41 protein-coding genes are annotated in these 47,110 nt (G+C 38.0%); all 41 read left to right on the plus strand.

Going from position 1 to position 47,110, the window contains the following annotated elements:
- Positions 1 to 328 precede the first annotated feature (328 nt).
- The 41 genes from V7124_RS00940 (at position 329) to V7124_RS01140 (ending at position 46,966) form a co-directional block, all read left to right on the plus strand.
- On the plus strand, positions 329 to 1,108 hold the full coding sequence (locus V7124_RS00940; RefSeq protein WP_335411625.1) for an isoprenyl transferase: 780 nt from the start codon (positions 329 to 331) through the stop codon (positions 1,106 to 1,108).
- Positions 1,109 to 1,152: 44 nt separating this feature from the next.
- Complete coding sequence (locus tag V7124_RS00945; protein WP_335411623.1) at positions 1,153 to 1,941, plus strand: phosphatidate cytidylyltransferase; 789 nt, start codon at positions 1,153 to 1,155, stop codon at positions 1,939 to 1,941.
- A gap of 21 nt (positions 1,942 to 1,962) precedes the next feature.
- Positions 1,963 to 3,105 (plus strand): 1-deoxy-D-xylulose-5-phosphate reductoisomerase, encoded by a 1,143-nt coding sequence (gene dxr / locus V7124_RS00950; protein ID WP_335485066.1) that lies wholly within the window; start codon positions 1,963 to 1,965, stop codon positions 3,103 to 3,105.
- Between the two features lie 19 nt (positions 3,106 to 3,124).
- On the plus strand, positions 3,125 to 4,384 hold the full coding sequence (rseP, locus tag V7124_RS00955) for an RIP metalloprotease RseP (RefSeq protein WP_335411619.1): 1,260 nt from the start codon (positions 3,125 to 3,127) through the stop codon (positions 4,382 to 4,384).
- A gap of 154 nt (positions 4,385 to 4,538) precedes the next feature.
- Positions 4,539 to 8,861 carry a PolC-type DNA polymerase III gene (locus V7124_RS00960; RefSeq protein ID WP_335485195.1) on the plus strand — a complete coding sequence of 1,441 codons (4,323 nt, stop codon included), beginning with the start codon at positions 4,539 to 4,541 and terminating at the stop codon, positions 8,859 to 8,861.
- Between the two features lie 212 nt (positions 8,862 to 9,073).
- Positions 9,074 to 9,544 (plus strand): ribosome maturation factor RimP, encoded by a 471-nt coding sequence (gene rimP, locus V7124_RS00965; protein WP_335411615.1) that lies wholly within the window; start codon positions 9,074 to 9,076, stop codon positions 9,542 to 9,544.
- 39 nt (positions 9,545 to 9,583) lie between these two features.
- Positions 9,584 to 10,705 carry a transcription termination factor NusA gene (gene nusA, locus V7124_RS00970; RefSeq protein WP_335411613.1) on the plus strand — a complete coding sequence of 374 codons (1,122 nt, stop codon included), beginning with the start codon at positions 9,584 to 9,586 and terminating at the stop codon, positions 10,703 to 10,705.
- Positions 10,706 to 10,723: 18 nt separating this feature from the next.
- On the plus strand, positions 10,724 to 11,008 hold the full coding sequence (rnpM, locus tag V7124_RS00975) for an RNase P modulator RnpM (RefSeq protein WP_335411611.1): 285 nt from the start codon (positions 10,724 to 10,726) through the stop codon (positions 11,006 to 11,008).
- A complete protein-coding gene (locus tag V7124_RS00980; protein WP_335411609.1) occupies positions 11,005 to 11,307 on the plus strand; it encodes a YlxQ family RNA-binding protein in 303 nt (100 codons plus the stop codon). Before rnpM ends, V7124_RS00980 begins: the two co-directional genes overlap by 4 nt.
- Before the next feature lie 19 nt (positions 11,308 to 11,326).
- Positions 11,327 to 13,603, plus strand: coding sequence for a translation initiation factor IF-2 (infB, locus tag V7124_RS00985; RefSeq protein ID WP_335411608.1), 2,277 nt, complete (start codon positions 11,327 to 11,329; stop codon positions 13,601 to 13,603).
- Positions 13,600 to 13,881, plus strand: a complete 282-nt coding sequence (locus V7124_RS00990) for a DUF503 domain-containing protein (RefSeq protein WP_335411607.1) — start codon at positions 13,600 to 13,602, stop codon at positions 13,879 to 13,881. Before infB ends, V7124_RS00990 begins: the two co-directional genes overlap by 4 nt.
- 16 nt (positions 13,882 to 13,897) lie before the next feature.
- The gene (gene rbfA / locus V7124_RS00995; RefSeq protein WP_335411605.1) at positions 13,898 to 14,269 is read left to right on the plus strand and encodes a 30S ribosome-binding factor RbfA; all 372 of its coding nucleotides are present in this window, start codon (positions 13,898 to 13,900) and stop codon (positions 14,267 to 14,269) included.
- A 252-nt stretch (positions 14,270 to 14,521) separates the two neighbouring features.
- On the plus strand, positions 14,522 to 15,442 hold the full coding sequence (gene truB / locus V7124_RS01000; RefSeq protein WP_335485071.1) for a tRNA pseudouridine(55) synthase TruB: 921 nt from the start codon (positions 14,522 to 14,524) through the stop codon (positions 15,440 to 15,442).
- A gap of 32 nt (positions 15,443 to 15,474) precedes the next feature.
- Complete coding sequence (ribF, locus tag V7124_RS01005; protein WP_335485074.1) at positions 15,475 to 16,446, plus strand: bifunctional riboflavin kinase/FAD synthetase; 972 nt, start codon at positions 15,475 to 15,477, stop codon at positions 16,444 to 16,446.
- 140 nt (positions 16,447 to 16,586) lie between these two features.
- A complete protein-coding gene (gene rpsO / locus V7124_RS01010) occupies positions 16,587 to 16,856 on the plus strand; it encodes a 30S ribosomal protein S15 (protein WP_045515183.1) in 270 nt (89 codons plus the stop codon).
- A gap of 218 nt (positions 16,857 to 17,074) precedes the next feature.
- Positions 17,075 to 19,198 (plus strand): polyribonucleotide nucleotidyltransferase, encoded by a 2,124-nt coding sequence (pnp, locus tag V7124_RS01015; protein WP_335485077.1) that lies wholly within the window; start codon positions 17,075 to 17,077, stop codon positions 19,196 to 19,198.
- A gap of 226 nt (positions 19,199 to 19,424) precedes the next feature.
- Positions 19,425 to 20,372 (plus strand): polysaccharide deacetylase family protein, encoded by a 948-nt coding sequence (locus tag V7124_RS01020; protein ID WP_335485080.1) that lies wholly within the window; start codon positions 19,425 to 19,427, stop codon positions 20,370 to 20,372.
- 70 nt (positions 20,373 to 20,442) lie between these two features.
- Complete coding sequence (locus V7124_RS01025) at positions 20,443 to 21,681, plus strand: M16 family metallopeptidase (RefSeq protein WP_335485083.1); 1,239 nt, start codon at positions 20,443 to 20,445, stop codon at positions 21,679 to 21,681.
- A 229-nt stretch (positions 21,682 to 21,910) separates the two neighbouring features.
- A complete protein-coding gene (locus V7124_RS01030) occupies positions 21,911 to 22,156 on the plus strand; it encodes a YlmC/YmxH family sporulation protein (RefSeq protein ID WP_335411594.1) in 246 nt (81 codons plus the stop codon).
- 170 nt (positions 22,157 to 22,326) lie between these two features.
- The gene (gene dpaA, locus V7124_RS01035; RefSeq protein ID WP_335411592.1) at positions 22,327 to 23,229 is read left to right on the plus strand and encodes a dipicolinic acid synthetase subunit A; all 903 of its coding nucleotides are present in this window, start codon (positions 22,327 to 22,329) and stop codon (positions 23,227 to 23,229) included.
- Positions 23,226 to 23,825 carry a dipicolinate synthase subunit B gene (gene dpaB, locus V7124_RS01040; RefSeq protein WP_335411590.1) on the plus strand — a complete coding sequence of 200 codons (600 nt, stop codon included), beginning with the start codon at positions 23,226 to 23,228 and terminating at the stop codon, positions 23,823 to 23,825. The genes dpaA and dpaB overlap by 4 nt, the downstream gene beginning before the upstream one ends.
- A 187-nt stretch (positions 23,826 to 24,012) precedes the next feature.
- Positions 24,013 to 25,071: an aspartate-semialdehyde dehydrogenase gene (asd, locus tag V7124_RS01045; protein WP_335411588.1), complete on the plus strand. Its 1,059-nt coding sequence runs from the start codon at positions 24,013 to 24,015 to the stop codon at positions 25,069 to 25,071.
- A 34-nt stretch (positions 25,072 to 25,105) separates the two neighbouring features.
- The gene (gene dapG, locus V7124_RS01050) at positions 25,106 to 26,350 is read left to right on the plus strand and encodes an aspartate kinase (RefSeq protein WP_335411585.1); all 1,245 of its coding nucleotides are present in this window, start codon (positions 25,106 to 25,108) and stop codon (positions 26,348 to 26,350) included.
- An 82-nt stretch (positions 26,351 to 26,432) separates the two neighbouring features.
- A complete protein-coding gene (gene dapA / locus V7124_RS01055; RefSeq protein WP_335411583.1) occupies positions 26,433 to 27,296 on the plus strand; it encodes a 4-hydroxy-tetrahydrodipicolinate synthase in 864 nt (287 codons plus the stop codon).
- 409 nt (positions 27,297 to 27,705) lie between these two features.
- A complete protein-coding gene (locus tag V7124_RS01060) occupies positions 27,706 to 29,373 on the plus strand; it encodes a ribonuclease J (RefSeq protein ID WP_335485086.1) in 1,668 nt (555 codons plus the stop codon).
- A 109-nt stretch (positions 29,374 to 29,482) separates the two neighbouring features.
- On the plus strand, positions 29,483 to 30,235 hold the full coding sequence (locus V7124_RS01065; protein WP_335411580.1) for a ClpP family protease: 753 nt from the start codon (positions 29,483 to 29,485) through the stop codon (positions 30,233 to 30,235).
- Positions 30,232 to 30,471, plus strand: coding sequence for a YlzJ-like family protein (locus V7124_RS01070; RefSeq protein ID WP_335411579.1), 240 nt, complete (start codon positions 30,232 to 30,234; stop codon positions 30,469 to 30,471). The genes V7124_RS01065 and V7124_RS01070 overlap by 4 nt, the downstream gene beginning before the upstream one ends.
- Positions 30,472 to 30,824: 353 nt before the next feature.
- On the plus strand, positions 30,825 to 33,173 hold the full coding sequence (locus V7124_RS01075; RefSeq protein ID WP_335485089.1) for a DNA translocase FtsK: 2,349 nt from the start codon (positions 30,825 to 30,827) through the stop codon (positions 33,171 to 33,173).
- Positions 33,174 to 33,422: 249 nt separating this feature from the next.
- A complete protein-coding gene (locus V7124_RS01080) occupies positions 33,423 to 34,148 on the plus strand; it encodes a GntR family transcriptional regulator (RefSeq protein WP_335411575.1) in 726 nt (241 codons plus the stop codon).
- 86 nt (positions 34,149 to 34,234) lie between these two features.
- Positions 34,235 to 35,335, plus strand: coding sequence for a BMP family lipoprotein (locus tag V7124_RS01085; protein WP_335411573.1), 1,101 nt, complete (start codon positions 34,235 to 34,237; stop codon positions 35,333 to 35,335).
- Positions 35,336 to 35,550: 215 nt separating this feature from the next.
- Positions 35,551 to 37,074, plus strand: a complete 1,524-nt coding sequence (locus tag V7124_RS01090) for an ABC transporter ATP-binding protein (RefSeq protein WP_335485092.1) — start codon at positions 35,551 to 35,553, stop codon at positions 37,072 to 37,074.
- Positions 37,071 to 38,150, plus strand: a complete 1,080-nt coding sequence (locus V7124_RS01095) for an ABC transporter permease (RefSeq protein WP_335411568.1) — start codon at positions 37,071 to 37,073, stop codon at positions 38,148 to 38,150. The genes V7124_RS01090 and V7124_RS01095 overlap by 4 nt, the downstream gene beginning before the upstream one ends.
- 1 nt (position 38,151) lies before the next feature.
- Complete coding sequence (locus tag V7124_RS01100) at positions 38,152 to 39,105, plus strand: ABC transporter permease (protein WP_335411566.1); 954 nt, start codon at positions 38,152 to 38,154, stop codon at positions 39,103 to 39,105.
- Between the two features lie 198 nt (positions 39,106 to 39,303).
- On the plus strand, positions 39,304 to 40,584 hold the full coding sequence (yfmF, locus tag V7124_RS01105; protein WP_335411563.1) for an EF-P 5-aminopentanol modification-associated protein YfmF: 1,281 nt from the start codon (positions 39,304 to 39,306) through the stop codon (positions 40,582 to 40,584).
- Entirely contained in the window at positions 40,584 to 41,873 is a 1,290-nt protein-coding gene (gene yfmH / locus V7124_RS01110; RefSeq protein WP_335411562.1) for an EF-P 5-aminopentanol modification-associated protein YfmH, read from the plus strand. The genes yfmF and yfmH overlap by 1 nt, the downstream gene beginning before the upstream one ends.
- 76 nt (positions 41,874 to 41,949) lie before the next feature.
- Positions 41,950 to 42,672 (plus strand): elongation factor P 5-aminopentanone reductase, encoded by a 723-nt coding sequence (gene ymfI / locus V7124_RS01115; RefSeq protein ID WP_335485095.1) that lies wholly within the window; start codon positions 41,950 to 41,952, stop codon positions 42,670 to 42,672.
- 71 nt (positions 42,673 to 42,743) lie between these two features.
- Positions 42,744 to 43,001, plus strand: a complete 258-nt coding sequence (locus V7124_RS01120) for a DUF3243 domain-containing protein (protein ID WP_179161182.1) — start codon at positions 42,744 to 42,746, stop codon at positions 42,999 to 43,001.
- 159 nt (positions 43,002 to 43,160) lie between these two features.
- A complete protein-coding gene (locus V7124_RS01125) occupies positions 43,161 to 43,952 on the plus strand; it encodes a YmfK family protein (protein WP_335411553.1) in 792 nt (263 codons plus the stop codon).
- A gap of 213 nt (positions 43,953 to 44,165) precedes the next feature.
- The gene (locus V7124_RS01130) at positions 44,166 to 45,068 is read left to right on the plus strand and encodes a helix-turn-helix domain-containing protein (protein ID WP_335411551.1); all 903 of its coding nucleotides are present in this window, start codon (positions 44,166 to 44,168) and stop codon (positions 45,066 to 45,068) included.
- A 50-nt stretch (positions 45,069 to 45,118) separates the two neighbouring features.
- The gene (gene pgsA, locus V7124_RS01135; protein WP_335411549.1) at positions 45,119 to 45,697 is read left to right on the plus strand and encodes a CDP-diacylglycerol--glycerol-3-phosphate 3-phosphatidyltransferase; all 579 of its coding nucleotides are present in this window, start codon (positions 45,119 to 45,121) and stop codon (positions 45,695 to 45,697) included.
- 18 nt (positions 45,698 to 45,715) lie between these two features.
- Complete coding sequence (locus V7124_RS01140) at positions 45,716 to 46,966, plus strand: competence/damage-inducible protein A (RefSeq protein WP_335485098.1); 1,251 nt, start codon at positions 45,716 to 45,718, stop codon at positions 46,964 to 46,966.
- Positions 46,967 to 47,110 lie beyond the last annotated feature (144 nt).

A 47,110-nucleotide genomic window follows, 5' to 3' on the forward strand; every position in this document is an offset into this window, starting at 1 on the left:
CGAGGAGGCTCACGGGCGAGCCCGCGGAAAGCGTAGCCCCTGTAGTGCAAATCAACAGCCTGGTTTAACACAGCCTAATTTAAAGAACCCTCTTTTTTAGGGGGTTTTTTTAACTATTATCACCTTGAAGATTTTTTCATGGCCAATAAAAACTTCATTCTTATTTCTAGGACTAGTTCATAAGTTATTTATTAGAAGATAAATTTTTACTTTTTTGGTATGATAAAGACATGCGAAAAATCAGCATTCTTCATATATATCAACAAGGCTCTGTGGCCATGATCTATTATCGGAGGAAATGATTATCTTAATTTGGAGGAGCAATGTTATGTTTAATAAAATAAGGCTTTGGAAGAATCAAAATAATAACTCTTCTACACTCCGAGAAAATATAGAAAAGGTTAGAAAATTGCCTGTTCCACAACATGTTGCAATTATTATGGATGGCAATGGACGCTGGGCTAAAAAAAGAGCTTTGCCACGGATTGCTGGACATCATGAAGGCATGAAGGTAGTGCGTAAAATAACAAAATTAGCAAATAACCTTGGTATTAAAACCCTAACGTTGTATGCTTTTTCAACTGAAAATTGGAAACGTCCAAAAAATGAAGTGGATTATTTAATGAAGCTTCCGGAGGAATTTTTAGGAACCTTTTTGCCTGAATTAATAGAAGAAAATGTTCAAGTAACAATGATGGGATATAAAGATCAACTTCCAGTACATACATTAAATGCAATTGAAAAAGCAATGGAGGATACAAAGACCAATGATGGCCTAGTATTAAACTTTGCACTTAACTATGGAAGCAGATCAGAGATTATTGATGCAACAAAAAAAGTCTTAAATGATTATAAAAGTGGAATACTGAAAGAGAGTGATTTAGACGAAGAGGTTTTTTCCTCTTATCTTATGACTTCTGACCTTAACGACCCAGATTTATTAATTAGATCTAGTGGTGAAATAAGGCTTAGTAATTTTATGTTATGGCAATTAGCATACACTGAGTTTTGGTTTACCGATGTATTATGGCCAGATTTTAGAGAAAAACATTTGATTGAAGCTGTAGAAGCCTATCAAAATCGTCAACGTCGATTTGGTGGTATTTAATAAATTATTCTCGCTCAAGTACTATAAAGGTGTTGAAATCTTAGATGAAGCAAAGAATCATTACAGGAGTCGTAGCAGCTGCTTTATTTCTACCAATTGTTTTTTACGGCGGACTGCCTTTTGTCCTATTAACTTACTTCCTAGCAACTGTCGGTTTGTATGAATTATTAAAAATGAAAAATCTTAGTATTTTCTCTGTTCATGGACTGCTGACTGTTTTATTTCTCTGGGTTATACTCTTACCAGAGCAGTATAATGATGTAGTAAATACTTTTTATTATACAAAAACAGAACTTGGAATTGCTTTTATTTTATTATTATTAGCCTATACCGTGATAACCAAAAATCGTTTTACCTTTGAAGATGTTGGTTTTTCAATTTTATCCGCTATATACGTAGGAATTGGCTTTTATTTCTTTATTGAGACCCGTGATGCAGGAATCGTATATATTTTCTACTTATTATTTATGATATGGGCAACAGATTCAGGTGCTTATTTTATCGGAAAAGCAATCGGAAAAAACAAACTTTGGCCGGAAATAAGTCCCAATAAAACCATTGAGGGCTTCTTAGGTGGGGTAGGTTGCGCCTTAATCATTGGAGTATTGTTTGCTATATTTTCAGATATAAATGCAACCATACTCGAATTAATGGGAATAACGGTTGTACTTTCGATCTTTGGCCAAATAGGGGATCTTGTCCAGTCCGCTTTTAAGCGTCATTTTAATGTAAAGGATTCAGGAAATATCTTACCTGGTCATGGTGGAATCCTTGACCGTTTTGATAGTCTATTATTCGTATTGCCATTATTAAACCTTTTTCATTTATGGTAAGTATTAGGAGATGAAATTTTTTTGAAAATGATTAGTATTTTGGGGGCAACAGGCTCTATTGGCACCCAAACCTTAGATATTATTCGAGAACATCCTTCAGAATTTAAGTTAGTGGCTCTATCATTAGGGAAAAACTTAGAATTAGCCAGGAAAATAATGAATGAATTTAAGCCTGAGCTAGTTTCTGTACAAGAGTACCATGACTGTCATACATTAAAATCAGAATTCCCTACTACTAAATTCACCTTTGGTGAAGAGGGTCTCATTGAAGTAGCAGTTTACCCTTCAGCAGACATACTTGTAAATGCAGTACTGGGGAGTGTTGGTTTAAGTCCGACATTGCAAGCAATTGAAAGTGGCAAAACAATTGCTATTGCGAATAAGGAAACCCTTGTGACTGCTGGTCATCTTGTTATGGATGCGGCAGAGAAAAAGGGAGTAGCATTACTGCCAGTTGATAGTGAGCATTCAGCTATTTTTCAATGTTTACAGGGTGAGCGAGATAAGAATATTGAAAGATTGATTTTGACTGCTTCTGGTGGGAGCTTCCGGGACCGAACTCGTAAAGAGTTAGAAGGCGTTACGGTTAAAGAGGCATTAAATCACCCCAATTGGTCAATGGGTGCAAAAATCACCATCGATTCTGCCACAATGATGAATAAAGGGCTTGAAGTAATTGAGGCTCATTGGCTTTACAATATGCCGTATGAGAAAATTGATGTCCTTCTTCATAAAGAAAGCATCATCCATTCTATGGTAGAATTTCATGATAGCAGTGTGATCGCGCAGCTCGGAACACCTGATATGAGAGTTCCGATTCAATATGCACTTTCCTATCCGGACAGGTTACCACTTCCTAGCTCACAGCGTTTAAATCTAGCTAAAATTGGTGCATTAAATTTCCGAGAAATGGATTTTAACCGTTTCCGTTGCATGCAATATGCCTACGAGGCTGGCAAAAGAGGTGGAACATTACCAACTGTTCTGAATGCAGCAAATGAGGTTGCAGTAGCTGCCTTTTTAGAAGAAAAAATTAATTTCTTACAGATTGAGGATTTGATAGAGAAGGCATTAAGTAAGCATGATTTGATTATGAATCCTGACTTATCCATTATTCAAGAAGTGGACAAAGAAACAAGACAATTTGTAAAAACACTTCTATAAAAAAAGGTGGTTTTTTAGTTTGACAACAGTTATTGCCTTTATTGTAATCTTTGGTGCTCTAGTCTTCTTTCATGAGTTGGGTCATTTAGTTTTTGCAAAACGTGCAGGAATTCTATGCCGTGAATTTGCAATCGGATTTGGTCCGAAGGTTTTCTCGCATAAAAAGGGGGAAACAACCTATACCATTAGGTTATTACCTATTGGCGGATTTGTCCGGATGGCTGGTGAAGACCCAGAAATTGTTGAAATTAAACCAGGTTACCGAATCGGGCTTTTGTTTGACAAAGATAATACCGTTAATAAAATTATTTTGAACAATAAAGAAAAGTATCCTGATTGTCGGATTGTTGAAGTGGAACATGCGGATATTGAACATAAGCTTTTCATTAAGGGCTATCCAGAAGACGAAGAAGAAAGCTTACAAACCTTTTCAGTAAGTCCAACCGCTGTTACTGTAGAAAACGGGATTGAAACACAATTGGCCCCATATAATCGTCAATTCGCTTCCAAAACGCTGCCACAAAGAACAATGGCGATTTTTGCAGGACCTATGATGAATTTTGTCCTTGCATTCTTTTTGTTCATTATTATTGCTTTTTTACAAGGTGTACCTACCAATGAGCCAAAGTTAGGCGAAATTACATCTGATGGTGCAGCAAATGCAGCAGGTCTGATGGAAGGTGACATTGTTCAAAGTATTAATGGCGCTGAAATTTCAAGCTGGTCCGATGTTGTAGAAATTATTAGAGAAAATCCAAATGAAAAACTAGATTTTTCCATTAGCCGTGCGGGTGAAGACCAGGAATTCTCTGTAACTCCGAAGGAACAAACGGTTGAGGGCAAAAAAATAGGCTTGATTGGTGTATATAGTCCTATAGAGAAATCACCAATGAAATCCATTACTGCTGGTTTTACTGAGACATACTTTTGGACAAAGCAAATCTTTGTTATGCTAGGTCAGTTGGTCACGGGGCAGTTCTCAATTGATATGCTCTCTGGGCCGGTTGGTATATATGCTTCAACGGATACAGTTGTTCAGTCAGGTATTTACTATGTTATGAAATGGGCAGCTATATTAAGTATTAACCTGGGGATAATGAACCTCTTGCCTATACCAGCACTTGATGGCGGAAGACTAATGTTTTTCGCAGTAGAGGCAGTTAGAGGAAAGCCAATTGATCGTCATAAAGAGGGATTGGTCCACTTTATTGGCTTTGCACTTCTCATGCTTCTCATGCTGGTGGTTACTTGGAACGATATCCAAAGATTTTTCTTATAGCAAATAAAATGGGTTCCGAATGGGACCCTTTTTTATTTACTTTTTTGGTTTTATTTTTCTGTCGAAATCAGCCGAATGATTCGGTATCATATGATATAATTACTTTTTGGACAAGAATGATTAGAGAGATTTTATATAGATGGGAGAGGGAATGATGAGCGAACATGCCACTGGCAAAAAAGAGCGATTCTTACTCTTGCTCCAGCAACTAGAATTAAAAGAGGACGCTGTAGTAGCACAATTTCAAAATGCTCAAATTGAAAGATTTATTGTCGAAAAAAAGGCCCGCAGATGGCATTTTCAATTTTTACTAGAAAAAATTCTTCCTTTTAGTTTGTACCTTCGCTTTACTACTCAACTAGAGAGAAAATTTTCAACTATTGCGAGTATTTCTTACGATATTCAAGTAGCCGATCCAACCTTCCAAACTGAGCTGCTTCTAGAGTATTGGAATTATAGCATTCAACAAATTGATGGGATTTCACCACCGCTAGTAAAACTATTAAATGAACAAGTTCCGACTATTTCTGGTAATAAGCTGACGATTTCGGTCCGTAATGAAATGGAAGGAATGACGTTAAAAAGGAAGTATGGTTCACTTATTACTAGTCTTTATCAATCATATGGATTCCCTAGCTTAACATTGGAAACAACTATCAAAACTGAAGAAAAGAATGACGAATATCAACAATTCTTATTAGCGAAACAAAAGGAAGATCAGGAACGCGGACTAATGGCCTTAGCTGATCTACAAAAGAAAGAAGCAGAGAAAGAGGCAGGAGTTCATGTTCCAGATGGGCCACTATCAATCGGACTTACCATAAAGGGTGATCAAGACCTCCGAAACATGATTGACATTGTCGATGAGGAAAGACGTGTAACCGTGGAAGGGTTTATTTTTGATGCGGAAACAAGGGAATTAAGAAGCGGCCGGACCCTATTAACATTTAAGATTACGGATTACACGAGCTCGTTGATGGTTAAAATGTTCTCTCGAGATAAAGAGGATGCTGCCCTTTATCAGCTTGTGAAAAAAGGAATGTGGGTGAGAGTAAGAGGTAGCATTCAAAATGATACCTTTGTCCGTGATTTGGTCATGATCGGCAATGATATCAACGAAATCAAACCTGCAGGCCGTAAGGATACAGCGCGGGAGGATGAAAAACGCGTAGAGCTTCATCTTCATACCCCAATGAGCTCAATGGATGCTGTGACTCCTGTTGGAACGCTCATTTCTCAAGCAAGTAAGTGGGGACATAAGGCAATTGCCGTTACCGACCATGCTGTTGCTCAATCGTTTCCGGAAGCGTACGGTGCCGGAAAGAAAAACAATATTAAAATCCTTTATGGTGTGGAAATAAATCTTGTGGATGATGGTGTGCCGATTACCTATAATGATTCCCATCGTTTACTAGCAGAAGATACATTTGTAGTATTTGACGTTGAAACGACAGGTCTGTCAGCCGTGTATGATACGATTATAGAACTTGCGGCAGTAAAGATTAAAGATGGAGAAATTATTGATCGTTTTGAATCCTTCGCAAATCCACACCATCGACTATCAGCAACAACGATTAACTTAACGGGAATTACCGATGATATGGTACAAAATGCTCCTGAAGTCGGAGCAGTCATCCAAAGGTTTCATGATTGGGTAGGAGACGACGTGCTAGTTGCCCACAATGCTTCCTTTGATATGGGCTTCCTGAATGTGGGTTATAAAAATATTGGGCTTGGAAAGGCAAAAAATCCAGTCATTGATACTCTCGAACTTGGTAGATTTCTATATCCAGAAATGAAAAATCATCGTTTAAATACGTTAACAAAGAAATTTGATATTGAATTAACCCAGCACCACAGGGCTATTTATGATGCAGAAGCAACAGGGTATTTACTATTGAAAATGCTTAAGGATGCACTGGAAAAAAGCATCGAATACCATGATCAATTTAACGATCACATGGGGAAAGGAAATGCTTATCAGCGGGCACGTCCTTACCACTGTACGCTCCTTGCTCAAACGGAAGTAGGTTTAAAGAACTTATTTAAACTGGTCTCCATTTCTCATATTGAATATTTTTATAGAGTACCAAGATTACCAAGGTCCGTACTTCAAAAATATCGAGAAGGAATTCTAGTTGGCTCTGGCTGTAATAAAGGAGAAGTTTTTGAGGGAATGATGCAAAAATCTCCTGATGAAGTGGAAGCTTTTGCACAATTCTATGATTACCTTGAAGTAATGCCTAAGGAAGTAAATGCACCATTATTAGAAATGGAATTAGTTCGCGACGAAAAGTCTTTAGAAGATATTATCGGTAATATCGTGAAGCTTGGCGATAAATTAGGTATTCCGGTTGTAGCAACTGGGAATGTTCATTACTTAAATGAAAACGATAAAATCTATCGTAAAATATTGGTTAACTCTCAAGGAGGGGCCAATCCACTAAACCGTCATAAACTTCCTGACGTCCATTTTAGAACGACGAATGAAATGCTAGATGCATTTTCCTTCTTAGGTAAAGAAAAGGCTAAGGAAATTGTCGTAACCAATACCAACAAAATTGCTGATATGATTGACACGATAAAACCAATTAAAGACGACTTATATACGCCTAAAATTGAAGGCGCCGATGAGGAAATGCGAGAAATGAGCTATTCCATGGCGAAAAAGATTTACGGAGAACCACTTCCAGAAATTGTTGAAGCACGTCTTGAAAAAGAATTGAAGAGTATCATCGGACATGGCTTTGCCGTCATTTACTTAATTTCGCACAAACTTGTAAAAAAATCCTTGGATGATGGCTACCTTGTTGGATCCCGTGGTTCAGTTGGTTCTTCTTTAGTTGCCACTATGACTGAGATAACCGAGGTCAATCCTTTACCACCTCATTATGTCTGTCCAACGTGCAAGCATTCCGAATTTTTCAATGACGGCTCTGTTGGCTCAGGATTTGACTTACCGGATAAAGACTGTCCTGAGTGTGGCGGTAAATACCGTAAAGACGGACATGACATTCCGTTTGAAACATTCCTGGGCTTTAAAGGGGACAAGGTTCCCGATATTGACTTGAACTTCTCTGGTGAGTATCAGCCACGGGCCCATAACTATACAAAGGTTCTTTTTGGAGAGGACAATGTTTTTCGGGCAGGTACGATTGGAACCGTTGCAGATAAAACGGCTTTCGGATATGTAAAGGCTTATCAGCAGGACAATAATTTACAGTTACGTGGGGCTGAAATTGAACGGCTCGCTTCAGGGTGTACCGGAGTAAAAAGAACAACGGGTCAGCATCCAGGTGGAATAATCGTTATCCCTGATTACATGGATGTTTATGATTTTTCACCAATACAATTCCCAGCTGATGATCGGAATTCTGAGTGGAAAACAACGCACTTTGATTTCCATTCAATCCATGACAATGTCCTGAAATTGGATATACTTGGTCATGACGATCCAACAGTAATTAGAATGCTCCAAGATTTGAGTGGTATGGACCCGAAAACAATTCCTACTGATGATCCAGAAGTGATGAAAATCTTTAGCGGGCCAGAATCATTAGGTGTAACGGAACAGCAAATTATGTGTAAAACGGGAACGTTAGGGATACCAGAATTCGGAACACGGTTTGTTCGTCAGATGCTTGAAGATACAAAACCGACGACTTTTTCTGAATTAGTCCAAATTTCCGGCTTGTCGCATGGGACGGATGTATGGCTAGGAAATGCACAAGAATTAATTCATAACCAAACCTGTAACTTAAGCGAAGTTATTGGCTGTCGTGACGATATCATGGTCTATCTAATTTATCAAGGACTCGATCCTTCTTTTGCCTTTAAAATAATGGAATCGGTTCGTAAGGGTAAAGGACTAACAGAAGAAATGGAAGCTGAAATGCGCAAAAATGAAGTGCCTGAATGGTATATTGACTCTTGTAAAAAAATAAAATATATGTTCCCGAAGGCCCACGCCGCTGCGTATGTGTTAATGGCCGTAAGGATTGCTTATTTTAAGGTTCATCTTCCGCTTTTGTACTATGCTGCCTATTTTACTGTTCGTGCAGAAGACTTTGATATTGAGGCAATGTCTCGTGGTTCAGAATCTATACGCGCAAAAATCGAAGAAATTAATGCAAAAGGGCTTGAGGTATCAAATAAAGAAAAAAACTTGCTAACAGTTCTTGAACTAGCACTTGAAATGACCGAAAGAGGTTTTTCCTTCCAAAATTACGATTTATATAAATCAGATGCATCAGAGTTCATCATTGAAGGAAATTCCTTAATTCCTCCATTTAATTCAATACCTGGGCTTGGTACGAATGCAGCTTATAATATTGTAAAGTCCAGACAAGATGGAGAATTTCTTTCGAAGGAAGACTTACAGCAACGCGGTAAAGTATCAAAAACTATTCTGGAATATTTAGACAAGCAAGGCTGTCTCAGTTCACTGCCAGAACAAAACCAGCTTTCTCTATTCTAAATAGTAAAATCCTTGACACGATGCCTTTCAGTTTGCATATAAAATTTGGTTATGGTATAGTTTTATTGGAAATACTAAGAAATACTCTCGTTTACAAGAGTGGGGAAACCCGCTCTTTCGTTTTGTATAAACCATTTTTTGTAGAGTAACTAATAAAATTTTCCGTGAAATACGTATAATATGGGTGAAGATGTCGGTAAAGGAGGTTGAACATGAGCAAAGTAACGGAAGTAGTTGAAGAGCTAGCGCAACCAATTATTCATGAATTAGGATTAGAATTGGTGGAAATTGAGTTTGTTAAAGAAGGGAAAAACTGGTTTCTGCGCGTATATATTGATAAAGAAAACGGTGTTGATATAGAAGACTGTGGCATTGTCAGTGAACGGCTTAGTGAAAAACTCGATGAGCTTGACCCGATTACCCATAATTATTTTCTTGAGGTATCCTCTCCTGGTGCAGAACGACCGCTTAAAAAAGCAAAAGATTTTGAAAAGGCAATTGGTAAGAATGTCTTTATCAAAACATATGAGCCGATTGACGGTGAAAAAGGATTTGAAGGTACATTGCTAGATTATGATGGGCAAACGGTGAAACTGGAGATGAAAATTAAAACCCGCAAAAAAATCATCGAGATTCCATATGAAAAAGTAGCTAATGCAAGACTAGCGATTGTTTTTTCATAATAAAAAGAAAATATATGGAAGATAGGGGGATATAACCAAATGAGCAGCGAATTATTAGATGCTCTTACAATACTAGAAAGAGAGAAGGGCATTTCTAGAGATGTAATAATTGATGCGATTGAAGCAGCACTTGTCTCGGCATATCGACGCAATTTCAATCAAGCCCAGAATGTTCGAATTGATTTGAATTTGCAAACAGGTACAATGCGAGTTTATGCAAGAAAAGAAGTAGTGGATCAAGTGTTTGACCCACGTCTTGAGATATCTTTAGAAGATGCTAGACGCATTAACCCTAACTATGTTGTGGAAGATATCGTTGAAATGGAAGTAACACCTAAGGACTTTGGCAGAATTGCAGCTCAAACGGCAAAACAAGTGGTTACTCAGCGAGTTCGAGAAGCAGAAAGAGGTATTATTTATTCTGAGTTCATCGATCGTGAAGAAGATATCATGACAGGGATCGTTCAAAGACTAGATTCTAAATTTATATATGTCAGTCTTGGTAAAATTGAAGCGTTGCTTCCTGTAAATGAACAAATGCCAAATGAGCGTTATAAACCTCATGACCGTATCAAGGTGTTCATTACGAAGGTAGAAAAGACAACAAAAGGACCACAGATTTTCGTTTCTAGGACCCATCCTGGTCTGCTTAAAAGATTGTTCGAAATTGAGGTCCCAGAAATATATGATGGTACGGTTGAGATAAAATCAGTTGCTCGTGAAGCAGGTGACCGGTCGAAAATTTCTGTTCATTCGGATAACAATGAGGTTGATCCAGTTGGATCCTGTGTAGGTCCAAAAGGTACTAGGGTTCAAGCTGTTGTTAACGAATTAAAAGGTGAAAAAATTGATATTGTTAAATGGTCTGACAATCCGGTTGTTTTTGTAGCAAACTCTTTAAGTCCATCTAAAGTTTTAGACGTAATGGTAAATGAGTCAGAAAAAGCGACAACAGTTGTTGTCCCAGATTATCAGCTTTCACTTGCAATTGGTAAGCGAGGACAAAATGCCCGCTTAGCAGCAAAGTTAACAGGTTGGAAAATAGATATCAAATCTGAAACAGATGCCCGTGAACTTGGAATTTATCCACGTGAAGAAATGATTCGACTTTTTGATGATCAGGTTGATGTTGAATTTAATAATGAAGAAGAATTGGATTAAAAAGTGAGGTGAATGATCGTGAACAATCGTAAAAAAGTTCCTATGCGAAAGTGTGTCGCAACCGGTGAAATGAAGCCGAAAAAAGAACTCGTTCGCATCGTTCGCTCAAAAGAAGGGGAAGTATCTATCGACTTAACAGGGAAAAAGTCGGGCAGAGGTGCATACCTTTCTAAGGACAAGGAAGCGGTCCTATTAGCCAAGAAAAAAAACACCTTATCTAATCACTTAGAAGTTTCTATTAGTGAATCGTTATACGAAGAACTATTAGAGCTTATAGAGAAGGAAACAAGGCCGTCCATATGAAAACAAATCAATGGATGTCAATACTTGGCTTAGCAAATCGAGCACGGAAAATCATATCGGGTGAGGAGCTTTCTGTTAAGGAAATACGAAACGGAAAAGCAAAGCTCGTTTTATTATCGGCAGATGCATCTGCAAATACGACAAAAAAAATTACAGATAAATGTAAATCATACGAAGTTCCATTTAAATTAGTGGAAGATCGCCACCTTCTTGGCCATGCGATTGGAAAAGAAGCCCGCGTTGTTGTAGCTGTACTAGATGATGGATTTGCGAAAAAACTGATAACGTTGCTCGATTAATTCTAGCGGGGGTGAAAATATGAGTAAAATACGTGTTTATGAGTATGCAAAGAAACACAATATTTCAAGTAAAGATGTAATCACAAAATTAAAAGAAATGAATATAGAAGTTTCAAATCATATGGCAACAATTGAGGATGCGGCAGTTGTAAAACTAGACGCAACCTATAATAAGGGACAAAGCAATACAGGTCAAAAGCAAGCAAGACCACAACAACAACAACAAAATCGTCAGAATCAGAATCCACAGCAGCAGGGAGTTAAACCACAAGTGCAAAGTAAAACAAGTCCAAAAGCTTTCGAGGATGATGACTCAAAAACTACTCCTAGCAAAGTAAAAGTGGTCTCACCACCAAAGACAGTTGACACTAAAAAGCAAAGTCAACAATTCCAATCCAAGGAAAATAAAGTTTTCAGTGCAGGGAAAGGTCCTAAAAAACCTTTTAATAATAATAACCAAAATCGCAATAATAATAACAACCGGAAAAAGAACCATACACCGGTTCAACAAGCACAGCCACAAGTAAGGAAAGTGAAAGAACTTCCTGCTAAGATTACATTTAGTGATTCTTTGACTGTTGGAGAATTTGCTAAAAAAATCTATCGTGAGCCTTCAGAAATAATCAAGAAACTCTTCTTACTTGGTGTTATGGCAACGATTAATCAGGTACTTGACAAAGATGCCATTGAATTAATTGCCAGCGAATACGGGGTGGAGGTTGAAGAAGAGATTAAAATCGATACCACCGATCTTGAAGTGTATTTTACAGAAGATGAATCGGCAGACCTTATAGAAAGGCCATCCGTTGTTACCATCATGGGTCACGTAGACCACGGTAAAACGACCTTACTTGATTCTATTCGTCACACAAAAGTAACAGAAGGTGAAGCTGGTGGGATTACCCAGCATATTGGTGCCTACCAAGTAGTTGAAAATGGTAAGAAAATTACATTCCTTGATACACCGGGACATGCTGCATTTACTACAATGCGTGCTCGTGGGGCAAAAATTACCGATATCACGATCCTAGTGGTAGCAGCCGATGACGGTGTAATGCCGCAAACCGTTGAAGCCATTAACCATGCGAAAGCAGCTGAGGTTCCAATAATTGTTGCCGTTAATAAAATGGATAAAGAGACTGCCAACGCTGATCGTGTTATGCAGGAACTTACCGAGCATGGATTAGTATCTGAAGCTTGGGGTGGAGAAACCATCTTTGTTCCACTTTCCGCGAAAACAGGAGAAGGAATCGATAATTTGTTAGAAATGGTTCTTCTTGTAAGTGAAGTGGAAGAATGGAAAGCAAACCCTAATCGTAAAGCGGTTGGAACAGTAATTGAAGCACAATTAGATAAAGGTCGTGGATCTGTTGCTACCTTGCTCGTTCAGAATGGTACACTGAAAATTGGTGACCCTATTGTTGTAGGAAACACGTTTGGTCGTGTTCGTGCAATGGTAAATGACCTAGGACGCCGTGTGAAAGAAGCTGGACCATCTACACCTGTTGAAATTACTGGTTTAAGTGATGTTCCACAAGCAGGAGACCGTTTTGTCGTATTTGATGATGAGAAAACAGCTCGACAAGTTGGTGAAGCACGTGCACAGCAAGCATTGGCTGTACAGCGTGGTGAAAAAACAATCGTCAGCCTAGATAATTTATTTGAACAGTTAAAGCAGGGAGAGATGAAGGATCTAAACATCATCCTAAAAGCTGATGTTCAAGGTTCTGCTGAAGCAGTTGCAGCCTCACTGCAAAAAATTGACGTTGAAGGTGTTAATATCAAAATTATTCATAGTGGTGCAGGTGCCATTAATGAGTCGGATATTACCCTTGCATCGGCTTCAAATGCGATTGTGATTGGTTTTAACGTTCGTCCTGATGTGAATGCGAAGCGTGCTGCTGAGCAAGAAAAGGTCGATGTTCGATTGCATAGTATTATCTACAAAGTTATTGAAGAAATTGAAGCTGCAATGAAAGGTATGCTCGACCCTGAATTTAAAGAAAAAATCATTGGTCAAGCAGAAATTCGTCAGACTTTTAAGGTTTCTAAGGTTGGAACGATTGCAGGTTCTTATGTGACTGACGGAAAAATTACCCGTGATAGCGGAATTCGCTTAATTCGTAACGGTGTTGTCGTATTTGAAGGTCAAATCGATGCATTAAAACGTTTTAAAGATGATGCTAAAGAGGTTTCACAAGGATATGAGTGTGGTGTTACCATTAAAAACTTCAATGATGTTAAAGAAGGAGATATTATTGAAGCTTACGTAATGGAAGAAATTGAACGTAAATGATTTTAGGAATAGCCGTTTGTGAATGTATGATCTATGATGCTCATTCTTTAAAAGAGAAACGTGCTGTTTTGCAGCGAATTCTCACCAGGATAAAACAAAAATTTAATGTATCTGTTTCAGAGGTTGGCTACCAGGATGTCTGGCAGAGAACAAGAATAGCTATCGCAGCCGTTACATCCAATCGGGTAATGACTGAACTGGAACTTCAAAATGTACTTAAATTTATTGACTCTTTTCCTGAAATAGAACGAACGATCACCGATATAGAATGGCTTTAAGTTAAGAGGTGAAGTAATGAGTCACAGAGCAAATCGTGTTGGAGAACAAATGAAAAAGGAACTTAGTGACATCATTGGCCGGAAAATTAAAGATCCACGGATTGGTTTTGTTACGGTTACTGATGTTCAAGTGACAGGGGATCTCCAGCAAGCAAAAGTATATATTTCTGTTTTGGGCGATGAAGAGCAAAAGGAAAACACTTTAAAGGGTCTTGCAAAGGCGAAGGGGTTTATCAGAACGGAAATAGGCCATCGTATACGCTTACGCAAAACACCGGAAATCCTTTTTGAATGGGATGAATCAATGGAATACGGAAATCGTATTAATTCGCTCATCCATCAATTGCACCATGACGAAAAAAGCATGGAAAAAAATGAAGAAGAATAAATTGGATAGACAATTGTCTATCCTTTTTTTTCATAAATAAGAGCTGTTTTCTTAACGATTGTTGTTAAAATCTTAAAGCCGATTTTAACGTGGGAATAGTTATTTTGCATCTTTGATTAAAGTTTGCAAGCTCTTTTCTTATTAAATTTCTGCTGTTTTCTGCAAAAACACTGCAGCATAGTCATTTATTTTTGTTATAAAAAGCAACATAGTTTAAGAAAAGAGCATACATAAAAGAATGGGGTGATTTCGATGGAAGGTATTTTACCTTTATATAAACCGGCGGGGCTGACGTCGCATGATTGTGTATTTAGGCTGAGAAAAATATTAAAAACAAAAAAAGTTGGACATACGGGTACACTAGATCCTGATGTTACAGGAGTTCTTCCTATTTGTATTGGGAAAGCTACAAAAGTAGCTGAATACATAACGGACGCAGGTAAAAGTTATGAAGGTGAAGTAACAATTGGGTACTCTACTACAACCGAAGATGCCTCTGGAGAAATAGTAGAGGAGAAGAAGGTAGAGCGCACTTTCAGCAGGAAAGAAATTCTTAAAGTACTTGATTCTTTTTTAGGTGAAATTGAACAAACTCCTCCGATGTTTTCTGCAGTAAAAGTCGGTGGAACTCGGCTATATGAATATGCCCGTAAAGGAATTGAAGTGGAACGTCCGACGAGGAAAGTAACGATTTACTCTATAGAATTGCTGGATGATAGAGAGGAATTTCTTGGGGAAAATATTTCTTTTCGTTTTCGAGTAAGCTGCAGTAAGGGAACGTATATAAGGACATTAGCAGTCATGATTGGTGAATGTCTAGGATATCCTGCACATATGTCAAATCTAATTAGAGTCCAATCAGCAGCCTTTACGATTGATGACTGTCTTACATTTGAGGAGATTGAAAAATTAATGGAAACAGGTGCTATTTCCACTTGTTTAAGACCTTTAGAACTGGCACTTTCTGATTTGCCGAAATACATAATAAATGATAAAGTAGCAGAGAAAGTGAAAAATGGTGCACTTTTACCTATACCAGAGTACTTAAAAAATAGCAACGGACCTATATGCGCGGAAAACAAAGAAGGAAAAGCCCTTGCCATTTATTCGGTACACCCGGACAAGCCTGGACTTTTAAAACCAGTTAAAGTTTTGCGTAATGATCAAGGATAAACAGGTTACCGTCAAGAAAAGGTGAGTTTCATTTGGAAGTAATTAACCTAGATTTTCCATTAAATATAGATAAAACAGAATTACCACCATTGTCCTTGGCACTTGGATATTTTGATGGTGTTCATCGTGGACATCAAAAGGTCATTCTCGAAGCAAAAAAACAAGCAGAGCAAAAAGGCATGAAATCTGCTGTAATGACCTTTGACCCTCATCCGTCAGTTGTGTTAAGAAAGAGTGATGAGCGTATTCAATATATAACTCCACTAGCAGCTAAGACAAACATTATTGAGGAATTAGGCATTGATTATCTTTTTATTGTCAACTTTACGGCAGATTTTGCTAACCTGTTGCCACAAGAATTTATTGATCAATATGTGATTGATCTAAATGTAAAACATGTGGTTGCTGGATTTGATTTTTCTTATGGCCGTATGGGAAAAGGGACCATGGAGACAATACCATTCCATTCAAGAGAAAAGTTTACTTTTACAGTGGTTGAAAAATTCACCTGCGGCGATGAAAAAGTTAGTTCAACTCGAATTCGTCACTATATTAAAGCAGGGAAAACAGCTGAATTGCCTGAGTTGCTCGGTAGATTCTATTTAACAGCAGGTATTGTCGTCCATGGTGATAAAAGAGGCAGGACAATCGGATTTCCAACAGCAAACGTCGACACAAACGATGAATATATTGTTCCTCCAGTGGGTGTTTATGCTGTAAAAATCAGGATAGGTGAAACTTGGTATGAAGGTGTATGCAACGTAGGCTTCAAACCAACCTTTAATAAGGAAGCTTTAAGGATTTCAGTAGAAGTAAATGTATTTAATTTTCACCAAGAAATATATGGTGAATTTGTTATGGTTGAATGGCACAAATACCTTCGTAAAGAACAAAAATTCTCCGGAATCGAAGAACTCGTTGCCCAAATAGAAACAGATAAGCAAAATGCAATTCAATACTTTGAACATATCGACAAACAGCTGCCAAACAAATGCGAAAAATAGCATTTTCTTTGGTTAGAACTTGCTTTTTGCCATAAAACGTTGTATTCTTATTAACGTACCAAAAATAACCTTTGCTTGGCAAGTCGAGTCACCGACGCTTGCTCAGTAACAGGGGATAGAAAATTTAGGAGGTGAATAGGATGGCAATCACACAAGAGCGTAAAAACGAACTTATCGCTGAGTATAAAACTCATGATAATGACACTGGATCTGCAGAGGTTCAAATCGCTGTCCTTACTGAATCAATCAACAATTTGAATGAGCACTTACGTACTCATAAAAAGGACCACCACTCACGTCGCGGTCTGTTGAAAATGGTTGGTAAGCGTCGTAATCTTTTAACGTACCTACGTAACAAAGATGTTCAACGTTACCGTGTTTTAATCAATAAGCTAGGACTTCGTCGATAATCAAAAGAAGCGGGATTTTTCCCGCTTTTTTGTTAGGTTTAAAAAAGGAACTTGATTGAAATAATCTCTTATACATATTTTAAGTCGCAGAAATTTGTGCATACTATAAGTATATTTGTATTGCTAACATAAATGAAAAAAGCTTTTTATATTAGATGATTAGAGCGATACTATTTCGCATTTTCTCTAGTGTGATTTGGATAGAGAGGGGTAAAAATATGGAACAAACAAAACATGAGTATTCCATGAATTGGGCTGGACGTAAATTAACCGTTGAAATTGGACAATTAGCTAAACAAGCTAATGGAGCGGTAATGGTCCGTTATGGAGATACAGCAGTTTTAAGTACAGCGACAGCATCAAAAGAACCAAAAAACTTAGACTTTTTCCCATTAACTTGTAACTATGAAGAACGATTATATGCTGTGGGGAAAATACCTGGCGGTTTTATTAAACGTGAAGGTCGTCCTAGTGAAAAAGCAATTTTAGCAAGTCGGTTAATTGACCGCCCAATTCGTCCGCTTTTTGCTGATGGATTCCGTAATGATGTACAAGTTATTAGTATTGTAATGAGTGTGGATCAAGATTGCTCTTCAGAGATGGCGGCAATGTTTGGTTCTTCTTTAGCACTTTGTACATCTGACATTCCATTTGAGGGACCTATTGCTGGTGTAATTGTTGGCAGAGTCGATGGAGAGTTTGTAATTAACCCAACAGTAGATCAAGCTGAAAAAAGCGATATCCATTTAACGGTTGCTGGAACGAAAGATGCGATCAACATGGTTGAAGCTGGCGCAGATGAAGTTTCTGAGGAAGTAATGCTTGAGGCCATTATGTATGGACATGAAGCGATTAAGAGTCTCGTTGAATTCCAAGAAAAAATTATGGCCGAGGCTGGCAAAGAAAAAAGAGAAATCACGCTATACGAACTTGATAAGGACCTTGAAGCGGAAGTAAGAGAAATATGTGAAGCTGATATGGTAACGGCTATCCAGGTTCAGGAAAAGCATGCTCGTGAGGATGCTATTAAAGAAGTGAAAAATCGTGTAATTGCAAAATTCGAAGAGAATGAAGCAACTGCAGATGACTTGAAGCAAGTAAAACAAATTTTAGATAAAATTGTTAAAGGTGAAGTTCGCCGTTTAATAACCGTTGAGAAAATTCGTCCTGATGGCCGAAAGATCGATGAAATACGTCCACTGTCTTCACAAGTAGGTATCTTGCCTCGTACACATGGTTCAGGATTATTTACTCGTGGACAAACCCAAGCATTAAGTATTTGTACTTTAGGAGCAATGGGAGATGTACAAATTCTCGATGGTTTAGGTATTGAAGAAGAAAAACGTTTTATGCACCATTATAACTTCCCGTTATTTAGTGTAGGTGAAACGGGCCCAATCCGTGGTCCAGGCCGTCGTGAAATCGGACATGGTGCCCTTGGTGAGCGAGCATTAGAACCAATCGTACCGTCAGAAAAAGACTTCCCATATACAATTCGTCTAGTTTCTGAAGTTCTCGAATCAAATGGGTCTACTTCTCAAGCGAGTATTTGTGCAAGTACACTTGCAATGATGGATGCAGGTGTTCCAATTAAAGCACCAGTAGCTGGTATTGCAATGGGACTTGTAAAATCAGGTGATTATTACACCGTATTATCCGATATTCAAGGAATGGAAGACCATCTTGGGGATATGGACTTTAAAGTGGCAGGAACAGCAAAAGGTGTAACTGCACTGCAAATGGATATCAAGATTAAAGGTCTTTCTCGCGAAATTCTTGAAGAAGCACTACAACAGGCTAAAAAAGGAAGAATGCATATCCTTGAATCAATGCTTGCAACGATTGGAGAGCCTAGAACAGAGCTTTCAAAATTTGCACCAAAAATTCTAACGATGAAAATTAATCCAGATAAAATCCGTGATGTTATTGGACCAAGTGGTAAACAAATCAATAAAATTATTGAAGAAACTGGTGTTAAGATTGACATTGAACAGGATGGAACAGTATTTATTGCCTCAACTGATCAAGAAATGAATCAAAAGGCAAAGAAAATTATTGAAGATATTGTTCGTGAGGTTGTAGTTGGCGAAATGTATCTTGGCAAAGTCAAACGTGTTGAAAAGTTTGGTGCGTTTGTAGAAATATTTGCTGGAAAAGATGGACTCGTCCATATTTCTGAACTGGCTGAAGAGCGAGTTGGAAAAGTGGAGGATGTCGTTAAAATCGGTGACGAATTTTTAGTGAAAGTTACAGAAATTGATAAACAAGGTCGTGTGAACTTATCACGCAAGGCAATATTAAAAGAACAACGTGAAAAGGCTGAAGCTGAAAAACAACATTAAGTCCTTCTCAAAGTGAAAGTCAGGGGGAACCCTGACTTTTTCTTTATTAGTTCTATCTAGCTGCAGCGCCTAGGGACTCGGGGTCATAAGCCAATCCGTCCAGAAGGTTAAAGAACAACCTTCTAGCCGGCTCGTCTTATGCCTGTCGCCCCTGTTCAAGGCGCTTACGCTTTTAGTTCTACCTTGTCCCCATTTTTCATATATTTTGTATGAAGGGGGAAGGAAGATGAAGAAGTTAAGTATGATCGCTTTCTTAATAATTGCTGCATGGTTTTCTGTCAATAATTCACTTGTTGATACATATGTGTCTTCACTAAAAGGAAACGCACTAACCGTTGGAAAGCAAGAAAATCCTCTATATCAAAGTATAGTTAAAAATGCTTCTACATATGAAATACCACCTTCTGATGCAAAAGTCGATAGAGTGTGGAAATCGATCCCCGGATATAATGGGGTAATGATCGATATTGAAGCTTCATATAAAAATATGAAAAAAGATGGGATCTTTGATGAAAAAAAATTGGTCTATAAACAAATAAAACCAGCTATTCATCTTAAAGATTTACCGCCATCTCCTATTTACCGTGGGCATCCAGAAAAACCGATGGTCAGCTTCATCATTAACGTGGCATGGGGAAATGAATATTTACCGGAAATCCTTGCTACGCTAAAAAGACATCAAGTTTCAGCCAGTTTTTTCCTAGAGGGAAATTGGGTAAAAAATAACCCTGATTTAGCCAAAATGATTGTAAGCGCTGGACATGAGGTGGGAAACCACTCTTATTCGCATCCGAATATGCAAAGGTTATCTGCATCTCAAACAAGGGAGCAGATGGTAAGAACAAATGAAGTAATCGAGGCAGCAACAGGTAAAAAAAGTGAATGGTTTGCACCTCCAAGTGGTAGTTACCGGGATGAAACGGTAAAAATAGCAGCGGAATTAAAGATGAAGACGGTCATGTGGACAGTAGATACAATTGATTGGCAAAAACCCTCACCAGACCAATTGATTAATCGTGTTATTTCTAAAATCGATAACGGGTCAATGGTACTCATGCATCCAACTGAACCAACTGCCAAATCACTAGACCGTCTCATTTCATTGATAAAGGAAAAGGGTTTACGTATAAGTACTGTAAGCGATTTAATGAGTGAAGAAAGAATGATGAAATAAAATTAGCATTGTTTCCAGATAATAAAGTAAAATAAGTTGATTTCTGGTTTTTATCGATAGGAGGATTTTGATGATAAATAGATATTCTTGCAAAAATGGAGTAAGAATTGTATTAGAAAATATTCCAACAGTGAGATCTGTAGCCATTGGAGTATGGATTGGCACTGGTTCAAGAAATGAAAATCCCCAAACGAATGGTATTTCGCACTTTTTAGAGCATATGTTTTTCAAAGGAACAGCAACTCGTTCAGCGAAAGAAATTGCTGAGTCTTTTGATAGTATTGGTGGTCAAGTGAATGCCTTTACTTCGAAGGAGTACACTTGTTATTATGCAAAAGTATTGGATACACATGCTCAATTTGCTTTAGACGTTTTAGCTGATATGTTCTTCAATTCAACCTTTGTTGAAGAAGAGTTAAATAAAGAAAGAAATGTAGTTCTAGAAGAAATTAAGATGTATGATGATACACCAGATGATATTGTCCATGATTTACTAAGCCGTGCCATTTATGAAGATCATCCACTTGGATATCCTATTTTAGGAACTGAGGAAACCCTCAACACGTTTACGAGTGATACTCTTAAAGAATATATTCACAATCATTACACACCAGAAAATGTAGTGATTTCCATCGCTGGAAATGTTTCTGATACATTTATTAAAGAGGTTGAAAAATATTTTGGATCGTATGAAGGTGGAAAAAGTGCGATTACTGAAAATATACCTACATTCCATTCGAATAAATTATCACGAAAAAAGGAAACAGAACAAGCCCATCTTTGTATTGGTTTCGAAGGATTAAAGATTGGTCACGAAGATGTCTACAGCTTAATTATATTAAATAATATTTTAGGCGGCAGTATGAGCAGCAGACTTTTCCAAGAAGTTCGCGAGCAGCGCGGCTTAGCTTATTCTGTTTTCTCCTATCACTCTGCTTATCAAGATAACGGTGTTGTGACCGTTTATGGCGGCACAGGTGCTAAGCAGCTTGATGTGTTATATGAAACGATTCAAGAGACACTCGAAAAATTAACACATGATGGAATTACAGAAAAAGAATTAATCAACAGTAAAGAACAGTTAAAGGGAAGTTTAATGTTAAGTTTAGAGAGTACAAATAGCAGGATGAGTCGAAATGGGAAAAATGAACTCCTATTAAAACGTCATCGTTCACTTGATGAAATTATTGAGCAAATTGATCAAGTATCAAAACAAAGTGTCGATGGGATGTCTACATCCATTTTTTCAAACAAGTTCTCGGTTTCCCTAATCAGTCCCGATGGAGAATTACCAAAAAGTTTAAAATAGCAGCTAAAAACAGTTCAATTTCGAACTGTTTTTTCTTTTATTGTCTAGTTCCAGCGCCTAGTGGCTCGGGGTCATAAGCCAATCCGTCAAGAAGGTTAAAGAACAACCTTCTAGCCGGCTCGTCTTATGCCTGTCGCCCCTGGGCAAGGCGCTTCCACTTTTCTTAGTCTAAATTTGGACTCCCATCGATAAACATATAGTAAGGATGTTGAAAAGAGGGGGCAATATAATGAGGTTAAGTGAATTAAGCGGTAAAGAAATAGTGGATGTAAAAAAAGCAGAACGGCTGGGAGTCCTTGGTCAAACAGACTTGGAGATCAATGAAAACTCTGGTCAAATTCAAGCACTGCTAATACCATCATCTTTAAAATGGTTTGGATTTAGAAAGCAGGGCGGGGAAATTAGAGTCCCTTGGCAGCATATAAAAAAGATAGGCTCTGATATGATTATTATTGATGTACAAGAAGAAGAGTAACGTAGAAATGGAATATAGATAAAAGCCTAAGCAAATAAAATTTTGCTTGGGCTTTTTTATTTATCTGTATCTGAAAAACTCACAGATTTATCCGCTCTTACATAAGATGTTGAAGTGATAAGAAGAAACGACTTCTGTTTGGATTTTTTGAAAAGAAGGTGAATGATTTCATGCTGACAGGGATGCAGATAGCCGTAATCGGTGGAGATGCAAGACAGCTGGAAATTATCCGGAAGTTAACCGAGTTAGATGCCAGATTATCTTTAATTGGCTTCGAGCAGCTTGATCACGCGTTTACAGGCGCTGTGAAGGATAAGTTGGATGAAGTCGATTTTTCAAATATGGATGCTTTAATCTTACCGGTACCCGGTACAAATTTAGAAGGGGATGTTGAAACAATCTTTTCGAATGAAAAGGTAGTATTGACAGCTGATATGCTTAAGAAAACACCTGAACATTGTACCATTTATTCAGGAATAACTAATGCCTATTTAAATGGAATTACAAAGGAAGCAAATCGTTCGCTCATACAGCTTTTTGAGAGGGACGATGTGGCCATATATAATTCTATCCCTACTGTAGAAGGAACAATTATGATGGCTATCCAGCATACAGATTTTACTATTCATGGCTCCAATATTGCGGTTTTAGGTTTAGGAAGAGTTGGGATGAGTGTGGCGAGGACCTTTCATGCCCTGGGAGCAAAAGTAAAAGTTGGTGCCAGAAAAAGTGAACATCTTGCCAGAATTACCGAAATGGGGCTAACCCCTTTTCATTTAAACGAATTAGATAAAGAGGTTAAGGATACTGATATTTTAATCAATACCATTCCGTTATTAATCGTTAGTGCTAAAGTTATTTCCAAATTGCCTGCTCATACTCTAATTATTGACCTTGCCTCAAAGCCAGGTGGAACTGATTTTAGGTATGCAGAAAAAAGAGGCATAAAAGCACTGCTTGCACCAGGGTTACCTGGAATAGTCGCGCCAAAAACAGCTGGTCAAATACTAGCCAATGTTCTGGCCCAATTGCTTCAAGATGATTATAGTGAGCGAAAGGGGAAATTAATATGAGTTTAAAAGGGAAAAAAATCGGCTTTGGATTAACCGGTTCTCATTGTACGTATGATGCTGTATTTCCTGAAATTGAGAAGTTAGTTCAAGCAGGTGCTGAGGTATTACCTGTAGTCACATTTACGGTGAAAAATACTGAAACCCGTTTTGGAAAAGGTGAAGACTGGATTCAAAGGATTGAGGATTTAACAGGTAACAGAGTGATAGATTCAATCATTAAAGCAGAGCCGTTAGGTCCAAAGATCCCTTTAGATTGTATGGTTGTTGCCCCATTAACAGGTGTTTCAATGAGTAAATTTGCGAATGCGATGAATGATAGTCCTGTATTAATGGCTGCCAAAGCCACCCTAAGAAATCTAAAACCTGTTGTCCTGGGAATATCTACAAATGATGCATTAGGGCTAAATGGAGTAAACTTGATGAGATTAATGGCAACAAAACATATATATTTTATTCCATATGGCCAGGATGACCCCGAAAAAAAACCCAATTCGATGGTGGCAAGAATGCCGTTGCTAATGGAAACAGTTGAAGCTGCTCTTTACGGCAGACAAATTCAGCCAGTTCTAGTGGAAAGATATAGGGATACAGACTAATTCTAACTCCTTTCATCAAATATGGTTTTTTCTTTCAAGGAATATGTTAATATATTTATAATTCAATCGTCAGTGGGACACATTGTCTCACTGATGAGAATTTATATTAACCTTTTCTGATTCTTGTTACATTGAAACAGAAATGACCAATAAATCATAGATGAAAGATTGAAAGGGGCATTAGAAAATGAGTAAGACAAATGGTTATCATGTTGCGGTAGTTGGGGCAACAGGAGCGGTCGGTCAACAAATGATTCAAACATTAGTGAAAGAAAAATTCCCAATTAACCAATTAACCCTATTATCTTCTGCACGTTCAGCGGGAAAGAAAGTTACAATCGATGGTGTAGAGCATACAATTCAGGAAGCTAAGCCAGAAAGCTTTGCTGGAGTGGATATTGCTTTATTTTCTGCTGGAGGAAATATTTCAAAAGAACTTGCTCCAGAAGCTGTAAAGCATGGGGCTATTGTAGTGGACAACACAAGTGCTTTTAGAATGGGTAAGGATATTCCGTTGGTTGTACCAGAGGTTAATGAATCTGATTTGCACGATCATAATGGAATTATTGCAAATCCGAATTGTTCCACTATCCAAATGGTAGTAGCATTGGAACCGATTAGACAGAAATATGGACTTAAGAAAGTTATTGTTTCAACCTATCAAGCTGTTTCAGGTGCAGGGGCTGTAGCCATTGAAGAATTACAGAACCAGACGAAAGCAATTCTAAATGGAGAGCAAGCAGAACCAAAAATCTTACCTGTAAAAGGTGATAAGAACCACTATCAAATAGCTTTTAATGCTATACCACAAATAGATCAATTTACAGAGAATGGCTACACATATGAAGAAATGAAAATGATAAATGAAACAAAAAAAATAATGCATCTTCCTGAGCTCCATGTAGCTGCCACTTGTGTAAGATTACCTGTCGCAGTTGGTCACTCTGAGTCTGTGTATTTTGAAATCGAAGCAGACAACATCACTGCAAATGAAATTAAAGAATTGTTAAAAACGGCACCAGGCATAGTTTTACAGGATGATCCAGAAAATCAATTATATCCAATGCCTGCGAACTGTGTAGGCAGTAATGATGTTTTTGTAGGGCGAATTCGTAACGATCTAAATGAAGGTCGTGGCTTCCATATGTGGGTAGTTTCTGACAATTTGCTCAAGGGCGCTGCCTGGAATTCAGTTCAAATTGCTGAGAGCTTAATTAAGCTAGGTTTAATTAAAGAAAAAAAATAAAGATCTGATTAAAAAAGGCAGGTTTAAATGTCATATGAAAATAATCGTTCAAAAATTTGGCGGGACATCTGTCAGGGACGAAGCTAGCAGGCAGCATGCCAAGAAACATATCAAAAAAGCATTGGCTGATGGATTTAAAGTAGTAGTAGTAGTATCTGCGATGGGAAGAAATGGTGACCCCTATGCAACAGATACACTCCTTTCCTTAGTGGGAGGTAATCAAAGTAAGGTCAGTAAACGAGAAAATGACCTGCTATTATCCTGTGGTGAAATCATTTCTAGTATTGTTTTTGCAAATATGCTGAAAGTCAATGGCATTGATGCGATCGCTTTGACAGGTGCCCAAGCGGGATTTCGAACAAATAACGATCATTCCCAAGCAAAGATTGTAGAAATGAAATGTGACCGATTGTTACGAGAACTAGAATTTAATGATGTTGTCGTTGTTGCTGGATTTCAAGGTGCTGCAAAGAACGGTGACATTACAACAATTGGACGAGGTGGCAGTGACACTTCTGCAGCTGCATTAGGGGCTGCTTTAAATGCAGAATGGATCGATATTTTTACCGACGTAGAAGGAATTATGACAGCTGATCCAAGAATTGCGGAAAATGCCAGGCAGCTTTCGGTTGTAACCTACACAGAGCTCTGTAATATGGCCTATCAAGGTGCGAAGGTAATTCATCCAAGAGCTGTTGAAATAGCCATGCAGGCGAAGGTTCCGATTCGAATTCGCTCGACTTATTCCGACAGTTTAGGTACATTGGTTACGTCCATTTTGAAAGGTTCCCGGGGCAGTGATATTAAAGAACGAACGGTTACCGGAATTGCACATGTTTCGAATGTAACTCAAATTAAAGTTTTTGCCAAAAAAGATCAATACAATTTACAAGCAGAAGTATTTAAAGCAATGGCAAACGAAAAAATCAGTGTCGATTTCATCAATATTTCACCTAATGGTGTAGTATATACGGTGACGGAAGAAATGACTGACAAGGCCATTAAGGTATTAGAAGAAATAGGTCATGACCCTGTAGTAGAACGTCATTGTGCGAAGGTATCTGTTGTTGGAGCCGGAATTGCAGGAGTTCCGGGTGTTACTTCAAGGATTGTTACAGCTCTTTCGGAGAATGGAATACGCATCTTACAATCCGCAGATAGCCATACGACGATATGGGTACTTGTGAAGCAAGACGACTTGGTAAAATCAGTGAATGCATTACATGACGCCTTTCATCTTGAAGAAGAAACAATGGAAACAAAGCTTACGGATTTCTAATATACTAAAGGTAGGAAATGGTAGTTCGGACCTTAAACTGCCGTTTTCCAGCTTGATTTTCGTAATTGAGAGGAGTAGTAAAATGGTTCATTTTGGCCGGGTTTCAACTGCCATGGTTACACCTTTTGATAAAAAAGGTCATATTGATTTTCCTAAGACCACTCAATTGGTAAACTATCTAATTGATAATGGAACAGAATCTCTTGTAGTAGCGGGGACAACCGGTGAATCGCCGACTTTGTCAAAGGAAGAGAAATTGGCATTATTTAATCATGTTGTAAAGGTAGTTGGAAAAAGAATACCAGTAATTGCTGGGACGGGCAGCTATAATACCTACGCATCGGTGGAACTGACTAAAAAGGCAGAACAGCTTGGTGTCGATGCGATTATGCTGGTGGCTCCTTATTATAATAAACCGAATCAGGAAGGCTTATATCAGCACTTTAAAATGGTTGCCGAAGCGACTTCACTACCTGTAATGGTTTATAATATCCCAGGAAGGTCAGCTGTAAACGTTCATCCTGATACGATTATAAGGCTGTCAAAAATTCCGAATATAGTTGCTGTGAAAGAGGCAAGTGGAGATTTAACGGGCATCGCTCATATCATTGCGAATACGGATAGTAATTTCGACGTCTATAGTGGAGATGATAGTATGACTATTCCAGTTCTTTCTATCGGAGGGTCTGGGGTTGTCTCTGTTGCCTCCCATGTGATTGGCAAAGAAATACAAAAGATGGTATATGCCTTTTTAGAAGGTGAAAATTCGAAAGCAGCTAAACTCCACCAAGAGCTTTTACCACTTATGCAGGGACTATTTGCAGCTCCAAGTCCTGCACCTGTTAAAACAGCACTCCAAGTTAAAGGGCTTGACGTAGGGTCAGTAAGACTCCCCCTTGTCCCACTAACTGAACAAGAACGTTCAACCTTAATAAAATTATTATAATAAGATAAAATGCCAATCTCGTTTATGGATTGGCATTTTTTATTTGCAATGAAAGGGATACAGTTGTGTTTATAACCTGTTGATTTGCATGGAAGGCGCGAGACTCCTGCGGGACTTGCAGGTCAGGGTGAGACCCCGCAGGCGCGCAGCGCGAGGAGGCTCACCGACCGCCCGCGGAAAGCGAAGTGCCTGGAGTGCAAATCAACAGACTTGTTTAACACAGTCATTTATATAAATTAACAACTTATTTAGTCTGATAAGATTGGGAAAATCAACTAATTGGTTGTAAAGGTTTTCAACTATAAAGTATAATAGTCATAACTGATCTCGATCGGGCAATATTGAAATGTCGAAGACCTCTAGTGAATCGGTGCTTGAGCTAGACAATCAACATAGGAGGAAACGGAAATTGATTAGTAGAACAAATAGTTCCATAAAAGTTATCACACTTGGTGGTGTAGGAGAAATCGGAAAAAATATGTATCTTGTTGAAGTGGACAAAGATATATTCATTATCGATGCCGGGTTAATGTTCCCCGAGGATGAAATGCTGGGCATTGATATCGTTATTCCTGACATCACCTATTTAACAGAGAACAAAGAAAGAGTTAAGGCGGTTTTCCTTACGCATGGACATGAAGATCATATCGGTGCCCTATCCTATCTTCTTCGCCAAATAGACGTACCTGTATATGGAACAAAACTTACTTTAGCTCTAGCAAACGCTAAGCTCAAAGAACAGGAATATAATGGAGAAATTAATTTTAACGAAGTAACATCAGATACGATTATTCAAATGGATTCAGTCAAAGTAAGCTTCTTTCGAACAAATCACAGTATCCCAGATTCAGTGGGTGTCTGTATCCATACTTCTGAAGGTAACATTGTTTATACAGGTGATTTCAAATTTGATCAGGCTGCCACAAAGCTTTATAAGCCTGAAATTGGGAAAATGGCGGCTATTGGAGAACAAGGTGTATTTTGCTTATTATCTGACAGTACAGAAGCCGAAAAGCCCGGCTACACAACTTCTGAGTCATTTGTTGAGCGGGAACTATCTACTGCCTTATATAATTCAAAAGGAAGGATGATTGCTGCTTGCTTCGCCTCAGACATTAACAGAATTCAACATATATTTAATGCAGCAAGGGATCATGGCCGCAAAGTAGCAGTGGTGGGTAAAAGTCTTGAAAGAATTTATCATATTGCCCTTGATCTAGGCTACTTAGAGGTGGAAGAAGATCTTATCGTCCCTGTAAGCGAAATAAATAACTATGAAGATAGGGAAATCCTTATCTTAATGACAGGAAGTCAAGGGGAGCCGATTGAAGGGCTTCAAAAAATGGCAAAGCAATCTAGTAAATATGTAAATATTCAACCAGGAGATACTGTATTAATAGCTGCATCACCACTTAGGGGAAGCGAACTACTAATATCCAGGACAGTGGATATGCTGTTTAGAGCTGGTGCAAATGTTATTTCTGGAAAAAGAGCGGTACATGTCTCTAGTCATGGCAGTCAAGAAGAATTAAAATTTATGATTAACTTAATGAAACCACAGTACTTTATTCCTGTTCATGGTGAATATCGAATGTTAAAGGCGCATCGGAAATTGGCACTTGATTGCGGTTTGAATGATGATAATATTATTATCGCTGACCGTGGGGATGTAGTAGAATTTAAGGATGGCAAATTTAATATTTCAGGTAAAGTTCCATCGGGGAATGTTTTAATAGATGGCATTGGTGTTGGAGACGTTGGCAACATCGTTTTACGAGATAGAAGACTTTTGTCTCAAGATGGTATCTTAATTGTAGTCGTTACATTAACTCGTCAGGAAAAGAGAATAGCTGCAGGTCCTGAAATTATCTCACGCGGTTTTGTCTATGTTCGTGAATCCGAAAAATTAATGGATGAATCGACAAAATTAGTTAGTGATATCGTGCAAAAGAATATTTCAAAAGATACTTTTGAATGGTCAAGTCTCAAACAGGACATACGAGATGGATTAAACCGGTATTTGTATGAAAAAACAAAGAGAAGGCCGATGATTCTTCCAATTATCATGGAGGTTTAAAATATTTATGAAGGGCATTGGGCAACCAGTGCCTTTCATATTTAAATCTAAGAATGAAATTAACTCTTAAGTCCATACTAACGTTATCATGCGTGAAGGGAGACTTAAGATGAATAAGGATATACAAAAAGGAGAATCGGAAAATCAAGAAGGGCAAGAGCCTCTAAAAGAGGATAAACCTTCTTCATTAATGGAAAAAATACAGCAGCTCGGACAAACGAATGTCCCACAACTGTCTACTGATTCAAAAATTCACTGTTTGACCATTATTGGCCAAATAGAGGGACACTTGGCACTGCCTCCACAAAATAAAACTACTAAATATGAACATTTGATTCCACAGTTAGTGGCAATCGAACAAAATCCAAAAATAGAAGGAGTTTTAATTATCTTAAATACGGTTGGAGGGGATGTCGAAGCAGGACTGGCCATCTCAGAAATGCTGGCTACACTTTCAAAGCCAACTGTTTCGATAGTCTTAGGAGGCGGACATTCTATTGGAGTTCCAATAGCGGTATCATGTAATTACTCCTTCATTGCTGAAACCGCAACGATGACCATTCATCCTATTCGTTTAACAGGTCTAGTAATTGGGGTACCCGCAACCTTTGAATATTTAGACAAGATGCAGGATAGAGTGGTCAATTTCGTAACCAAGCACTCAAAAATCCCTGAAGAGAAATTTAAAGATTTAATGTTTGCTAAAGGTAATCTTACCCGTGACATAGGAACAAATGTTGTGGGGCCAGATGCAGTGGAATATGGATTAATAGATGAGGTAGGCGGATTAGGTCAAGCAATGAAGAAGCTTAACGAATTAATAGACCAGGCAAAAGTGGTCAACGAGGGGCTGATTCAATGATCCTGTATACAACGATGCCACAGGAATTTATTTTTCCGACGGAAGCAGAATCCTTCACTAAACAACAAACTGTAACCTATCAAGGAGTATCGTTAATAGTAGAACAAACGGATGCACAAAACGTACAAGTGGTACGCGTTTTAAGTAGTGATCCGCAGCATTTTTTAGACGAGCGTATATGTCCTGGTGCTAAAATTTCTTGTGCAAGCATTCAAGGATTGACCGCAAACTTTTAGGATATTATGGTATAATCATAAGTACGAAGCTTAAGCAGCCATCAAGGCTGCTTTCTTCCTTTTGTGGGTATTTTTAATAAGCTAGCTATGCTGTGTTAAAAGTTTTTAATGATTTTATAACCTGTTGATTTGCGCGGAAGGCACGAGACTCCTGCGGGACTAGCAGGTCAGGGTGAGACCCCGCAGACGCGTAGCGTCGAGGAGGCTCACCGACCGCCCGCGGAAAGCGAAGTGCCTGGAGCGCAAATCAACAGTCTTGTTTAACACAAACTTAAGCTAAATTATGATAACAATGTTTGATATAGCAAAAGGATGATAATGCTAGTACTACACTTTTATAGACAGGTGATTTTATGGCAAAAAGAAAGAGAAGAACAGCAAAAAAGAGAGATAATCATTTAAAAGAAACACTTAAATTTGAACTATCAGCGCTTGTTCTATTAGCACTTGCTATAATTGCAATAGCAAAATTGGGAGCAGTCGGTGAAGCATTAGTATTATTTTTCCGATTTTGGATGGGTGAATGGTACATGCTAAGCTTGATAGGTCTAGTTATACTAAGTGTGTATTTAATGTGGAAACGAAGCATGCCTTTTTTCTTTCATATTAAATTAACTGGTACATATTTTATTGTTTCAGCCATTCTCCTCTTAAGCCATGTAACCCTATTTCATTTACTAACAAATGATGGGAACTTTAAAAATCCTAGTGTTATTAGCAACACATGGGAAATCTTCATAATGGAAGTTAAAGGAGAGACGAGTACAATCGACCTTGGCGGAGGGATGATAGGTGCAGTTCTTTTTGCAATGTTTCATTACCTTTTTGCCGAAACCGGCACAAAGATTATTGCATTTATCTTTATTCTTATTGGTTTTATTTTACTAACAGGAAAATCGTTTGGCGAATTTATTGCTAAAGTAGGTATTACGATTGCTGATTTTTCCAAGGGACAATGGAGTGCCTTTCAATTAGATATGGAAGAATGGAAACAGAAAAAGCAGGAACGTCGGGAAGAAAAACGAGTTCAACAGCAACGCGAACGTGAAAACCGTGCAGCTTCTGGACAGACAGAAATCATTGCACCAATACAAAATCTACAGAATGAAATGGCGGCACCCGAACCGCTCATTTCAAGCTTTGCTGATCGTGCTTATCAAGAAGAGGAACCGCCAAAAGCAAGACGAAAGAGTGAAGAATCAAAAAATAAAACAAATGAACATAAAATTGATGAAGATGATTCTACTCCGCCGATTACTTTTACAGAAGTAGAAAATGTAGCTTATGAGCTACCGCCACTAAGACTCCTAAAGCTTCCAAAGAAAACAGACCAAAGTGGGGAGTACGAATTAATTCATGCCAATGCTGCTAAACTGGAACGTACATTTCAAAGCTTTGGGGTAAAGGCCCGTGTAACTCAGGTTCATCTAGGGCCGGCTGTTACAAAATATGAAGTACACCCTGATGTAGGGGTTAAGGTTAGTAAAATAGTGAGTTTAAGTGATGATTTAGCATTAGCACTAGCTGCTAAAGATATACGTATTGAAGCACCGATTCCTGGGAAATCTGCCATTGGAATCGAAGTTCCGAATTCGGAGGTTGCAATTGTTTCCTTGCGCGAGGTACTAGAAGCGACCCAGAATAATAAACCAGAAGCAAAGCTTTTGATAGGTCTTGGCAGAGATATTACTGGCGAAGCTGTTCTAGCTGAATTAAATAAAATGCCCCATCTATTAGTGGCTGGTTCAACAGGAAGCGGTAAAAGTGTATGTATTAATGGGATTATTACCAGTATCTTAATGAGGGCAAAGCCGCATGAAGTTAAAATGATGATGATCGATCCGAAAATGGTTGAGTTGAATGTCTATAATGGAGTACCTCACTTATTAGCACCAGTAGTAACAGAACCTAAGAAAGCATCGCAAGCATTGAAAAAGGTTGTAAGTGAAATGGAAAGACGGTATGATTTATTTTCACACACAGGAACCCGAAACATTGAAGGATATAATGATCACATTAAAAGGCATAACATCGAAGAAAATGACAAGCAGCCCCTTATACCGTATATAGTGGTAATCGTAGATGAGCTTGCGGATTTAATGATGGTAGCATCTTCTGATGTAGAGGATTCGATTACTAGACTAGCACAAATGGCCAGAGCAGCTGGTATTCACTTAATTATCGCTACCCAGCGTCCATCCGTTGATGTTATCACGGGTGTAATCAAAGCCAATATTCCTTCTAGAATTGCTTTTGCAGTTTCAAGTGCAACAGATTCAAGAACCATTTTGGATATGGGTGGTGCAGAGAAATTGCTCGGCAGAGGAGATATGCTATTTCTACCTGTTGGGGCTTCTAAACCGGTTCGTGTACAAGGCGCCTTTTTATCAGACAATGAAGTTGAGGATACCGTTAATTTTGTAATCGGCCAGCAAAAAGCACAGTATCAAGAAGAGATGATCCCAGATGATACACCGGAATTGACCGGAGAAGTTGACGATGAACTGTATTCGGATGCTGTTGACCTTGTAATTGAGATGCAAACCGCATCTGTATCAATGCTGCAGCGACGATTTCGAATTGGATATACTAGAGCGGCACGTTTAATTGATGAAATGGAAGCACGGGGAATTGTCGGTGCATACGAAGGAAGTAAACCAAGAACAGTACTGCAAGCCAAACAAAATGAAGAATTAAATTAGTAAAGAGTCGATTTCTCGGCTCTTTTTTTTTTCAATATATACGATAAATTTAGACCATTATATATTATAGCAGACTTTTTAATAAAAAAGGCTAATCATGGTAACCGTATTTATACAGGCCTGGTTTTTTCGACAAAATTTTGAATTTCTATTTCAATATCACTAAAAAAATGTTATATTATTTTCGATTAGTAGGAATGATTATACATCAGATGTCTGATGACTTAGGAAAAAGCTGGAGGTACCTGCATGTCTATTAAGCTTGATAACCGACATTTATACTTACAAGTTATTGATCGGTTAAAGCAAGATATTGAACAAGGAGTTTATAAAGAAAAAGAAAAATTACCCTCTGAATTCGATCTTGCCAAACTACTTGGAGTAAGCAGAGCAACACTTCGTGAAGCGTTGCGTATTCTTGAAGAGGAAAACGTTATCATCCGCCGCCATGGCGTTGGCACGTTTGTTAACTCAAAACCGCTGTTTACCTCAGGGATTGAACAACTTAATAGTGTAACAGATATGATATTTAAAGCAGGTATGAAACCAGGCACGATTTTTTTAAGTTCATCAACTGTTGGAGCTACAGAAGAGGATAGTCGTCGTTTCACATGTTCTTTAAATGAGGAAATCGTAATCATGGAGCGGGTTAGAACTGCAAACGGGGAACCAGTTGTATACTGTATCGACAAAGTACCTGAAAAAATCTTGCCTGAGACTTTTTCTCATGGAGAGGAATCAATCTTCTCAATTTTAGAAGATGAGGCAAACCGAAAAATTACATACGCGGTTGCTCAGATTGAACCTATTGGTTATCATGAAAAAATTTCCCCCATTCTAGAATGTGAACCAGAAACTGCTTTGCTTGTTTTAAAGCAAATGCATTTCGATGAAACGGATGAACCAATCCTTTTTTCGGTAAACTATTTTAAGGCAGATAAATTTAGTTTTCAGGTTCTGAGAAAAAGATTCTAATTTTTTTGCAGGTTTGAAAACGCAATCACTCTGTTTACTTAAAATTCCTACAAAATCAAACAAAAAAATATAGGGGGTCAATTGCCTTGAAAAAACGTAAATTTGGCTTAGCTATGTCAATGATTTTAGCTGCCGGCACATTACTTGGAGCTTGTGGTGGCGGTGACAAAGATACTGGAAGTAAGGATAACGGTAAAGATGCAGTTAAGATCGGTATGGTTACGGATGCAGGTACAATTGATGACAAATCCTTTAACCAAGGTACTTGGGAAGGTATTAAGCAAGCTGAAAAGGATCTTGGAATTCAATCAAAATATCTTAAACCAGCTGGTACTACAGAAGCAGAATACCTAAAGGAAATGGGCAATTTATACGATGCAGGTTATAAGTTTATTGTATTACCTGGATTCAAGTTTGAAACTGCTGTATTCCATGCACAAGATAAATATAAAGATGCAAAATTTGTCATTCTTGATGGTAATCCACATTCTGGGGACTTTAAACCAGTGGTTAAGGATAACACAGTGGCAATTTTCTTTGCTGAACATGAATCAGGATTCTTGGCAGGTGTAGCTACTGCTGTTGAACTAAAAGAAGGTGAAGCTGGCTTTATCGGCGGTATGGAAATTCCTGCTGTTCAAAAGTTTAATTGGGGCTTCCAACAAGGTATTAAATATGCTAATGAAAACTTAGGCACAAATATATCATTAAAAGCAGAAAACGTAATGTACCAAGGATCTTTTGATAATGTTGCTGCAGGTGGACAAATTGCTGCACAAATGTTTGACCGTGGTGTAGATGTAATCTTCACAGCTGCTGGCGGTGTAGGTGTTGGAGCGATTAACGAAGCAAAAACTCGCGGCAAAGCTGGCGATAAAATCTGGATCGTTGGTGTTGACAGTGACCAATATGCGGATGGTATCTACGAAGGTGACAAATCTATTATCTTGACTTCAGCAATGAAAAAATTAGATGTTGTTACTCTTGACATGATTAAGGCTGAGTTAGATGGTAAATTCCCTGGCGGCGATACGTTAACTTTTGATGCTAAAAACGACGGAATCGGTCTACCAGAAGAAAATCCAAACTTAAGCGATGAAACAACGGCTAAAGTTAAAGAAGTATATGAAAAAATTAAGTCTGGCGATATCAAAGTTGCTGGTGAACAAGGAAGTTTATTCAAGTAAAAAAATCATAAAAGAGGCGGTTTTTCCCGTCTCTTTTATGTACTTATGTATGATTAATCTGATGAACAAGCCTATTACTAGAGTATACAACTACTGAGTTTAGTAATAGCTTAAGTATCAAATTTACTTTTCACTATTCTTCAGTTTTGATGTTGTAATAGGGGACTCCCTATTTTCAAAGAAACCCGAGTCTAAATAAAAAGGTGAGTGCTACTATGAGTTATGTGGTTGAAATGCTGAATATTAGGAAAGAATTCCCTGGTATTGTAGCAAATGATAATGTTACCCTAACATTAAAAAAGGGGGAAATACATGCCTTACTAGGTGAAAACGGTGCCGGAAAGTCCACACTTATGGGTGTATTGTTCGGTATGTATCAACCTGAACAAGGGGTCATTAAAATCCGGGAGAAGGAAGTAAAAATTACGAATCCTAGTGTAGCCAATCAACTCGGTATTGGAATGGTCCACCAACATTTTAAATTGGTAGAAAACTTTACAGTAACAGAAAATATTATTCTAGGCAGTGAACCATTAAAAGGGATGATCCTAGATATTGATAAGGCTGCAAAAAGAATTGCAGAATTGTCAAAGCATTATGGCTTAAACGTTGATCCACATTCAAAAATTGAAGATATCTCAGTAGGAATGCAGCAACGAGTAGAAATCATGAAAATGCTCTACCGTGAAGCTGAAGTACTTATTTTTGATGAACCAACAGCAGTTTTAACTCCGCATGAAATTGAAGAGTTAATGAAAATTATGCGCAACCTTATAAAAGAAGGTAAATCGATTATCATTATTACACATAAGTTAAAAGAAATTAAAGCGGTCGCAGACAGATGTACAGTTATTCGACGTGGAAAAGGAATTGGAACTGTTAATGTGAAAGAGACTAGTGAATCAAGTCTTGCAGAAATGATGGTTGGTCGCCATGTTAACTTTAAAGTGGATAAGGAAGCTAGTACACCAGGTGATGTTGTACTTCAAATAGATTCTATCTCTGTAAAAAATAATAGAAAAGTATTAGGACTAAAAAACTTCTCGGTTGAAGTAAGAAGAGGAGAGATTGTTGGTATCGCTGGGGTTGAAGGAAATGGTCAATCCGAGCTCGTAGAAGCGATAACTGGACTTAGGAAAGTTGAATCGGGAAAAATTTTATTAAAAGGGAACGAAATAACAAATATTTCAATTCGCCAAAGAATCGAAAGTGGAATTGGTCATATCCCTGAAGACAGACAAAGGCGTGGACTTGTTCTCGATTATACACTAGAAAACAACATGGTTTTAGAAGTATATAATAAACCACCGTTTGCAAAGACTGGATTACTAAATGGTACTGCCATTAAGAAATATGCTAGAAGTATATTAGAAAAATTTGACGTTCGTTCTGGTGAAGGCGGAGCATCAATTGCAAGAACACTATCAGGAGGAAATCAGCAAAAGGCTATCATCGGGCGGGAAATGGAATTAGATCCTGATTTGCTCATCGCTGTACAACCTACGCGTGGATTGGATGTAGGATCGATTGAATATATCCACAAACGATTAATCGAGCATCGTGATAAAGGAAAAGCTGTTCTTCTAGTTTCTTTAGAGCTTGATGAAGTGCTGCAGCTTTCAGACCGCATTGCCATCGTTAACAATGGAGAACTGATTGGAACAGTCATTGCTTCTGAGACGAATGAGAATGAGGTAGGACTGATGATGGCAGGAGTGAATAAGGAGAGAAGCGTATGAGAAACACCATTGTATCCATAATTGCAATTATTTTAGGATTAATAGCTGGGGGCTTATTGATGCTCTTTATAGGGGCAAACCCTATCGAAGGATATTCGTATTTGTTCCAAGGTGCATTAAAAAATATTTCACGTATTGGTGATACCCTTGCAACGGCAACACCGTTAATTTTTACTGGACTTGCTGTGGCCTTTGCTTTTCGTACGGGCTTATTCAATATCGGTGTATCAGGACAAATGCTGATTGGCGGCCTTGCTGCCACTGCTGTTGGCTTATCGTTTGATTTATCAAGACCGGTTTTAATTATTTTAATGATACTTGCTGGTATTATTGGTGGAGGACTTTGGGCATTCATTCCGGGCTTATTAAAAGCTAGATTTAATGTGCATGAGGTAGTAGCAACGATTATGATGAACTGGATTGCTTATTGGACCGTTTATTATATCGTTCCTGGTTACTTTAAAGGTGAATTCCTAGAAACTGAATCACGCAAACTTGCTGAAGAGTCTACTTTGAGAACGCCTTGGTTGACAGAAATGTTTCAGGGTTCTTATATTAACTTAGGTTTGTTCTTTGCAGTTATTGCAGTACTTATCATTGCATTTATCATTAATAAAACAACATTGGGATTTGAATTAAAAGCTGTTGGATTCAATCGCCACGCAGCAGAATATGCAGGTATGAAGGTTAATCGCAATATTATCTTATCAATGTTAATTTCAGGTGCCCTTGCAGGTCTGGGCGGGGTAGCACTATACACTGGTAATGCTTCCAGCATGCAAATCGGTATTTTACCATCACAAGGTTATGATGGCATTGCGGTTGCGTTACTTGGAGCTAACTCACCAGTTGGCGTATTCTTTGCAGCACTCCTTTTTGGTATTCTTTATTCGGGGACAGGCTTTATGAATGCGATGATCGAGATTCCACCAGAACTTGCTAATACTATTATCGCCATTATTATTTACTTTGCTGCTACTAGCGTACTGATTCACCGTCTATTAAATAAATTCCGTAAGACTCGTTCAAATGCAAATGATGTAAATGGACCTGTTGGCAAGAAGGGAGAAGCTTAAAATGTGGACCATAATTGAACAAATATTCCCTTATGCGATTGTTTTTACAATTCCACTTCTGATAACAGCATTAGGCGGTCTTTTTAGTGAAAGAAGCGGTATCGTAAATATTGGATTAGAAGGTTTAATGATATCAGGAGCATTTGCAAGTGCAATCACTGTTAATTTTTTGCAGGACAAAATGCCTAATAGCTCAACCGTCCTATGGCTTGGTATATTAGCAGCAATAGTAGTAGGTTTGTTGTTTTCTCTATTACATGCCTTCGCAAGCATAAATCTAAGTGCAGACCAAGTAATTAGTGGTACTGCAATTAACATGATTGCAATGGCTTTAACCGTATTCTTAGCTAGAAATATAACTGGTAGTGGTAATATTCGTATTACTAGCGGTTTCACACCATTTGATGTGCCAATTTTATCTCAAATTCCAATAATTGGAGATTTGTTATTTACAAAAACGTATGCGACAACTTGGTTTATTTTAATAGTCCTGTTTGTTAGTGCGTTTATGCTAAATAAAACGAAATTTGGCTTGCGATTAAAGTCTTGTGGTGAGTTTCCACAGGCTGCGCAAGCAGCAGGGATTAATGTAGTGAGAATCCGCTATATTGGCGTTATGCTTTCTGGCGCTTTATCAGGATTAGGCGGAGGAATCATTATTTTAACTTACGCTGGTGAATTTACTGGTTCCGTTTCAGGTCTTGGTTTCTTAGCACTTGCTTCCTTAATTTTTGGTCAATGGAGACCGTTAGGAATCTTAGGAGCAACATTATTCTTCGGATTTGCCAGCACAATCGCTAACGTATCTCAAGTTATTCCTGAATTGGCTGTTATTCCGCCAATCATACTAAAGATTTTCCCATATGTAGTAACGTTAATTGCTTTAGTACTCTTTTCTAAATCTTCACAAGCACCTAAAGCTGCTGGAGAACCATTTGATCCAGGTAAACGTTAATAATAGTAAGTATCAAGGCTGGCTAATTTGTCAGCCTTTTTTGTTTTGTGAAAGAGTCAGTGGTTTTAGCTTGTAAAAACTAACCTTGGCAAATTATATTAAGAATAAGGGTTTATTACAATGGAAAAGATGTAAAATAACCGGATGAATGTTTACATATATAAATAAGAAGGATTTGAAATCTAAGGAGGTCTATAAATGGAGTCAACTGCCGAAAAAATCACCCCTATGCATGGATACAAACTCCACGTCATTGAAACAGATAAATACAAAACAAATACATTTGTATGGAAAATGAAAGCGCCATTGTCAAAGGAAGAAGTAACGAAAAGGGCACTTCTACCGCAAGTTCTGCAAAGCAGCTCGGCTAATTTCCCGACAACAACAGCTTTAAGATCTCATTTAGATGAATTATATGGAGCCACGCTGTTTATTGATTTAGCCAAAAAAGGTGAGTACCATATTATCAGCTTCACGCTTGAAATTGCCAATGAAAAATTTCTAAGTGATCCAACACCATTGTTAAAAAAAGGATTCGAATTACTTGCCGAGGTTTTAACAAAACCTAATATATCAGGCAGTGCATTTGATCAAGAGACAGTGAACAAAGAAAAACGAACGCTGAAGCAAAGAATTCAATCGGTCTATGATGATAAAATGCGTTATTCAAATGTCCGGCTGCTGCAGGAGATGTGCAAAGGTGAACCATACGCACTGCAAGTGAATGGTGAAGCAGAGGATGTTGAAATGATCACGCCAGAAAATTTATTCGAATATTATAAGAAGGCATTTTCGGAAGATGAAATGGATCTTTATGTTGTCGGTGATGTAAAGGAAGAAGAGGTGAAAAGCCTCGCGAATGAACTGCTGACCTTTGAAAACCGCACAGCGAAAAAACGAGAGTCAATGGAAGTTCAAAAAAAGGATCAGGTTCAGGAAATAAAAGAAGAGCAGGATGTAAAGCAAGGGAAATTAAATATAGGGTACCGTACAAATATAGTCTATGGTGATCCAGACTATTTTGCCCTTCAATTGTTCAATGGTATCTTTGGTGGTTTTTCACATTCCAAATTGTTTATCAATGTTCGTGAAAAGGCAAGCTTAGCCTATTATGTTTCAAGCAGACTTGAAAGCCACAAAGGGTTAATGATGGTTATGTCCGGGATAGACCTAAAGAACTATGACCAGGCAGTAGGAATCATTCGTGATCAATTGGAAGCCATGAAAAAGGGTGACTTTTCTGATCAGGAATTAGTCCAAACGAAGGCAGTGATCCGAAATCAAATCCTTGAAACGATTGATACTTCACGTGGGTTAACAGAAATTCTCTATCATAATATCGTTGCAGGCAAGGAAATAAGACTGGATCAGTGGATTACCGACATGGAAAAGACAACGAGGGAAGAAATAGTAGCAGTAGCGAATAAAATCGAACTTGATACCATCTATTTCTTAACGGGAACGGAGGCGGTAAAGTAATGGAAAAAATTAATTTTGAACAACTTCAAGAGGAGCTTTACCATGAAAAGTTACCTAATGGTTTAAATGTCTATATTTTACCAAAAAAGGGCTTCAACAAGACATTTGCAACGTTTACAACTAAATATGGATCGATTGATAACACGTTTGTACCGTTGGGAAAAGAAGAATATGTGGTGGTACCAGATGGGATTGCCCATTTTCTTGAGCATAAGCTTTTTGAAAAAGAGGATGGAGATGTCTTTCAACAATTTAGCAGACAGGGGGCGTCTGCCAATGCTTTTACATCCTTTACACGGACAGCCTATTTGTTTTCCAGTACATCAGATGTCGAGAAAAACCTTGAAACATTAGTTGATTTCGTTCAGGATCCTTATTTTTCGGAAAAAACGGTTGAAAAGGAAAAAGGGATTATAGGTCAAGAAATCACCATGTATGACGATAACCCGGATTGGCGCCTTTATTTCGGGTTAATCCAAAATCTATATCAAAACCATCCCGTAAAGATTGATATTGCCGGTACAATCGAATCGATTTCACATATTACCAAGGACTTACTCTATGAGTGCTACAATACGTTCTACCATCCAAGCAATATGCTGCTATTTATCGTAGGGCCGGTTGATCCAAATAAATTTATGGATCAAGTCAGAGAAAACCAAGCCAAGAAGGTATACCAAGACATGCCAGAGATTAAGCGTAAGTTTGAGGAAGAACCAGTGCAAGCAGCTGAAAAGAAGCAGGTTCTAGGTATGAATGTCCAAACCTCTAAATGTTTAATCGGGATGAAAGCACTACATGTTAATCAAACGGGCTCTGATTTATTAAAAAACGAACTTACAATGAATGTATTACTAGACGTACTATTCGGTAAGAGCTCTGAAAATTATACACAACTTTATAACGAGGGTCTGATTGATGAAACCTTCTCTTATGACTATACACAGGAACAAGGATTTGGATTTGCAATGATCGGCGGCGATACAGAAAATCCTGATAAACTTGCTGATCAGCTTAAAAATATGCTCTTTCAATCAAAAACCGGAACGTCTTTTACCGAAGAACAATTAGAACGAGCGAAGAAAAAGAAAATTGGTACATTTTTACGTGCCGTTAATTCACCGGAATATATCGCCAATCAATTCACCAGATATGCCTTTAATGATATGAATTTATTCGATGTCGTTCCTACTTTAGAGAAAATAACCTTAGCTGACGTTAAAACAATGGCATCTGAAGTTATTTCTGAAGAACGTTTCTCAGTATGCCAAGTAATACCGAAAAAATAGTGAGGAAGCGTCGCTAGCCGGCGCTTTTCTTTTGGTTTAACATAAGGAGAAGCTAAAAAGAGAAAGAGTGAAACATATGAAAAAATATGCATTAATTACGGGAGCAAGCGGAGGTATTGGAAAAGCGGTTGCAAAAAAACTAGCATCACTAGGATTTAATTTATATTTACATTTTAATCAAAATGAAAAATCCATAAAAGAATTACAAGGGGAACTTGAATCGTTTGGTGGTGAATATACAGCGATTCAGGCTGATTTGGAGGGTCCTGAAGGCTATAAAAAGATTTGTTCGCAAATTTTCTCGCTTGATGCCATTATTTATTGCAGTGGTAATAGCCACTATGGGCTCCTTGTAGATATAAAACAAGCAGAGGTTGAATCGCTCATGAGGGTACATGTCATGAATCCACTAATGATAACGAAAGAATTGTTGCCAAAACTAACGAAGAAGAAGTCAGGAAATATCATATTTATCTCTTCCATTTGGGGCCAAACAGGGGCGGCATGTGAAGTGGCCTATTCGACTGCTAAAGGGGCACAAATTTCTTTTGTTAAAGCATTAAGCAAGGAGGTCGCATTAAGCGGGGTACGAGTAAATGCTATTGCCCCTGGAGTTGTTGAAACTGCTATGATGAGTCAGTTCACTGACGAGGATAAACAGCTGCTTCAATACGAGATCCCTATGGGAAGGCTCGGTCTTCCAGAAGAAATAGCAAATGGTGTGAAATTCTTACTTTCAGATGAGTCTTCATATATTACGGGACAAGTCCTATCGATAAACGGTGGTTGGTATACTTAATATTTTTTCATGAATAATTTCCTCCTTATCATTGCAAAATAACACTGTACAATAAAAAAGGAGGGTTACTTATGTCAGTTTTAGATAACTGGAAACAGTGGGAAGACTTTCTAGCTGATCGTCTTCACCAAGCACAAAATGAAGGAATGAGCGAGGGGGCTATTAGTGCTCTTGCATTACAGATAGGTGATTATTTATCTGAGCAAGTTGAACCAAAAAATGAACAAGAGAGAATCCTTTCTGACCTATGGTCAGTAGCGGATAAAGAAGAGCAGCAAGCTATTGCAAATATCATGGTGAAATTAGTCCAAAATAATGGCAGTCGCTAGGAGAGAGGGATATCCTCTCTTTTTTTTGTTGAGATCCAGTAGAAATACACTTAAATAAGGATTGAACTTGTTTTTGCTTTCATCTTCAATCAAAATCATATATTATTATGGATAGATGAAAATATGAAAAATTTGTCGTTTACGCTTAGGAGGTTTTTTATGGAGAAAAAAGAGTGGTATTTAGAATATGAGATTCAAAAAAACCGTCCTGGTTTGTTGGGCGACATATCATCTTTACTCGGAATGCTGTCGATAAATATTGTGACGATAAACGGTGTAGATGAAGGCAGACGTGGATTATTGATGTTAGTAAAAGATGATAATCAAATTAAACGGTTAGAGTCAATTTTAAATACAATGGACACAATAAAAGTAATTAAGATTAGAGAACCAAAACTTCGGGATCGGCTTGCAGTCCGCCACGGACGATACATACAGCGTGATGCTGATGATAAAAAAACATTCCGCTTTGTAAGAAATGAACTTGGCGTACTAGTAGATTTTATGGCTGAACTGTTCAAGCAGGAAGGGCACAAACTAATAGGTATCCGCGGAATGCCAAGGGTGGGAAAAACAGAGTCAGTAGTAGCAGCAAGTGTTTGCGCTAATAAACGTTGGTTGTTCGTATCATCCACTCTATTAAAACAAACCATCCGTAATCAGCTTATTCAAGATGAGTACAACGAAAATAACTTATTTATTCTTGATGGTATTGTATCAACTAAGCGTGCAAGTGAAAAACATTGGCAGCTCGTCCGTGAAATTATGCGGTTACCTGCAGTTAAAGTGGTCGAACATCCTGATATATTCGTACAAAATTCGGAGTATACCCTCGAAGATTTTGATTATATCATCGAGTTAAGGAACCATGCTGACGAAGAAATTACATATGATATTGTCGACCAAAATAATATGTTCTCTGGATCTGATTTTGGAGATTTTGGATTTTAATTAAGGCTCTTTTCTTAAACTTTTGGTTGCTTTTTGTGAAAAAATTAATATTTGTGCTGTGTTTTCGTAGAAAACAGCATAAATTTTATAAGAAAAGAGCCGGCAAACTAAAATCAAAGGCGCAAAAATAACTATTGCCAAGTTAAAGTCGGCTATAAGACTTTAACAACAATCGTTACGAAAACAGCCTTAATTAATTGGAAGGTGTTAAAGGTGACTGAATTAGGTAATCGACTAAAAGAAGCGCGATTAGCCAAAGGATTAAGCTTAGAGGATGTACAGACTATCACTAAAATTCAAAAACGCTATTTGATTGGCATCGAGGAAGGCAATTATTCTAGCATGCCAGGGAATTTTTATGTACGTGCTTTTGTAAAGCAATATGCAGAAGCGCTTCAGCTTAATCCGGATGAAATTTTTGAATCATATAAGAACGAAATACCTGCAACTCACAATGAGGACTTGCCTGAAAAATTATCAAGAGTAAAGTCACGTAAATCGGTAACAGATGGTTCTTCGAAAATTTTTGATATTATCCCTAAAATCCTAATTGGGGTCTTTGTGATTGGTGCTGCGGGATTACTTTATTATTTCATTGTTACAAGTGTCGGAAACAATGCGAATGACACAGCGAATAAAGAAAATGAACCTGTTAAATTTATCCGTTCTGAAAATCTAGATAAAGCGGACGAGAAGGAAACAGAAAAAGTAAAAGATAAAGACCAAGAAAAACAGGAAGATCAAAAGACCGAGGAGGAAACTCCAGTGGTCGAGGCGCCAAAGCAAGAATTAACGGCAGTTCAAAATAGCGGAAAAAATTCAACTTATGATTTGAAAAATACAGATAAGTTTGTTGTTAAATTGGTTTCGACGGGCCAAACATGGGTAAATGTTAAAAATAGTAGTGGACAATCTAAGTTCCAAGGGTTATTATCAACCACTGGTACACAAAGTACGGAAGTAGATTTAACGGGCGATGCCAAAGCATTCATTGTAGTTGGTAGAGCGGTCGATACAGAGATTTACGTAAATGATCAAAAGCTTGAGTATGTAATCGCACCGACTGATGTGGTTCAACAGAACATTACGATTCAATATGTTCCGAAGAACGAATAGTCATCTAGTGATGACTATTTTTCGTTCTAATATTATCTGGAGGCAATAACATGAATGTACCTAATAAAATTACGATATCAAGAATACTATTAATTCCTCTTTTCTTGATAATTATGCTTGTGCCCTTTGATTGGGGAACGATGCATCTACTGGGTGCTGACCTTCCAGTAACCCATTTTGTTGGAGCGCTACTTTTTATTTTTGCTTCTTCTACAGATTGGGTAGATGGCTATTACGCCAGAAAACATAATCTTGTTACAAATATGGGGAAATTTCTCGACCCGCTTGCTGATAAATTACTTGTCTCTGCTGCGTTAGTTGTCCTTGTTGACCTTGGATATGCAGCCTCTTGGATTGTTATTGCAATCATAAGCAGGGAATTTGCTGTCACAGGTCTTCGTCTCTTGTTAGTAGAGGGTGGAGAAGTAGTTGCTGCCAATAACCTCGGGAAAATCAAAACTTGGGCACAAATAATCGCAATTTCAGCACTTTTATTACATAATATTATTTTTGAAATGATTGGATTTCCATTTGATGATGTAGCATTATGGGTTGCGTTAATTTTTACTATCTGGTCTGGCTGGGATTACTTTGCAAAAAATATGCATGTTTTTAAAAATTCTAAATAGAACTCGGGGAAACGGACGATGAATGCAGAAATTATTGCAGTTGGTTCTGAATTACTGCTAGGTCAAATCGTGAATAGTAATGCCAAATTTATTTCACAGCAACTTGCTGATTTAGGCATTAATGTGTTCTTCCATACGGTTGTTGGTGACAATCCTGAACGATTAAGGTCAGCGATTGAAATCGCGGAAAAACGCTCAAATCTAATTATTTTTACTGGCGGTCTCGGGCCGACAAAAGATGATTTAACGAAGGAAACCATTGCTAGGCATTTAGGAAAAAAACTTGTTATGGACCAAGAAGCTTTGGATTCTATCGAACTCTTTTTTAAAAAGACACAAAGGGTAATGACGGATAATAATCGAAAGCAGGCACTTGTTTTAGAGGGTTCTATGATTCTTCCCAATCATCATGGGATGGCACCAGGAATGATGACTGAAAACGATAATTGTACCTACATACTGCTGCCTGGCCCGCCAAAAGAAATGGAACCGATGTTTTTGAAATTTGGAATAGCAGCTTTGTCAAAACAGGTTAAAACAAATGAAAAAATAGTTTCTAGAGTATTAAGGTTTTTTGGAATTGGCGAAGCTGCATTGGAAACCGAGATTGTTGATTTAATTGAACAACAATCGAATCCCACAATAGCCCCGCTGGCATCGGATGGAGAGTGTACCTTACGGCTTACAGCAAAGCACCAAGATATGCAATCAGCTCAGCTATTGCTCGATGAGGTCGAGAGTAAAATTAATTCCCGTGTCGGTCAGTTTTTATATGGGTATGATCATACAACATTGGTAGCTGAGTTAATGGAAATATTAAAAGCGAGAAAATTAACGATCGCAGCTGCAGAGAGTTTAACGGGAGGTTTGTTTCAACAGGAACTTACTAGTTTTCCAGGTGTTAGTTCAGTTTATAAGGGCGGAATTGTTTGTTACACGAATGAGGTCAAAAAGAACGTATTAAATGTAAAGTCAGAAACCATTGAAAAATATGGGGTTGTAAGTCAGGAGTGTGCAAAAGAGTTAGCTGAAAATGTTGCAGCGCTGATAGCTTCGGATATAGGGATTAGTTTTACTGGAGTTGCTGGGCCTGATGAACTTGAAGGCAAGCCTGTAGGGACAGTTTATATTGGTATATCTATTAAAGGCAAACAGACGGCTGTTCATATGCTAGAACTAGGCGGTACAAGAGAAGCAAATCGAACCCGATCTGTAAAATATGGATGTTACTATATAATAAAGCAATTGAAAGAATCACAGAAAGCTTAAAATAGCTCTCTGTGATTTTTTATTGAAAGAATTTGTTAATGAATAATGTTGAATTTGGAACATTTGTTGATTGCAGTGGAAGGCACGAAGACTCCTGCGGGAGAAGCGAGACAGGCGAGACCCCACAGACACGCAGTGTCGAGG

It is taken from the genome of Neobacillus niacini (assembly GCF_036961885.1).
GTDB lineage: Bacteria > Bacillota > Bacilli > Bacillales > Cytobacillaceae > Neobacillus > Neobacillus niacini_H.

Coding starts and splice junctions, on each gene's coding strand:
- dapG (WP_335411585.1), top strand. CDS start 25,106: ATGAAAATAATCGTTCAAAAATTTGGCGGGACATCTGTCAGGGACGAA.
- pnp (WP_335485077.1), top strand. CDS start 17,075: ATGGAACAAACAAAACATGAGTATTCCATGAATTGGGCTGGACGTAAA.
- dapA (WP_335411583.1), top strand. CDS start 26,433: ATGGTTCATTTTGGCCGGGTTTCAACTGCCATGGTTACACCTTTTGAT.
- nusA (WP_335411613.1), top strand. CDS start 9,584: ATGAGCAGCGAATTATTAGATGCTCTTACAATACTAGAAAGAGAGAAG.
- V7124_RS01065 (WP_335411580.1), top strand. CDS start 29,483: ATGAATAAGGATATACAAAAAGGAGAATCGGAAAATCAAGAAGGGCAA.
- V7124_RS00980 (WP_335411609.1), top strand. CDS start 11,005: ATGAAAACAAATCAATGGATGTCAATACTTGGCTTAGCAAATCGAGCA.
- V7124_RS01020 (WP_335485080.1), top strand. CDS start 19,425: ATGAAGAAGTTAAGTATGATCGCTTTCTTAATAATTGCTGCATGGTTT.
- asd (WP_335411588.1), top strand. CDS start 24,013: ATGAGTAAGACAAATGGTTATCATGTTGCGGTAGTTGGGGCAACAGGA.
- V7124_RS01120 (WP_179161182.1), top strand. CDS start 42,744: ATGTCAGTTTTAGATAACTGGAAACAGTGGGAAGACTTTCTAGCTGAT.
- infB (WP_335411608.1), top strand. CDS start 11,327: ATGAGTAAAATACGTGTTTATGAGTATGCAAAGAAACACAATATTTCA.
- ymfI (WP_335485095.1), top strand. CDS start 41,950: ATGAAAAAATATGCATTAATTACGGGAGCAAGCGGAGGTATTGGAAAA.
- pgsA (WP_335411549.1), top strand. CDS start 45,119: ATGAATGTACCTAATAAAATTACGATATCAAGAATACTATTAATTCCT.
- dpaA (WP_335411592.1), top strand. CDS start 22,327: ATGCTGACAGGGATGCAGATAGCCGTAATCGGTGGAGATGCAAGACAG.
- yfmH (WP_335411562.1), top strand. CDS start 40,584: ATGGAAAAAATTAATTTTGAACAACTTCAAGAGGAGCTTTACCATGAA.
- V7124_RS01125 (WP_335411553.1), top strand. CDS start 43,161: ATGGAGAAAAAAGAGTGGTATTTAGAATATGAGATTCAAAAAAACCGT.
- yfmF (WP_335411563.1), top strand. CDS start 39,304: ATGGAGTCAACTGCCGAAAAAATCACCCCTATGCATGGATACAAACTC.
- V7124_RS00960 (WP_335485195.1), top strand. CDS start 4,539: ATGAGCGAACATGCCACTGGCAAAAAAGAGCGATTCTTACTCTTGCTC.
- dpaB (WP_335411590.1), top strand. CDS start 23,226: ATGAGTTTAAAAGGGAAAAAAATCGGCTTTGGATTAACCGGTTCTCAT.
- V7124_RS00945 (WP_335411623.1), top strand. CDS start 1,153: ATGAAGCAAAGAATCATTACAGGAGTCGTAGCAGCTGCTTTATTTCTA.
- V7124_RS01025 (WP_335485083.1), top strand. CDS start 20,443: ATGATAAATAGATATTCTTGCAAAAATGGAGTAAGAATTGTATTAGAA.
- V7124_RS01030 (WP_335411594.1), top strand. CDS start 21,911: ATGAGGTTAAGTGAATTAAGCGGTAAAGAAATAGTGGATGTAAAAAAA.
- V7124_RS01075 (WP_335485089.1), top strand. CDS start 30,825: ATGGCAAAAAGAAAGAGAAGAACAGCAAAAAAGAGAGATAATCATTTA.
- truB (WP_335485071.1), top strand. CDS start 14,522: ATGGAAGGTATTTTACCTTTATATAAACCGGCGGGGCTGACGTCGCAT.
- V7124_RS00990 (WP_335411607.1), top strand. CDS start 13,600: ATGATTTTAGGAATAGCCGTTTGTGAATGTATGATCTATGATGCTCAT.
- rbfA (WP_335411605.1), top strand. CDS start 13,898: ATGAGTCACAGAGCAAATCGTGTTGGAGAACAAATGAAAAAGGAACTT.
- V7124_RS01090 (WP_335485092.1), top strand. CDS start 35,551: ATGAGTTATGTGGTTGAAATGCTGAATATTAGGAAAGAATTCCCTGGT.
- V7124_RS01095 (WP_335411568.1), top strand. CDS start 37,071: ATGAGAAACACCATTGTATCCATAATTGCAATTATTTTAGGATTAATA.
- V7124_RS00940 (WP_335411625.1), top strand. CDS start 329: ATGTTTAATAAAATAAGGCTTTGGAAGAATCAAAATAATAACTCTTCT.
- rpsO (WP_045515183.1), top strand. CDS start 16,587: ATGGCAATCACACAAGAGCGTAAAAACGAACTTATCGCTGAGTATAAA.
- V7124_RS01100 (WP_335411566.1), top strand. CDS start 38,152: ATGTGGACCATAATTGAACAAATATTCCCTTATGCGATTGTTTTTACA.
- V7124_RS01070 (WP_335411579.1), top strand. CDS start 30,232: ATGATCCTGTATACAACGATGCCACAGGAATTTATTTTTCCGACGGAA.
- V7124_RS01140 (WP_335485098.1), top strand. CDS start 45,716: ATGAATGCAGAAATTATTGCAGTTGGTTCTGAATTACTGCTAGGTCAA.
- V7124_RS01080 (WP_335411575.1), top strand. CDS start 33,423: ATGTCTATTAAGCTTGATAACCGACATTTATACTTACAAGTTATTGAT.
- rimP (WP_335411615.1), top strand. CDS start 9,074: ATGAGCAAAGTAACGGAAGTAGTTGAAGAGCTAGCGCAACCAATTATT.